This is a genomic window from Massilia sp. NBRC 108631, assembly GCF_059704565.1.
This window is the reverse complement of record NZ_BAAKJE010000190.1, coordinates 1-52,414: the sequence shown is the minus strand read 5'-3', so window position 1 is coordinate 52,414 and position 52,414 is coordinate 1. Positions and strand designations below refer to the sequence as shown.

The window sequence follows — 52,414 nt, the reverse complement described above, 5'->3', positions numbered from 1 at the left end:
CCGGCCTTGCTGCCGAACAGGAAATCGTCCACCGCATGCCGGCCCAGCAGCGGCGGCTCCAGCGTGTAGCTGAACTGCTGGGTGCGGAACATGCGCAGCACCGCCTGGGCCGACGCGGCCGGGCCGTCCGCTTGGCGCAAGGTGGCCGCCAGCGCCACGCTGCGCGGGTTGTAGCGGTCCGGCAGGCGCAGCGCGCGCGCCAGCTGCGCCTGGTCCAGGCTGGGCTGCAGGCGGTAGCTGAGGTAGGCGCTGGCCTGGTAGCGCAGGCGCTGCTGCACCGGCTCGCGGCTGATGAATTCGAACTCGTCGCTCAGGCTGGTGCGCAGGCCCGGCATGGGCTCGTTGGGATTGGTCAGCTCCAGCGCGAACAGCCAGCGCTTGCCGGTCGGCTCCATGGTCACTTCATGGCGCAGCGCGCTGCCGCCGACCGAGGCGCGGGTGTTGGCTTCGCCGGCCCGGAAACGGGGGCGGTCGGTGCGGGTCCAGGTGGCGCCGTCGTAGTTGCTCAGCACAATGCCGCGCCAGTACAGCTGGTGTTGCGGCGGCAGCGGGCCGAAGAAGCGCACCCGGTAGGCCACCTCGTCCGACAGCGCCAGGCTGGTCATGCTGCCGGGCGACATGGTGTCCGAGATGCCGCTGCGCGCGCTGCGGGCGTCGCCCGGCAGGCCCCACAGCGGGCCCTGGATGCGCGGGAAGGCGAAGAACAGCAGCACGGCCAGCGGGGCGGCGGCCAGGAAGAGCTGCGCTGCCGCCAGCAGCCGGCGGCGCAGCGGCGGCACGGCGCCGGTGTACTGGAAGGTCATCAGCGTGGCCAGCAGCAGGATCACCGTGGCGACCATGGACAGCCCGGTGAGGATGGACTGGGAATAGAAGAAATTGGTCAGCAGCAGGAAGAAGCTGAGGAAGATGACCACGAACAGGTCGCGCCGGGCATGCATCTCCAGCAGCTTGAAGGCCAGCAGCAGGGCCAGCATGGCCACCCCGGCGTCGCGGCCCAGCAGGGTGCGGAAGGTCAGGTAGACGCCGCCCATGGCCAGCAGCGACACCGGCAGCAGCAGCCACAGCGGCGGCATGCGGCGGCCCAGCAGCGTGATGGCGCCGCGCCACAGCAGCACGCAGCAGATCACCGCGCTGGTCCAGGGCGGCAGGTGGCCGACATGCGGCGCCAGCACCAGCAGCGCGGCGGCCAGCAGCAGCAGGGTGTCGGCCTTGTCGCGCGTGAGCCGCTGCGCCCAGCGCGCCAGCGGGCCGGCCGCTGCGGGCGCGGGCTTCACCCGTACGCCTCCTGGCCGTACAGGGCCAGCGCGCGCAGGCAGGCGGCGCGGTGCGCGTCGCCCAGGCCCGGCGGCAGGTCGTGGTGGCCGAGGCGGAAACCGTAGGGCAGGGCCAGCTGCTCGGCGTCCAGTACCCAGCGCGCCATGCGCGACAGTTTCTGTTCCAGATCCATGGTCAGCGGCAGCTGGGCGAAGTCGAGCACCATCTCGGCCACCGCGCCGCCCTCGAAATGCTTGGTGCTGAGCTGGCCGCCCAGCGCCGGGTCGTGGCGCGCGATGTGGCGCCAGGCCAGCTGGCGCATCGGATCGCCGGGCTGGTAGCTGCGGATGCCGGCGAAATTGTCCAGCCCGACCTGGCCGTGGCCGTCCTCGCTGGCGGCGCCGCGCACCGGCAGCGGCGGCGCATTGTGCTCCGGCGCCGGGTACACCAGCACCCGCAGATCCGGCTCCCAGTAGGCCCAGGCGCGGAACAGGCCGAGCGGAAAGCGCGTCACCAGCCGCACGCGCGGGGCGGCCAGCCAGCCGCGTCCTTCGGTGGGGGCGGCCAGCGCCAGCGCCGTGCTGGCGCCGGACGGCACGTCCACCGCGTGGCGCGGCTCGCCGTCGTGCTGGAAGCCGAGCCAGACGGCGTAACGGTCGCGCGGCGTGCCGTTGCGCACCAGCAGCTCGAACTGCGCCTCCTGCCCGGAAAACACCGGCTGGGCGCGGCCCGGGGCCAGGCGCAGCATGGCCAGGTTGCGGGCCGTCATCACCATGTCGGCCACGGCGCAGGCGCCGGTGAAAAAGGTCAGCGCGAAGCCCAGGCCCAGCGTGTAGTTGACGGAGCCGATCAGCATGATCAGCAGCAGGCCGCAGAAGGCCATGCCGGGCCGTGTCGGCAGGATGAACACGCGCCGCATCACCAGCAGCACCTCGCCGGGCTCGCGCCCGCGCAGCTGGAACAGCCAGCTGTTGAGCCAGCGGCGCAGCGCTGCGGGCGGACGGCTGCGGCCGTCATCGCCGCTGGCCGCGCCGGCGTCTCCCATGGAGCCGGGCTTGCTGGCCATGCCTAGACCGGCACCGATGCCTGCAGCTGCAGCACCAGGTCGCGGCTGGCCAGTGCCACGCCGTGCGCGGCCTTCAGCGGCCGCAAGCGGTGCGCGCAAACCGGCACCAGCACCGCCTGCACGTCCTCCGGCAGCACATGGTCGCGGCCCTCCAGCGCGGCCCAGGCGCGCGCGGCCTGCAGCAGCGCCAGCGCCGCGCGCGGGCTCAGGCCTTCGGCGAACGCGCCGTTCTGGCGCGAAGCCTGGGCCAGCGCCTGCACATAGGTCGCCAGCGCCGGCGACACGTGGATGCGGCGCAGGCTGCGCTGGGCCTCCAGCAGCTCGGCCGACGTCATGGCCGGCGGCAGCGATTTGAGCATGGCGCGCCGGTCGTCGCCCAGCAGCAGCGCGCGTTCGGCGGCGGCGTCCGGGTAGCCCAGCGACAGGCACATCAGGAAGCGGTCCAGCTGCGATTCCGGCAGCGGGAAGGTGCCCACCTGGTGCAGCGGGTTCTGGGTGGCGATCACGAAGAACGGCTCGGGCAGCGGGCGCGTCACGCCGTCGGCCGACACCTGGCGTTCCTCCATCGCCTCCAGCAAGCCGGACTGGGTCTTGGGCGTGGCGCGGTTGATCTCGTCGGCCAGCAGCACTTGCGTGAAGATGGGGCCGGGATGGAACACGAAACCGTTCTTTTCCCGCTCGTAGATGGAAATGCCGGACACGTCGGCCGGCAGCAGGTCGCTGGTAAACTGGATGCGGTTGAAGTGCAGGCCGAGCGAGATGGCCAGCGCGTGGGCCAGCGTGGTCTTGCCCACGCCCGGTACGTCCTCCACCAGCAAATGGCCGCCGGCCAGCATGCAGGTGAGCGCCAGGCGCAGCTGCGGGTCCTTGCCGACTATGACCTGGCTCACCTGGCGGGCTACCGCGTGCAGTTTGGTATACATGGTTCCTGTTATTATCCCGTGGTAGATTACTACTTGATTCTACGGCAAAGAAATAAGACATGAGTACAGCAATTTACAGTCACCCCGACTGCCAGCGCCACGAAATGGGCGAATGGCACCCGGAATCGCCCGCCCGGCTGCAAGCGATTGCGGACCAGCTCATCAATTCGCACATCGACGATCTGCTGGAGCACCGCGAGGCGCCGCTGGCGGAGCTGGCGGCCATCGAGCGCAACCACAGCCGCAACGCCATCGGCATCGTGCGCGACAATGTGCCGGCGGCGGGCGACTATTACCCGATCGACGGCGACACCTCGCTCAACGCGCACAGCTGGAAAGCGGCCCTGCGCGCGGCCGGCGCGGCCGTGGCGGCCACCGACGCGGTGATCGCCGGCGAGATCGCCAACGCCTTCTGCGCCATCCGCCCGCCCGGCCACCATGCGCGGCCGAGCGAGCCGATGGGCTTCTGCCTGTTCAACAACATCGCCATCGCGGCCAAGCACGCGCTCGATGTGCACGGGTTGCGGCGGGTGGCGGTGGTCGACTTCGACGTCCACCACGGCAACGGCACCGAGGAGGCGCTGCGCGACGAGCCGCGCGCGCTGATGGTGAGCTTCTACCAGCATCCCTTCTATCCCTACAGCGAAGTGGCGCCGGACAGCCCGAACCGGGTCAACGTGCCGGTGCCGGCGCACTCCAAGGGCGACACGGTGCGCCAGCTGGTGATCGACAAGTGGCTGCCGGCGCTGCACGCCTTCAAGCCGGAGATGATCTTCATCTCGGCCGGTTTCGACGCGCACCGCGAGGACGACATTGGCGGCATGGGACTGGTGGAGGCGGACTACGCCTGGATGACACAGCAGGTGATGGCGGTGGCCGATGAATACGCCAAGGGCCGCATCGTCAGCTGCCTGGAGGGCGGCTACAACCTGTCCGCGCTGGGCCGCAGCGTGGTGGCGCATGTGAAGGCGCTGGCGGAACTGTAAACCGGACCTGTCAGTCCAACCATGGGAGGCAGCATGGCGATACAGCTGGACCATTTCATCGTACCGACCCGCGACCAGGCGGCGGCCGCGCAGTTGCTGGCGGAACTGCTGGACGTGCCGTGGTCCCCGACCGCGCTCGGACCGTTCTCGCCGGTGTTCATCAACGACGGCCTGACGCTGGATTTCCAGACCACCGAGGAAGCCTTCCCGGTGCACCACTACTGCTTCCGCGTGGACCAGGGCGCGTTCGACGCCATCCTGGCGCGCCTGAAAGGGCGGGGCATCCCGTTTCGCGGCAGCGTGCGCGGGCCGAACGACGGCCGCATCAACACCGACTACGGCGGCCGCATGGTCTACTGGAACGAGCCGGACGGCCACCAGTGGGAAATGCTGACGGTGAGCTACGCGCGCCAGGCGCAGGCGGTCTAGCCGGCATACTCCGGCAGCAGCAGCTCCACTTCCTCCACCACCGCCGGCAGCGCCGCGAGCACGATGGCGACGCCATTGCCGCAGGCTTGCGCGCCCCGGTCCTGCCGGATGGTCTGCTCGGCCAGCGCGGCCAGCTGGCTCAGCTGGTCGGCGCCTATGGTGCCGGCCAATCCCTTCAGGATGTGCAACGCCGCGCGCGCGGACGTGAAGTCCTGCGTGTCGATGGCGGCACGCATTTGCCCGGCCAGCTCGTGCGCCTCGGCGCCAAAGCTGCGCAGCGCAATGTGGTAGACCTGCTTCAGTCCGCCCATGCGTTTCAGCGCGCCGGCGCTATCCAGCTGGGTGGCGCGGACGGCGGGCGGAGCGGAGCGAGGCGCGGGAGGCGGCGCGGGCGCAGCGGTGGCGGCGGCGATGGGCGCGGCGGCGGCGGCCACGGCGGTCGCGGGCGCTGCTGCCGGCGTGGGCGCCATGGCTGGCGCTGCCGCTGCCGCGGCAGCGCGCGGCACGGCATGCAGCAGGATCACGGCGATCAGCTGGCGCAAATCGAACGGCTTGCCCACGTGGTCCACCATGCCGGCCGCCAGCGCCAGTTCGCGGTCCGACTGCATGGCGTTGGCCGTCATGGCGATGATGGGCGGCGCGCGGCTGCCCAGCAGGTCCAGGATGGCGCGCGTGGCCTGGTAGCCGTCCATGTCCGGCATCTGGATATCCATCAGGATCACGTCCGGCAGCGGTCCTTCGCGGCGCACCGCGCCCATCGCGTCCAGCCCGCAGGGCGCCACTTCCACCAGCGCGCCCTCATGGCCCAGCAGTTCGCGCGCCACCTGCTGGTTGGTCGGATTGTCCTCCACCAGCAGGATATGCATGCCGTCCAGCAGGCGCTGTGCCTGCACCGGCTCGTGCAGCGCGGCCGGACGCTGGCCGGTGCGCGCGTCGGCCACGGCGTCGAACAGCATCGACGCCGTGACCGGCTTCACCAGCACGCCGTCCAGCACCGGCGCGCCGCCCTGCTGCAGCTGTTTGCGCGCCAGCATCTCGCGGTCGTGCGCGGTCACCATGATGATCAGCGGCGTGCCGGCCGAAGGCATCAGTTCGCGGATTTGCATGCTGGTTTCCCAGCCATCCATCAGCGGCATGCGCCAGTCCACCAGCAGCACATCGTAGGGCCGGCTGGCGCTGCGTCCCATCACCAGCCGCAGCGCCTCCAGTCCGTTCTCCGCCGTGTCCACCCGCCAGCCGAAGGATGCCGCCATGCGCGCCAGGACCTGGCGCGCGCTCGGGTTGTCGTCCACCACCAGGCAGTCCAGGTCGCGCAGCGGCGCCGCGCCGGCTGCCTGCGGCGCGGGCGGCGCCGCTTGCGCCAGCTGCACTTCAAAGCGGAAGGTGCTGCCCTGGCCCGGCGCGCTGTCCACTTCCAGCGTGCCGCCCATCATGCGCGCCAGGCGCTGCGAGATGGCCAGCCCCAGCCCGGTGCCGCCGTAGCGGCGCGCAGTGGACGCTTCGCCCTGCGAGAAGCCGTCGAAAATATGCGCGCGCTGCTCGGGCGTGATGCCGATGCCGGTGTCGCGGATGGCGAAGGCGACCGCGCTTCCCTTGCGCCGCACCGACAGCACCACCTCGCCCTGTTCGGTGAACTTGATGGCGTTGCCGGTCAGGTTCAGCAGGATCTGCTGCAGCCGCAGCGAATCGCCCAGCAGCCATGGCGGCAGCGCCGGATCGACCTCGAACAGCACCTCCACCGGCTTGCCGCCCACGTAAGCGGACAGGATTACCGACAGGTCGCGCAGCATCCGGTCCAGGCTGAACGGATGCGGCTCCAGCGCCAGCTTGCCCGCCTCCACCTTGGAGTAGTCGAGGATGTCGTTGAGCAGGCCAAGCAGCGCGCGCGCCGCCGATTCGGCCTTGGCCGCGTAGTCGCGCTGGCGGCCGTCCAGCTGCGTTTGCTGCAGCAGTTGCAGCATGCCCAGCACCGCGTTCATCGGCGTGCGGATCTCATGGCTCATATTGGCCACGAAGGCCGACTTCGCGCGGCCGGCCTCCAGCGCCTGGTCCTTGGCCTCGCTCAGCTTGTCCACCGTGCGGCCCAATTGGCCCAGCGCGTAGTGCGCGCCGAGCAGGGAGGTGCTGGCCATGATCAGCAGCACCGCCAGGAACAGGGCGTCGTTGAGCGCCTCCCTGCGCCACGGGGCCAGGAAATCGTCGCTGGACAGGCCCACCAGCACGAACACCGGGTACTCGCCGATGCGCTCGATGCTGACCACGCGCTGCAGGCCGTCGCGCGCGCTCAGGGTGGTGTAGGTGGCATGCTTGCGCTGGCTCGACAGCACCGCCAGGGTGGGCGGCGACATGGCCGCCTGCGTGCCGAGCGGCAGGTCCGCCACTTCCGGGTAGCGGTGCAGCAGGCGGCGCTCCCGGTCGATCAGCGTGATCACCCCGTTCGGTCCCACGTTGAGGGACTTGAGCACCGCCGTGACGGTATCGGTGGTCATGTTCACATAGGCGGTGCCGCCGAAGCTGCCGTCCTCGTAGGTCAGCGGATACACCAGCGGCAGCACGAAGTCGCCCGTGATGCGCGACTTGACCGGCACGCCGAACACCAGTTCGCGTCCAGCTTTGACACGCTCGAAGAACTCGCGGATGCCCAGGTTCTGAACCTTGGACAAGTCGATATCCTCGCCGTAGATGACGCGGCCGTCGCGGTCCGAACCGCGCACCGAGCGCGCGTGGGGGATGCGTTCCTTGAGCGAGCGCAGATAGGCGCTGAAGGCGGCGTCGTCGAAGCGGCCCTGCGCGTGCGCGGTGCGGAATTCCAGCGCGGCGCGCCGCATGGCCAGGTCCACTTCGTAGAAATGGCCGCGCAGGAAGTGCTCCAGCGTGATGGCCAGGTTGCGCGACGTTTCTTCCGCGTTGGCGAAGTAGCGCTGGCGGCTCTCGTGCAGCGTATGCAGCACAAAGCCGGTCACGATCAGGAATGCCGCCGCCACTGCCGCCACCAGCACAGCGAACAGCTTGCGCAATTTTCGCAGGGTTTCTGATTTCATGAAGGTTCGGGCGGGAGCTGTTCATTGCTACCTTAACACCGCCGCGCGCGGCTGTATATTGCAACATGGCGCAGCATGCCGCGCATGCCGGCCGATTTGCAGCCGCGCCACAAGCGAACCGGCCGCCGTGTCGGAGACAGGGCGGCCGGTTGCAGAAGGGCGTCCAGCCCGGGGCAGCGCTTACGCGGCGACGCGCTTGGCGTTGCTGCTGGACCAGCGGTACAAGCCCGTGACCACGGCCGCACCCACCACCAGCGACACCAGCATGGCGGCATGCTCGCCCAGCGAGTTGGCGATGGCCAGCGGCTCGCCTTCGCCGGACAGCACGATCAGGCCGGCCAGCGCCACGTTGAACAGGCTCTCGCCGACGATGAAGCCGGACATCACCAGCACGCCCAGGCGCTTGGCCACTTCGCCCCAGGTCTGGTGGTGCACGGCACGTTCGAACAGGTAGCCGACCACCGCACCCACCACCACCGGCGCGGTTACCACGCTAGGCAGGTAGATCGCCAGGCCCACGCCCAGCGGCGGCAGGCTGTACTTGTTGTTGCTGGCTTTCTTGACCAGGAAATTGACCACCACCAGGCCCAGGCCCAGGGCCGCGCCCCAGCCGATCAGGTGCCACGGCAGGTTGCCGCCGATGACGCCCTTGGCCAGGGTGGAAATCAGCGTCGCCTGCGGCGCGGCCAGCGGTTGCGAGGAAATCGCCTGCAGGTTAGGCGCGCCGGCAAAGCCGTTGGCGCGATTCAGCAGTTCCAGCACCGGCGGCACCACGCAGGAGCCGGCGAACACGCCGATCAGCAGGGCGACCTGCTGCTTCCACGGCGTGGCGTCGACCAGCTGGCCGGTCTTCAGGTCCTGCAGGTTGTCGTTACCGATCACGGCCACCGCCAGCACCACGGTGGTGACGAACAGCGCGTAGGCGATCAGCGCGTGCGCCACTTCAGGACCCATGATGTGTTTGCCCACCGCGCCCACCGACAGGGCCGCGCCCAGCACGGTGAGGATGGCGATGCCGGATACCGGCGAGTTCGAAGAGCCGATCAGGCCGGCCATGTAGCCGCACACGGCGGCGGCGAAGATGCCGGCCACCAGGATGTAGCCCACGCCCACGGCAATCAGCGCCGGCGCCACGCTTTGCAGCACGCCGCCTTGCAGGAAGGTGGCCAGCAGCCAGCCTGCCGGCACCATGGCGAGCAGGGTCACCAGGCCGACCACGAAGATCGGCAGGTCCTGCTCGGTGCGCGGCAGCACGCCGCCATTCGCCTTGGCCTTGCGCGACGCTTCCATGGCCGACTTCAGGCCGCCGATGACCGGCTTGGCCAGGCCGGCCAGGGTCACGATGGCGGCCGCGCCGATGGCGCCCGCGCCTATCATGCGCACGTCGGTTTTCCACACCTTCAGCGCCCAGTCGGCGGCCGACAGGTCGGCCATGGGCTGGGCTGCGGTCAGGATAGGCACCAGCACGCCCCAGGCGATCACCAGGCCGGCCAGCATCGCGATGCCGACCGTGATGCCCATCAGGTGGCCGGCCCCGATCAGGGCCAGCGAACTGGCTGCGCCGAGGCCGGTGGCGCCGCTGCCGGCGCGGAAATACACCGCCATTTCGCCGGCCAGCATCTTCATGGCGGCGCCGGCGGCGTACAGCGCGGAGGCCACGCTGCCCAGGATTACGGCCATCAGGCCGGCTTTGCCTTCCAGCGCGCCGGCGCGCGACGAGGTGCCCACTTTCAGCACCTCGGCGGCGGCCACGCCTTCAGGGTAGGGCAGGTCGGAGGTGGTCACCAGCGCGCGCCGCAGCGGCACCGTGTACATCACGCCCAGCACGCCGCCGATGGCGCAGGCGCCGAAGGTCGGCCAGAACGGCACGTTGGCCCACCAGCCTATCATCAGCAAGCCTGGCAGCACGAAAATCACCGACGCCAGCGTGCCGGCGGCCGACGCGATGGTTTGCACGATGTTGTTTTCCTGGATGGTGGCGTTCTTGAAAGCGCTCAAAAGCGCCATCGAAATCACGGCCGCCGGGATCGACGTGGCAAAAGTCAGGCCCACCTTGAGGCCAAGGTAGACCTGCGCCGCCGTAAACACCAGCGTAATCAGGATACCCAGGATCACGCCGCGTGCTGTGATTTCGCCGGGCGTGGACGGGGAAGCTTTAGTCATGTTTCACGACTCCATGTATATAGTAATGTTTATAAAATGGATAAGAATTTGTGCCCCATGATAGCCGACCTTGACGTAAACGGGAACCAATCGGATGGCGCGGGCGGGGGAACAGGTAAAATAGCGGATTACACCTTAGGCGCAGAAGGCAACAGCATGGCAATTCAATGGTATCCGGGGCACATGAACGCCGCCAAAAAGAAGGCGGCCGAGCAGATGGAGAACACCGATCTGGTGATCGAGGTGGTCGACGCGCGCCTGCCCGAGGCCAGCTGCAACCCCATGGTGGAAGAGCTGCGCCTGTTCCGCCAGCGTCCCTGCCTGAAGATCCTCAACAAGATCGACCTGGCCGATCCCGCCGCCACGGCCGCCTGGGTGGAGTACTACGACCGCCAGGAGGGGGTGACCGCCTACGCCATGACGACCAAGAAGCCGGGCGACGTGGCGCGCATTCCCGACATCGCCAAATCGCTGGCGCCGCACCGCGGCGTGCCGACCAAGCCGCTGCGCATCATGATCATGGGGATTCCCAACGTCGGCAAATCGACCTTGATGAACGCGCTGCTGAAAAAGCGCGTGGCCAAGGTGGGCGACGAACCGGCGGTGACCAAGGTGCAGCAGAAGCTCTACCTGGACAAGAACACGGTGCTGGTCGACACGCCCGGCATGCTGTGGCCCAAGATCGCCATGCCCAGCGACGGCCTGATGCTGGCCGCCAGCCACGCCATCGGCTCGAACGCGCTGATCGAAGAAGAAGTGGCCGAATACCTGGCCGGCGAGATGCTGCGCCGCTACCCCGGGCTGCTGGAGGCGCGCTACGGCTACAAGAACGTCGAAGAGATGGACGCCATCGCGGTGGTCGAAGGCATCGCCGCCAAGCGCGGCTACCGCCAGAAAGGCGGCGACTACGACTACGAAAAAGCCGCCCACATCTTCCTGCAGGACTACCGCACCGGCGCGCTGGGCCGCATCTCGCTCGAAACGCCCGCCACCCGCGAAGCCGCGCTGGCCGTGTTCGCCGAAGAGCAGCGCGTCAAAGCCGAACTCGCCGCCGCCAAGGCCGCCGCCAAGGAAGCCGAGCGCATGAAAGGCAAGCGCGGCACCTGAGCGGCGCAGTGTTGACTCAGTTGCTGTACACCAAAATGGGGTCAGGGTTAATTAATTTGGCAATTGTTGCAAAATTAATTAACCCTGACCCCAATTTGCGTTTAGGCAAAGCGGAAGCTGGAGACGGCGAGGCTGCCCATGAAGGCGTCTTCGTGGTAGACGTTGCTGGCGGGCTCGCCGCCGGCGGCGCCGTGGGCGACCATCAGCGGCAGCAGGTGCTCTTCGCGCGGGTGGGCGGCGCGGGCGGCCGGGGCGCTTGCCCACGCCAGCAGCCGCGCTTCGCGCTCGGCCGGCGGCAGCGCCATCGATTCGCGCAGCCAGGCGTCGAACTGGTGCGAGGCCGCCGCGCCCGCCGCGCCGAACTGGCGCAGGTTGTGGTAGCTCAGCCCGCTGCCCACGATCAGCACGCTCTCTTTGCGCAGCGGCGCCAGCGCGCGGCCGATGGCGATGTGCTCGGCCGGGTCCAGCCCCTGTTTCAGCGACAGCTGCACGATCGGCACGTCCGCCGCCGGGTAGATCGGCTGCATGGCCGAGAAGGTGCCGTGGTCGAAGCCGCGCTGCGGGTCGAGCTGGGCGGCGATGCCGGCGCCGTTCAGCAACTGCTGCACGCGCGCGGCCACCTCCGGCGAGCCGGGGGCGCTGTACTGGATTTCGTAGGTGTAGGCGGGGAAGCCGCCGTAGTCGTAGATCATCGGCGGCCTGGGACTGGCAGAGATCAGCGGCTCGCGCGCTTCCCAGTGCGCCGTCACCACCAGCACGGCCTTGGGACGCACGCCGCCGAGCTGGCGCGGGATGTCTTCCAGCGAGGCTTTCAGCGCGTCGTAGCGGCCGCCGTACTGGTCGAGCATCCACGGCCAGGGGCCGCCGCCGTGGGACAGGAAATAGGTGGGCAGTGCAGTGCTGGACATGGAGCGCTCCTGGGTTGCAATGCACGGACTATAGGCCTCGCCGCCATGTTCATCAATCGTGATTTCATGGATGGATCATTCAGGATTTGTTAATGATACCAATCAGCGCGAATAGGCGCGCGGCGCGCATCCAGGCCAGCAGCATGGCGATCGCCTGCGTCAGCAGCAGAGCCCACAGGAAACCGGCGGTGCCGACGTGCGGCAGGTGGATGCGTGCCAGGCCCAGCGCGGCCACCGCCGCCAGGCCGGCCAGGCTGATGGCCAAATAGCTGCCCAGCATCGCGCCCGGCCGGCGCGCCAGCAGGCGCAAGCCATGCCACCAGCCGATAACGGCCGAGCGGCGGCGCCGGTCGGCCGCCAGCACTGCGCGGCCCACGTCCAGCGTGGCCAGCGCCAGCGCGAACAGCAGCGCGGCGATGGCGTCGGCCGCGATGCGCAGCACCTGGCCCTCGTCCGGCGTGATGGCGCTGTCGGCGCCGCTGCCGGCCAGGTGCTGCAAGGCGCCGCCCAGGCCGAGCGCGGCGCCCAGCGGCGCCACGGCCCACAGCAGCATGCGGCACATGCGCGGGTATTCGGCGACGGCGCCGGCGAACAAGTCGCGCATGGCGGGCGTACCGCCGAAGCGCGCGGCGGTGGCGACGGCGCCGGTGAGCAGCGGCGAGAGCAGCAGCGTGAGCAGCAGCGCGCAGCCGGCGCCCAGCTTCATGGCCAGCGGATTGCGCCCCGGGTCGCTCATCAGGTCGGCGATGTTGGACAGGTCGAGCCGCTGCGCCAGCGCGGCCGCGTGCACCGAGTGGTCGAAAGAAGCGCTGAAGTGGCTCCAGAACGGCAGCGCCAGCGCCAGCGTGGGCAGCAGCAGGGCGATGGTCCACAGCGCCAGCAGGCGCCATTGCAGCGCGGCGCGCGCGGCGCGCAGGCAGTTTGTGATCAGTTTCATATTGTCGCGATCAGGGTCAGGAAGGCTTGCGCCAGCGCGGCCAGGTCGAAGGTCCAGCGGCGCGCGGCGGCGCCGTCGGCCTTCAGCGTGCGGCTGTCGTCGAGCTTGTTGATGTCGAGCAGATGCCGGCGCTCGGGATCGAGTTCGGCCGACACGGCCTTGGCCGGCTTCTGCCACACGAAGCGCTGCCAGCGCTCGCCGTTCTGCGGGTCCCATTTGACGGTTTCGCTGCTGCCGTCGGCGAAGCGCACCAGCAGCGTCTGCGGCACGGCGTCGCCGCGCCGGCGCACGACAACCTCGGTGCGGAAGGGGTAAGGGCCGGTGCCGGGCTTGGCCTGCGGATGGGCCTGCTCCCACTTTGCGCGCGCGTCCTCGATCTGCTGGTCGACCTGTTCCTGCGTCAGCGCCGCGCGCTTGCCGTTGACGATGCTGCTGCCCGGCTGCGGCAGCACTTCGTCGCTGCGGATCGATTGCACCCGGTCGTCCACCTTGCCGGTGCGGTAGACCTGCTGCGCGAACACGCGCTCCACCAGCGCGCGCTGCCCGCTCGCCTCGGCCAGCGTTTCGCGCAGGTCGGCGATGCTGGGGTGGCGGAAGCGCCAGCGCTTGTAGTATTCCTTGAAGGCCTGTTCGGTCGCCTCCTTGCCCAGCTGCGCTTCCAGGTCGTGGAAGAGGAGGGCGCCGCGGTTGTACACCGGGCCGATGCCCTGCAGGCGCGACCAGGCGTTCTGGCCGGCCGGGTCGGCCGGGTTTTCGCGCACGGCGCCGCCCAGTTCATAGTGGAAGCCGTCGAAGCCGGGCGAGATGCCCACGGCGCGCAGCCACCAGGGTGCCGGGTACAGCTGCTGCCCGCGCTCGCGCACCATGCGCATGTTCCAGTATTCGTTCAGGCCTTCATCGAGCAGCGGTTCCTCGAATTCGTTGGAAGCGATGATGCCGTAGAAGTAGCCGTGGCCGAACTCGTGGATGTTGACCAGGTCCAGGTCGAACTCCTCCGGCGACCTGGGCACCACTTTGGTGTAGCTGTCGGCGGTGTAGAAAGTGGGATATTCCATGCCCGCCGCCGCGCCGGCGTTGTGCGGCGGCAGCACCACGGTCAGTGTCTTGTAGGGGTAGGGACCCAGCGTTTTCGAGTAGTAGGTGAGCGCGTCCTGCGCGGCCTTCAGCGACGGTGCGGCGCTGGCCTGGAACTCCGGCGCGTACAGTACCTTGATGCTGACGGGCGGGCTGCCGGCGCCGCTCCAGCTGCCGGTCAGCGGCGGGGCGTAGCGCTTGTCGGCGGTCCAGGCGAAATCGTGCACGTCGCCTTGCACGTAGTGGTGGGTGAGCATGCCGGCCTTCTCCACCGGCGCGCCCTGCAGCTCGCCGGTGGCGCCCACCGTGTATTCCTTGGGCACGGTGAGTTTCACGTCGTAGCTGCCGAAGTCGGCGTAGAACTCGGATTCGGCGTGGTATTCGTGCACGTTCCAGCGCGGCCTGGTGGCGCCCCGTTCGCCCGGCAGCTCCAGCACGCCGATCTTGGGGAACCACTGCGCCACCAGGTGGAAGCTGCCGAAGTAGCCGCTGCGGGCCAGCAGCCGTGGCAGCTGGCTGTGGAAGTCGATGGCGAGCGTGGTGCTGGCTCCCGCTTCCACCGGCTGCGGCAGGTCCAGGCGCACCACGGTGCGGTCGCTGGCGGGGCCGTCGTCCGGCTGCACGAAGGACTGCTCCACCCTGGCCCCGCCCTGCGTCACGCTGCGCAGGTCGATATGGCCCCAGTCGCCGTCCTTGGGATCGGTGCTGAACATGCCGCCGCCCATGGCGCGGTGCTCGGTGAAGAAGGTGGTGCCGGCGTGCTCGAAGGCGTTCAGGTAGAGGTGCAGGTAGACCGTGCGCACCGGCTGCGCGCTGCGGTTGCGCCAGGTGAGCTGCTGCTTGCCGTCCACCGTGTGCCTGACCGGGTCCAGCGTGGCTTCGATCCGGTAGTCCACCACGCGGTCCGACAGCGTGGCCTCGCCGCCCGTGCGCGGGCCGCCCCAGGCGTCCGGTGCGCTGGGCACCGTCACCGCGCCGGCCTGCGCCGGGGCGAAGGGAATGCCGGTGTCGGTGTAGGGCTCGGGGATGGCGATGACCTGGACTTGCGCCAGGGCCAGCGCTGCCAGCGCGGCTGCTGCGGCTGCCGTGCATATGACGGCGGCGAGCTTGCGGTAGGGGTGTGCGTTCATGCCCGCCACTATAAACCAAGCCAGTAATAAATTACCAACGTTATCAACTTTGTGCGCAGGAGTATAATGGCGGCGTTTTGGTGCCCGCGTCCATGTCCATGGATGCAGTTAAACGGGAAACACAAGGCAGCCAGCGCTCATCGGCAGCGCGGCGGCCAAGGTGTGCTGCCCCCGCAACGGTACGCAAGCGCCGCGCCCGGATTTCCGGTTCGCGCGGCAGGCTGGATCGACAACCACTGTGCAGCAGCGTCTGCGCCGGAAGGTGATCCCGTCCCGTCTTGCCAGCCCGGATACCGGCCAATCCAGGTGGAAGCGCGACAGCTTCCGTTGAATCCAGCTTGCGGGGACGCAGGCGGATGCTCACTACGCGTAAAGACACAATGAACAACTCGAATTCCCGCCGTTCGCCGGCACCGCTGGCGCTTGCCGTCGCCCTGTGCTTCTCCGCTCCTTCCGCCGCATGGGCCCAGGCCGCGGCCGAGGCGCTGGCCCCGGTGGTGGTCACCGGCGCCCGTTTCGACAGCGACCCCTCGCTGCTGCCCATCGGCGCCACCGTCATCAGCGCGGCCGAGATCCGCCGCTCCGGCGCCAGCGACGTCAACCAGGCCATCCGCAAGGTCGGCGGGGTGCTGGGCCACCAGAGCCTGGACGGCAGCCCCGATTTTGCGCTGGACCTGCGCGGCTTCGGCACCAACAGCAGCCAGAACATGGTGGTGATGCTGGACGGCGTGCGCCTGTCCGAGAACGAGCTGAGCTCGGCCATCCTGTCCACCATCCCGGTCGACTCGGTCGAACGCATCGAGATCACGCGCGGCGGCAGCAGCGTGCTGTTCGGCGACGGCGCCACCGGCGGCGTGATCCAGATCGTCACCAAGCGTCCCGGCGAACGCACGGCGGGCAGCCGTGGCAGCGTGTTCGGCGAAGTGGGCCAGTTCGGCCTGCGCGAGGGCCGCGCGGCGCTCACGCACGGCGTGGGCAACTGGGCCTTCGACCTGTCCGGCGGCGCGCTCGACACCGACAACTACCGCGACAACAACGCCTTCAAAGCGCGCAGCCTGAATGCCGGGGCGCAGCTGGCCTCCACCGACGGCCGCGCCGGCGTGCGCCTGTCGAGCACGCGCCAGGACTCGCGCTTCGCCGGCTCGCTGAGCCAGGCCCAGTTCGGCGCCAATCCGCGCCAGGCCAGCACGCCGGATGACTTCGGCTCGCTCGACAGCGACCGCTTCACCGCCTTCATTGAAGCCAAGGTGGCCGGCTACGACCTGGCCGCCGAGCTGTCGCACCGCCGCAAGGAGCTCGAAGCGACTTATGTTTTCCCCACCTCGACCTACCAGGTCGACTACGAAAGCAAGCAGACCCAGTTCTCGCCGCGCGTGCGCAAGCTGAGCCAGTTCGGCGGCGTGCTGAACGAGGCGGTGGCGGGCGTGGACTTCATCGACTGGACCCGCGACGCGAAGGGCGCCAGCCCGTCCAGGGCGACGCAGAAGTCGAAGGCGCTGTACCTGCGCGATGAAGTCAAGTGGGACGCCTTCCGCCTGGCCGCCGGCGTGCGCCGCGAATTGTTCGACAAGGCCAACACCGATCCGTCGCCGTGGTCGGTGGCCAATTACGACGTGATCCAGGGCCTGAACGCCTGGGATGTGCAGGGCAGCTACGCGCTGTCGCCGAAGGCCACGCTGCACGCCAAGATCGGCCACAGCTACCGCGTCGCCAACGCCGATGAAAACGGCTACACCCCGCTGCCGGACAGCGTGCTGCAGCCGCAGACGTCGCACGACCTGGAACTGGGCACCGCCTACACCGACGGCGGCAGCAAGCTGTCGGCGCGCGTGTTCCGGCACGAGCTGCGCAACGAGATCTTCTACGATCCGACCGCGGGCGCGTTCGGCTCCGGCGCCAACACCAACCTGGCGCCGACCAAGCGCCAGGGCTTCGAGCTGGACGCGAGCGTCGAGCTGGCGCGCGACTGGACCCTGAGCGGCCACTACCAGCGCGTGAAAGCCACCTTCACCGAAGGCGCCGTCGCCGGCCGTGAAATGGTGCTGGTGCCGAAGAACGTGCTGAGCGCGCGCCTGTCGTGGACCCCGGCCGACGGCCAGACCGCCGACATCGGCGCGCAGTGGGTGGACAGCCAGCGTTTCGGTTCCGATTTCGACAATAGCTGCGCCGCGCGCATCCCGTCCTACACCACGCTGGACGCCCGCTATGCGCGCAAGTTCGGTGCCTGGGAAGTGGCGCTGTCGGGCCTGAACCTGACAGACAAGAACTACTACGGCATGGCGTTCCAGTGCAAGGGCGGCATCTACACCTCGGACGGCCGCCAGCTGAAGCTGTCGGCGCGCTACGAATTCTGAGGCGCGCCTGGCCCAGGCTTCATTAAATGAAGCTTAAAATCCCCGCTGGCCGGGGATTTTTGTTATCCGGCCTGATGGCGGGCCCAAAAAAATGGTAATCTCGCGGCGTTTGCCACTCTTACTCTAGAAGGACCTCTATGCGATTTCTGCGTCTGATCATTGCTGCCGCCGCCCTGTCGTTCACCGCTGCCGGCGCTTCCGCCGCCGAACCGAAGGAAGGCGTGGACTTCACGACGCTGGCTTCGCCTGTGCGCACCGACACCGGCAAGAAAGTGGAAGTGATCGAATTCTTCATGTATTCCTGTCCGCACTGCAACGCCATCGAGCCGATGATGGCCGACTGGGTGAAGAAGCAGGGCGACAAGATTGCGTTCCGCCGCGTGCACTTCCCGGCCGGCGGCCCGAACGACGCGCAGGCGCACGCCTACCTGACCCTGGAAGCGATGGGCAAGCTGGAAGAAATGCACAGCAAGATCTTCCGCGCCATCCACGTCGACCGCAACCGCCTGAACAAGGACGATGCGATGACCGATTTCCTGGTCAAGAACGGTATCGACAAGGCGAAATACCTGGAATACTTTAATTCCTTCGCCGTGCAGACTAAAATGAAGCGTGCAGCCCAGGTGGTGGCCTCGTACAAGGTCGACAGCGCGCCGACCATCGTGATCGATGGCCGCTTCGTCACGTCGCCTTCGCAGGCCGGCCGTCCGGGCATGTCGGAGATGGCGTCCCAGCAGGCGACGCTGCAAGTGATGGATTACCTGGTGGCCAAGGCCGCCAAGAAGTAAGTTGAAAGCACCATGAGCGATACCGAAAAAGAAGTGATGGCGATATACCGCGAGTCCGCGCCGGACGAGAACAAGCTGTTCTGGCGCAGCCATGTCAACCACGTAGCATGGAGCTTGCTGCTGGTCGTTATCGCCTTTTCGGTATGGCTGATGATAGCGCTGGCCAACGCCGAGAACCAGCGCAACGCCTACGCGGGCAAGAAGTGCGAAGACCGCATGTTCAAGGGCGAGACCGACATGCAGTGCATGAAAACGGTGCGCACGCGCGACCACTGGTGGGAGCACGTGGGCTACGCGCTCACGCACACCTCGCCGTAAAGGCCAACCCGCCGCGGCGGGTTTTTTTTCGTCAGCCGTGGATGCTGACGGTGCAGGTGGTGCCGGCCACCAGCGTCAGGTCCTTGGGAACCCCGTCGAGCTTGATGCGCACCGGCACGCGCTGCGCCAGGCGCACCCAGTTGAACGTCGGATTGACGTCGGCCAGCAGTTCGCGGCCGGTGCCGGCGTCGCGGTCGGTGATGCCGCGCGCGATGCTGTCGATATGCCCGCGCAGGATGGCGCCGCCGCCCATCAGGCTCAGCTCCACCGGCGCGCCGGCTTTCAGCAGCGGCAGCTTGGTTTCCTCGAAATAGCCCACCGCGTAATAGGACGCGCTGTCGATGATGGCCAGCTTGGCCGCGCCCACGGCGGCGAAGTCGCCGGCGTGCACGTTCAGGTTGGTCACATAGCCGGACACCGGCGCCCGCACCACGGTGCGTTCCAGGTTCAGCTGCGCCAGCGCGCGTGCGGCCTGCACGGCGCGCAGCTGGGCGCCGGCGCTGTCGGCGGCGAATCCGGCGCTCTCGCGGCTTTCTGCGGAGATCACGCCGTCGTCCAGCGCGGCGCGGCGCTGTGCTTCCCTGTTGCGGCGGCCGCGCTCGACCTGCTGGCCGGCCAGCGCTGCGTTGGCCTGCGCCAGCGCGGCGCTGTAGCGCGCCTGGTCGATCACGAACAGCACCTCGCCTTGCCGCACCTGCTGGTTGTCCTTCACCAGCACCTCGGTCACGGTGCCGGCCACATCGGCGCCGATGTTGACCACGTCGGCCTTGATGCGGCCGTCGCGCGTCCAGGCCGATTCCATGTAGCGGTCCCAGGCGGATTTGCCCAGCCACAGGGCGCTGCACAGCAGCAGGGCGGTAATGAGAAAGCGGAGGATCTTGGCGGTCATGGTCAATGGTGTAGTCAGGAATAGAGGCCCAGCGTCAGCGCGCTGAAGATGCAAACAAGCAGGCACAGGCGCACCAGCGCCGGGTGCCACGCGCGACGGTACAGGCCGGCGTGACCCAGCACCCAGTCAAGCGCGCCTTGCAGCAGCAGGCTGGCCAGGAACAGCGGCAGCAGGGTGGGAATCAGGATGCCGAAGACGGCGATTTCACGCGGCATGGCGGGCTCCGGGGCTGTGGCTGGCGCCAGCGCTGGGTTGCTGCAGCTGGTCCAGCAGGCAGGTGTAGATCGCGTGCAGATCGGTCAGTGCGGTGCGCAGGCGGGCGCTCCGGCCGGGCGCGGCATCCGGCAGCGCGGTGCGCACGGCTGTGCCGGCGCGCAGCACGGCGCCGACGGCGGTGGCGCAGCGTTCCTGCGACGGCGCCTTGAAGTAGGCCGCCAGTGCCGACACGCAGTCCTGCAGTGCGCTGCGGGCCTGGCTGCGGCCGGCTTCGCCGACCAGTGCGCGCAGCTCCAGCACCGAATGCCCCAGTTCCAGCAAGGTCAGGCCTTGGCGCACCACTTCGCGCGCGCCCTGTCCAGGCGCCGGCCCGGAGGCGGCGTTCAACTGGCTGAGCAGGTCGCGCACGCGGCTGTCGAAGCGGTGGCGGATCGCAGCCAGGCGCGGCGCGCCGGCGCGCCATCGCAGCGGCGGCATGGCGCGCAGCGGTGCGGTGCAAGTGGCCAGCGCTTCGCGCCACAGCGCGGCGGCCACATGGTCCTTGTGGCCCATGGTGTGCTCGGGCAGCACCACGGCGAAGATGGCCCAGGCCAGCGCCACGCCCAGCGGCATGGCCAGCGTGGTGTTGAGGAAGGCGGCCACGTCGTAGTGCGCCAGGTTCAGCGGGGCGATCACCTGCGCGCTGAACAAGGTGACGCCGATGCCGATGCCGGCGCGCTTGGGATCGGTGATCAGGTAGGCGCCCGCCGCGAACAGCGGCGCCGCGGCCAGCACCAGCATCGGGTAGCCGCCGCCCGGCATGACGAGCAGGAACTCGGTCAGGAAGGACAGCGGCCAGGCGATCAGGAAGCCGGTCATCACCTGCTTGATCATGGCGGTGGGGCGCGGCGACGAGGATGCCAGTGCGCAGAAGATGGCCGTCATCAGCACCGCATTGATGGCGTAGGGCCATGCCATCCAGTACCAGACGCCGGCCACGGCCAGCAGCGCGGTTGCCGCGCGAAAGCCGCTGGCCAGCACGATGGCGGGCGGCGTCTTGGGCATGTAGGCCTGGGGCTCGCTGGCCTGGCTGCGCTTGCGCCGGGCCAGGCCGTGGTAGACGGCGGCGAACTGGCCGAACTGGCGCGCAAAGCGTTCCAGCAGCTCGATGGCCGTTTCAAAGTCGATCCGGTGCGGCGGTGCTGGCGCCCCGTTGCTGGACCCGGGCGCGGAGCCGGGCGCGGGCGCATCGCGCTGCGCCGGGCCGCCTGCGTCCGCGGCCTCGGCCCGGGCAGCGGCGATCGCGGCGGCCAGCGCGCTCTGCATGTCGTCCAGTGCGGCGCCTTGCAGGGCGTCTCCGCGCGCCAGGGCGGCAGCCAGCCGCGCCAGCAGCGGTTCAATCAGCGCCGGCACGGGCGAGGCCGCATCCTGGCGCAGGCGGTGGGTCAGGCGGTGCAGGGTATAAAAGGTGGTGAGCGCGGCCATGAAGGCGTTGTTGAAATCGTGCAGCTGGCGGGTGTGGGCGCGCGCGTGCGCGGCTTCAAAGAAGGCGGCGGCGCGGCCGGATTCAAGCGCGGCGATGTCGGCGGCGAAGCGCAAGTGCGCCAGCTCGGTTTCGGCCGGCGGCGCCTTGTGCTCCAGCACGTCGCGGCAGAAGCCGAGGAAGCGCAGGTAGCGCGCCTGCACGGTGCGCATCACTTGCGCGCTCTGGTGGCGCGGCAGCAGCGCGTCGTGCACGACGGTGGCGCAGATCACCCCCAGGCTCACCTCCACCACGCGCGTGACGGCCAGCGCGAAGGCGCCCGCCGGGTGATCCAGCGCGGGGATGGCGATCATGGCGGCGGTATAGCCGGCCAGCACGAAGCTGTAGGATTGCTGGTTGCGGTACATGGCCGCGCCGCAGGTGCAGGCCGCGATCCACAGCGCCAGGCCGAGGAACAGCAGCGGCGCCTGCTGCGGGCACACGGCCACCAGCAGCAGCGCGCTGGCGCAGCCGACCACGGTGCCGAGCAGGCGGTAGAAGGCTTTCTCCAGCACCATGCCGCTGCTGGGCAGGGCCAGGATGAAGGTGGTGGTCATCGCCGTGGTGGGAGAATCGAGGCCGAGGCGGAAGGCCAGCCACAGCGCGGTGAAGGCGGCCAGCAGGGTCTTGGCGACGAACAGCCAGCGTTCGCCCTCGGTGGCGGCCCAGTCCCCGGTCAGCCGCGCCAGATTGTGTTTGATTTTGCAGGGGGCCGGGTCCAGGGTCATGTTTTCAGGTCAGGTCAACTGACGTTCTCTAAGTTTTCCAGCTGTCGCTTGAACAGCTGCTCCAAAAGCTTGCGGTCTTCCGCGCTGTAGCCGTCGTAGGCGCGGGTGGTGCGGGCCCAGACTTCGGGCATGACTTGTTCGATCAGCTTGCGGCCGCTGTCGGTGAGCGAAATCATGACGCAGCGGCGGTCGCCGGGCCGGTTGCCGCGCGTGATCAGGCCTTGCGCTTCGAGGTCGTTGCACACGCGCGTGAGGTTGGCCGGCTTTTCCATGCAAGCCTCGCCCAGCGTGGACGCGGTCGACGTTTCATCGTCCGAGCCGTACAGCACGGCCAGCACCATGTAGCTGGCGTCCACCAGGTCGTACTTGCGCAGCGCCGCGTTGGACAAGTCCTTCATGCGCTTCTGCACGTGGTACGTCAGCCGCATCAGGCGCATCATCTCTTCCGGAAATTCCGGTATGCGCGCGTGGATGTTTTTAAGGCGCTTGTTGGTCGCGTCGAAACTGCTCATTGCGCTCTCCTCTCCCTGTACGAAAGCCTTGATTGTACTATCGTTGTATCAGGGCAAATCCTGTTTAATTCCTCCCCCCAGCGCGGCCATCAGCGCCGCGTAGCTATCAAGACGCTTGCTTTGCACCTGCACCATCTGCTGCTGTTCGGCCAGCAGTGTCAGGCGCGCCTGCAATACGCTGAGCGCATCGGTCATGCCGGCCCGGAAGGCGCGGTCGGCCAGCGCGTGCGCTTTGCCGGCCGAGGCCAGCGCCTGTTCGGCCAGCTGGCGCTGCTGGTCAGCCGAGCGCGCCTGGGTGACCGCGTTGGCCACCTCGGCCAAGGCCTGCACCAGCGTGGCGTTGTATTGTTCCACGGCCATGTCGTACAGCGCGTTGCTGCTGCCCAGCTGGGCGCGCAGGCGGCCGCCTTCGAAGATGGGCAGGCCGATGGCGGGCGCCACGCCGCGCGTGGCCGACTGGGCGCTCAGCAGGCGGCTGAAGCCCAGCGCCTGGAAGCCGGCGAACGCCACCAGGTTGATGTTGGGGTAGAAGTCGGCGCGCGCCACGCCGATGCGTTTGGCGGCCGCTTCCACGCGCCAGCGCTGGGCCGCCAGGTCGGGCCGGCGCGCCACCAGTTCAGCCGGCAGGGCGCTGGGCAGCAACGCGCCGCGAGCACCGCTGTCCAGGGTCAGCACTGGCCGGGCGATGGTGTCGCCATCGCCCGGTCCCTGGCCGATCAGGGCCGCCAGCTGGTTGCGCAGCAGGGCGACCGCTTCGGCCGCCTGTTCCCGCTCGCGCCGTCCGGCCGGCAGCGTTGTTTCTATAGTGGCCACGTCGATGTCGCTGGCCAGGCCGGCATTGCGGCGGCGCTTGGTCAGCTCCAGGATCTGCCGGCGCTGTTCCAGGCTGGCCGCCACCGCGTCCTGCATGGCCCAGGCGCTGGCCAGCTGGATATAGCTGTGCACGATGGCCGTTTGCAGCGCCAGCCGCACCATCTGCGATTCGGCGGCGGCCATCTGCGCCTCGTGCAGCGCGGCGGCCAGCGCGTCACGGTTGCGGCCCCACAGGTCCAGGTCGTAGGACGCGGTGATGTTCACCGTGGCCTTGGTGGCGTAATTGCCGGCCAGCGGCGCCGGCACCGTGCTGTGCGCGGAATAGCGTTCGCGGTCGATCACGGCGCTGCCGTCCACGCGGGGCAGGCCGGCCGCTTCGGCCGCGCCGGCCAGCGCCTGCGCCTGGCGCACGCGTGCCAGGCTGGCCTTCAGGCTGGGATTGCCCTCCAGTGCGCGCGCCAGCAGGCGGTCCAGCTGCGGATCGTTCAGCGCCTGCCACCAGGCCTGCCGCGGCCACGCTTGCTGCGCGGCCCGGCCTGCCGCGGCGGCTTCTCCGATGGCGGCGCCTGCGTTCAGCTGCACCGGGTCCAGCTTGCGCGCCTGCGGCGGCGCGACCTTGTCCATGCCGGCGCAGGCGGCCAGCAGCAGGGCGGGGGCCAGCAGGGCGAGGGGACGCAGCAAGCTCATCGGCACGGTCGATGCGGGCTTACTTGGCGATGTGCTTGCGGGTCTGGGCGACGTCCATGTCGGCCTCGGTTTCGATCAGGGTGCCGTTCTTGCGGGCCTCGATCACTTCGGCGATGACTTCGGCGCGGGTGCGGCCGGTGCTGGGCTGGGACTGCCTGGTGTCCGCTGCGGGGGGCGAGGCCGGCGCGGTGGCTTGGGCCGAGGCGGCGGTTGCGGCGGCAAGGGCGAGCGTGGCGATGGCGGTCTTGATGAGGGTGGTCATGATGGTTCTCCTGATGAAGTGAAACAAGTATATCACTGAATAGTACATTTGTGAAATAAGTGAAAACCACAAGGCCTTGCACTGGTCGGTCGCGCAACCGGCTGGCCGGCAGGGCGGCGCGCGCCATGCCGTGATGCGCGCCGTTTGCGCTGCCGCTTTGCTACAGTCGATGCATACGCATTCTGGCTTATGGAGGCAATCATGGCAGGCAGCAGTACACTGGATCCCGATAATTTCCCCACCGCACCAGACCGCACCTTGGGACGCGGCCACGGCACGGGCGCGCTGGGACCGAGCGACAGTTCGGACTCCGGCAGCGATGTGAAGGGCGGCACCGCGGCGCGGGAGCTGGGCGACGCGGACCTGGACAGCGACACCGATTCGCGCGGCACCGGCGAGCGCGCCGAAGTGGGGCGCGAATCGGTGGAGCAGGACGGCAGCGATATCGATGTCGACCACGTTGAAACGGTCCCGCTGGTGGACCTGGAAGGCGACGAGGACAGCAGCGCCGGGGACCGGCGCTGAGCGGTAGTCCCGGTCAGGAGGCGGCGGACATCATGTCCGCCAGCCAGTCCACAAACACCCGCACGCGCGGCGACAGCTGGCGCTGGTGCGGGTACATCACCGACACCGGCATGGCCGGCGGCCGGCAGTCGTCCAACACCTCCCGGAAGCTGCCGTCCCGCAGCTGCGCGGCAACGTGGTAGCGCGGCAGCTGGATCAGGCCCAGGCCGTCGGCGCAGCACAGCACGTACGCTTCCGCGTTGCTGACCGACACGGAGCCCGGCAGCGCCACGCTGCGCGCCGCGCCGTCCACCATGAAATCGAACGGGAAGGTCTTGCCGCTGGCGATGGAATGGAAATTCACCGCGCGGTGCCGCGCCAGCTCGTCGAGCGTGCGCGGCGTGCCGTGCCGCTCCAGGTAGCCCGCGCTGGCGCAGGTGACCTGCTGCAGGCTGGCCACGCGCCGCGCCACCATGCTCGAGTCGCGCAACTCGCCGCCGCGCAGCACACAGTCCACGCCTTCGCGCACCAGGTCCACCAGCCGGTCGCCCATGCCGATTTCCAGTTCGATGTCCGGGTAGCGGGCGAAGAATTCGGACAGCCGGGGCAGCACGAAGTGGCGTGCCAGCGTGCCCTGCAAATCCACCCGTAACTTTCCGCGCGGCAGCACACCGCTGTTGCCGAAGCCGGCCTCGGTTTCCTCCACGTCCGCCAGGATGCGTACGCAGCGCTGGTAGTAGGCCTGGCCGTCCAGCGTGGCGCTCACGTGGCGGGTGGTGCGCTGCAGCAGGCGCACGCCCAGGCGCGCTTCCAGCTGCTTGATGGTGTGGGTGGCGGTGGCGGCCGGCAACTGCAGCTTGTCCGCCGCGCGGCTGAAACTGCCCAGTTCCACTATGCGCGTGAACAAGCGCATGGCGTCCAGTCTGTCCATGATTATTGGTGAATATTGAATTGTGATAGTGATTCTAGTGCATTTATTGACCATGGTGGTTAAGTGATACTGGCTTCACTGCAGCACACAACCCAAGCAAGGAGCCTCATCATGAACAGTACGAACAAACAAGTTGCCATCGTCACCGGCGCGTCGCGCGGCATCGGCGCCGCCATCGCCCAGCGCCTGGCGCGGGACGGCTACGCCGTGATCGTCAATTACGCCGGGAATGCGGCCGAGGCGCGGGATGTCGTCGGCGCCATCGAGGCGCACGGCGGCGATGCGCTGGCCGTGAAGGCCGACGTGTCCGACGCGGGCGCCGTCAAAGCCATGTTCGACAGCGCCGTCGAACGCTTCGGCCGGGTCGATGTGCTGGTGAACAACGCGGGCATCATGCCGCCCTCGCTGCCGTCGCTGGCCGACACCGACGACCAGACCTTCGACCGCCTGTTCGCCGTCAACGTGAAAGGCACGTTCAACACGCTGCGCGAGGCGGCCACGCGGCTGGAGCAGGGCGGGCGCATCGTCAACTTTTCCACCAGCGTGATCGGCCTCGGCTTGCCGGGCTATGCGGTGTACGGCGCCACCAAGGGCGCGGTCGAGGTGATGAGCAACATTATGGCCAAGGAACTGCGCGGCAAGAACATCCGCGTGAACGCCATCGCCCCCGGCCCCACCGCCACCGACCTGTTCCTGAACGGGAAGTCGGACGAGGCCATCCAGCGCATGTCGAACATGGCGCCGCTGGAGCGCCTGGGCACGCCGGCCGACATCGCCGCCGCCGTCGCTTTCCTGGCAGGCCCGGACGGCGCCTGGATCAACGGCCAGACCCTGCGTGCCAACGGCGGCCTGGTCTGACCTGCGCGCCTGGAATTGGCCTGACCGCTAATTAACCCTGACCCCATTTTGCCTTGGAGAATAGCTATGAAGAAATCGATCGTTCCGGTGACCGGTGCGGCGGCCGGAATCGGACACCTGGCCGTGAAGGCGCTGGCGCTGGCGGGACGGCCGGCCGACGCGGCCACCGTGGCGGCTTGCTCGCGCTACGACGGGCTGCCGGACCAGGTGGGCGCGGAGATAGCGCGTATCGTCGGCTTGCCGCACGGCGCGCGTCCGTTGCGCTCGGTGGTGGATTTTATCGACCACGGCGCGGCGGCGGTGACGGAGGTGGCCGAGCGGGCGCGCATCGAGTTCGCGCAGCGCATCGGCATTGCGGACTTGCTGCAGCCAGGCCTGCAATGAGGCGCGCGGCAAGGGCGCGCCGGCCATGAAGCAGTCCACCACCCATCTGCACCTGCTGCGCAACACGCTGTTCTTCACCCGGCTGGAACGCAGCCAGCTACAGTGGGTGATCGCCCATTCCACAGAGTGGGAGGTGCAGCCGGGCACGGAGATCAGCAAGCGGCTCGATGCGGCCGACCATCTGTGGGTGCTGCTGGACGGGGGCTGGCAAGTGGCGCAGCGCGGCAGGACTTACCCCGCCGGCCATGCCGACAGCCGCCTGGTGGCCACCACCCATAGTTATGTCATGCCGATCCGGCGCAGCGACTTCGACGAGATGCTCAAGCGCGGCTTTGACTTCGATGCGCATCTGCGGCAGGGCGCGGCGTTCTACGCCGGGACGGCCGACTGATGCGTACTGTACCAAGGTACAAGTTACAATCTGGCCCCGGAGCGCTAGCATCGCTGGCACAAGGGAAAATCCGGGCGGGATCATGGGGACAGTTTCAAACTTGGCGGATCGCTGCACGCTGGCGGCGCGGCGTTGTGCCGCGCGCCTGGCGGACACCTGCTTGCCGCGCGCGCTGTTGCAGCGCATCGCCAACCGCCGCGTGTCCATCGCGCTGATCGTCAGCCTGGCGCTGGCGGCCCTGGTGACGGTGGTGCTGCTGGCGTTCGCGGTGCTGTCGTACAACCAGGAGCGCGACGAGCGCTGGCGCGGCCTGCACCGGGAGCTCGACGCCAGCGCCGACCAGCTGACCGCCGCCATCGCGCTGCCGGCCTGGAACTTCGACGACAGGCAGATTGTCGCCATCGTCAGGGCCAGCCTGAATAACCGCGACCTGTACGGCTGCTCCGTCACCCTCAGCAACAAGATGCAGTTCGTTTTCCTGCGCAATGCGCAGGGCGTGCTGGAGCAGGTGGCGCAGCCGCCGGACATCCCTGCGCTGCGCACGGCCGAACGCCAGATCCGCATGGCGGGCCGCGAAATCGGCGTGGTGAAAATGTATGTCACGCCGCAGTACGTGCTGCAGACCTTGCGCGAGCGCCGCATTGCGCTCGGTTTCGCCATCGTGGCGCTGGATGTCACGCTGGTGCTGGGCGTGTACCTGCTGTTGTGGTACCTGATGCTGAAACCGCTGAAACTGGTGGGCGAGTACGCCGCCAGCGTGAAGGCGGGCGATGGCGCCGGCAAGGGACCGCACCAGTCGCTGTTCCTGGGCGAACTGAAAACGCTGAACGAATCGATCCTGGAAATGGTGGCGCTGCTGGACCAGCGCTACAGCGCCATGCAGGCCAGCGAGGAGCGCCTGGCGATCGCCACCGACGCGGCCCATATCGGCATCTGGGACTGGGACGTGGACACCAACCAGCTGCTGTGGGACCGCGAGATGCACCGCCAGTACGCCGTGCCGCAGGGCGGGTTCGACAACACGCTGACGGCGTGGGAGCAGCGCCTGCTGCCGGAAGACCTGGCGCGCGTGAACCGCCTGGTGGCGGAGGTGCAGCGCGGCGAGCGGCATTACACGGTCGAGTTTCGCATCCGCTGGCCGGACGGCCAGCTGCGCCACATCAAGGCGGCCGGCAAGGCCTTCCGCGACGCCGGCGGCGCGCTGCGGCGCCTGGTGGGCGTGAATTACGACATCACCGACATCAAGCAGGCGGAGGAGGAGCTGCGGCGCCACCGCAACCACCTGGAGGAACTGGTGGCCGAACGCACCGAGGCGCTGTCGGTGGCGGTCACGGAGGCGAAGGCGGCCAACCGCGCCAAGAGCGTGTTCCTGGCCACCATGAGCCACGAGTTGCGCACGCCGCTGCATTCGGTCATCGGCTTTTCGCGCCTGCTGGCGGACTCGCAATCCATGACGGAGGAAGAGAAGCGCAACCTGGGCGTGATCAACCGTTCGGGCCAGCACCTGCTCACCCTGATCAACGACTTGCTGGAGCTGTCCAAGATCGAGGCCGGCCGCATCACGCTGCAGTCCACCGTGGTGGCGGTGGAGGGCGTGCTGCGCGAGGTGATGGACATGCTGGGCGCGCGCGCGCGCCAGGCGGGCCTGCACATGACGCTGGACTGCCACGGCCTGCCCGCCGCGGTGCAGATGGACGGCGCGCGGCTGCGCCAGGTGCTGCTCAACCTGGTGTCGAACGCGGTGAAGTTCGCGCAGCAGGGCAGCGTGATGCTGATCGCGCGCGCGCAGCCGCTGGCGGGCGGGCGCCACCGGCTGTCGTTCTCGGTGCGCGACACCGGCAAGGGGATCGCCAAGGCGGACCAGCAGCGCATCTTCGAGCCTTTCGTCCAGACCGACAACACCGGCGCGCAGGAAGGCACCGGCCTGGGACTGACCATTTCGCGCGAGTTCGTGCGCATGATGGGCGGTGCGCTGGAGGTGGAGTCTGAACTGGGCCGGGGCGCCGAGTTCCGCTTCACCATCGACGTGTCGGGGGCGGATTATGTGCCGGGCGAGGCGCTGAACGTGGTGGAGGCGCTGGAAGCGTCGCAGCGCGGGCGCCGCATCCTGGTGGTGGACGACAATGAGGACAGCCGCCACCTGATCGACAGCCTGCTGTCGCCGTTGGGCTTCGAGGTGGAGCTGGCGGACGATGGCGCCGCCGGGCTGGCGGCGCTGCGGCGCGCAACCCCGGCGCTGGTGTTCATGGACTGGCGCATGCCGGGCCTGGACGGGCTGGCGGTGATACGCCAGCTGCGCGCCGAGGCGGCGCTGGCGCAGCCGCGCGTGGTGATGATGACCGCCCATGCTTTCGAGGAGGAGCGGCGCGAAGCGCTGGCGGCCGGCGCCGACGAGTTCCTGTGCAAGCCCATCGAGCAGGATCGGCTGTTCCAGGTGCTCGAGCAGCAGCTGGGCGTGCGCTTCCGGCGCCGCCAGCGGCTGCCGCCGGCCCAGCGCGCACCGCTGACCGAGGCGCGCCTGGCGCTGCTGCCATACGAGGTGCTGGTGGCCATGCGCGAGGCGCTGCATCTGCTGTATCCGGCGCGCGCACTGCAGCTGCTGGAAGCCTTCCGCGCCGACCACGGCGACACCGTGCTGGCGGTGGAGGCCATGCTGGCGCAGCACCAGTACCCGCAGCTGTGCAGCATGATTGAGTCGGTGTGCGCGGAGCAGGCGCGCTGAGGCGGCCGGTCAGCCGCGCCCGCGTGCGCCACTTCAAGGCGGTGTAAGGCGGCTGTTTTGCCGTTCGTCGCAGCTATTGCCGCTTCGTCGCAAACTGCTGCGGTGGCAGTGCGCATATTGATAAGCTGGCATCCTGCTGAGATCCAAGGAACGCCATGCCTGGTTTGACACTGAAAATGACGGCGCGCGACTGGCGCGCGGGGGAGCTGCATCTGCTGCTGGCGGCGCTGGTGGTGTCGGTTGCCGCCCTGTCGGCGGTGGGCTTCTTCGCCGACCGCATCCGCAACGGCATGCAGCGCGACGCCAGGCAGGCGCTGGCGGCTGATCTGCTGGTGAGTTCCGACGCGCCGCTCGATCCAGCCCTGCGCGCGGACGCCGCGGCGCGCGGCCTGCGCGCTGCGGCCACCACCTCCATGGTCAGCATGGCCACGGCGGGGCAGGGCGATGAGGCGCGTTCGCAGCTCGTATCGCTCAAGGGCGTGTCCGATGGCTACCCCTTGCGCGGCGCGCTGGCGTTCGCCCCGGCCAGCGCGCCCGCCGCTGCGGCCGAGCCTCCGGCGCCCGGCACGGCCTGGATCGATCCCGCCCTCGCCAGCCGGCTCGCGCTGCATAGCGGCGGCAAGCTGCGCGTCGGCGACGCGGAATTTACCGTCGCCCGCGTGATTGCCGTCGAGCCGGACCGCCGCTTTTCCCCTGTCAACCTGTCGCCGCGCGTGATGCTGGCCGAGCGGGACCTGCCCGCCACCGGCCTGCTCGCGCCCGGTGTGCGCGCCACCTACGGCCTGCTGCTGGCTGGCGAGCCGGCCGCCGTGGAAGCCTTCCGCGCCGCCCTGCAAGCCCGCCTCGCCGCCGCCGACAGCAGCAATGTGCGCATCCAGACCGTCAAGGACAGCAGCGCCGCCCTGGGCCAGACGCTGGACCGCGCCAGCGCTTTCCTGTCCCTGGTCAGCCTGCTGACAGCCATGCTGGCGGCAGCCGCCATCGCCATGGCCGCGCGGCGCTACATGCTGCGCCACATTGACGCCTGCGCCATGCTGCGCTGCCTCGGCTTGCGCCAGTCCCAGGTACTGCGGCTCTACCTGACCGAATTCCTGGTGCTGGGCCTGGCCGGCAGCGCTGCCGGCGTGCTGGCCGGCTACGCCGGCCACTTGCTGTTGCTGGCATGGCTGGAGCCATTGCTGCCGGCCGGCTTGCCTGCCGCCGGCTGGGCGCCCGCCTTGCAAAGCCTGGCTGCAGGCTTGATCCTGCTGGCCGGCTTCGCGCTGCCGCCGCTGCTCCAGTTGCGCGACGTGCCGCATGCGCAATTGCTGCGCCGCGAACGGCACGCGCCGCGCGGCGCCACGCTGGCCGCATGCGCCTTGGGCGCCATCATGTTCTGCGGCCTGATGCTGTGGATTACCGGCGACGCCGCCCTCGGCGCCGTCAGCGCGGCCGGCTTCCTGCTGGCGGCCCTGCTGTTCGCCGCCGCAGCCTGGCTGGCCCTGAAAGCGCTGGGCCGCCTGCGCGGCGCATTCGGCAACCCGGCCTGGCGCTTCGCCGTCACCGCGTTGCAGCGCCGGCCCGGCGCCAGCGTCGCGCAAACCGTCGCATTGGCCATCGGCTTGACGGCGCCGCTGTTGCTGACTGTGGTGCGCGGCGATCTGCTGGACGCATGGCAAGCCGCTACCCCGGCCAATGCCCCCAACCACTTCATCGTCAACGTGCAGCCGGACCAGGTGCAGGATGTCGCCTCGCGGCTGCAGCACTACGGCAGCCCGGCACTGCACCCCAGCATCCGCGCGCGCCTGCTGGCGGTCAACGGCAAGCCGGTGCGTGGCAAGGACAACAAGGAAGCGCTCGGCCACGCGGACGTGGACCTGTCCACCGCCGCCGCGCTGCCTGCCGCCGACACGGTCATCGCCGGCCGCTGGTTCGATCCCACGTCGAACAAGGCTGAAGCATCGCCCGACGAGGGCATTGCGCAGGCATTCGGCATCCAGCCTGGCGACAGCCTGAGTTTCGATGCCGGCGGCCTGCCGCTGCAAACCGTGGTGAGCAGCGTGCGCAGCACGGACCGCCGCGCGCGTACGCCCAGTTTCGAGTTCATGCTGAACAGCGTGGCGGCGCAAGGCCTGCCGCGCACTTACGGCGCGGCTTTCCACGTGCCTGACAATGACCGCAAGGTGGCCGACCGCCTGGTACAGGACTTCCCCAATGTCACAGTGTTCGATTTTGGCTTCCTGGTGCGCCAGATGCAGGCGGTGCTGGCGCAAGTGAGCGTGGCAGTGGAATTCCTGTTCCTCTTCACGCTCGCGTCCGGCCTGCTGGTGCTGTACGCTGCACTGGCCGGATCGCAAGATGAGCGCAAGCGCCAGGCAGCCTTGCTGCGCGCGCTGGGCGCCACCCGCAGCCAGCTGGCGCGCGCGCAGTGGATGGAGCACCTGCTCACCGGTGCACTGGCCGGTCTGCTGGCGGCGGCATGCGCCACGCTGTGCAGCTGGGCGCTGGCGCGCTTCGTATTCGAACTGCCCTGGCGCTGGCCGCTGCTGTTGTGGGCGGCGGGCCTGGCGGCGGGATCGGCCAGCGCCGTCGCCGGCGGCTGGCTGGGCCTGCGCAACGTATTGAATCAACCGCCGCTGCTCACGCTGCGGCAAGCTTAAGGAGATGCAAATGCAGTCCATCATAGAAGTGCGCGGCCTGGGCAAGCGCGTAGCCGACGCCACCGGCGAGCTGACCATACTCGACGACGTGAACTTCAGCGCCCGGGCCGGCGAGACGCTGGCCATTGTCGGCGCGTCGGGCTCCGGCAAGTCCACGCTGCTGGGCATCCTGGCCGGCCTCGATACGCCCAGCAGCGGCACCGTGCGGCTGGACGGCAGCGACATCTTCGCGCTTGACGAAGACGGCCGTGCCGTGTTCCGCCAGGCCAAGCTGGGCTTCGTGTTCCAGTCCTTCCAGCTGCTGCCGCACTTGACTGCGGTGGAGAACGTGATGCTGCCGATGGAGCTGCGCGGCGAAGGGCATGCGCGGGCGAAGGCGGAGGCGATGCTGGAGCGGGTGGGGCTGTCCACCCGCCTGCGGCACTATCCGAAATACCTGTCCGGCGGCGAGCAGCAGCGCGTGGCGCTGGCGCGCGCGTTCGTCACCGAGCCGCCGCTGCTGTTCGCCGACGAGCCTACCGGCAGCCTGGATGCGGCCACCGGCGAGGCCGTGATGCAGCTGATGTTTACCCTGAACCGGGAACGCGGCTCGACGCTGGTGCTGGTAACGCACGACAGCAAGATCGCCGCGCGCTGCGGCCGCACCGTGACCATGGCCGCCGGCCGGCTGTCCGGGCAGCTGGCACGGGAGGCCGCATGATGTCCCGCGCTGTCCTGGGCGCTTGCTGCATGGCCGCCCTGGCCACCATGGCGGCTGTCCCCGCCCGCGCCGACGGCCTGGCCGACCTGAAAGGCGCCCTGGCCCGCTTGCAGGCGCAAACGCCGCTCAAGGCCACGCTTGAGACCAGGACCTGGCGCCGTACCGGCGAGGGAAAGGATGCCGAGGAATTCTCGGGCCATGCCGCCGTGGCGCTGGAAGACGGCAGCCAGGGCATGCGCCTGCAATATAGCCGCGACTTGCTGTCCCGCATGGACGGCGAGCAGCAGGCTGTCGCCAAAAATCCCAACGCCAGGACGCCGACCTTGTACGCCATGCGCGAGCTGGGGCCGGACGATTTGCGGCCCATGGTGTCCGCCGCCGAAGGCCTGGCGCGCCAGCTGGAGCGCGGCACCTTCAAGAGCGAGAAGGCCGCCGCCTACGGCGGCAAGCCGGCGCGCCAGCTGACCTTCAATGTGCCCGTGACCACGCTCAGCGACCGTGACCGCAAATACATCAAGGACTTCAGCGGTTCGCTGGAGGTGTGGATAGGCGCCGACGGCACGCCCATGGCCAGCAGCCTGAATCTGCACGCCACCGGGCGCGCCTTCGTGGTGGTGAGCTTCGAATTCAAGCAGGAAGAGCAGAGCGTGTATGCGCTGGCGGGCGACCGCCTGATGATCGCCCGCAAGGAGAGCAAGACCAGCAACGCGGGCGCCGGGGAGCGGTCCGAGGACCGCATCATCAAGACGCTGCAGCAGGGCTGAACCGCCAGCCCCGCCGCAAGCTAGTTGTACAGCACTCCCGGCAGCCACAACCCGATTGCGGGGAACATGTACAGCAGGAACACGCCCAGCACCTGGATCGCCATGAAGGGCAGCATGCCGAGGAAGATCTGGTTCAGGGTCACGTGCGGCGGCGCCACGCCCTTCAGGTAGAAGGCCGACATCGCCACCGGCGGGGACAGGAAGGCGGTCTGCAGGTTCATCGCCACCAGCAGGCCGAAGAACAGCGGGTCGATGTTGAAGTGGCCCAGCAGCGGTATGAAGATGGGCATGAAGATCACGATGATCTCGGTCCACTCCAGCGGCCAGCCGAGCAGGAAGATGATGACCTGCGCCAGCAGCATGAACTGCACCGGCGTCAGGTCCATGCCCAGCACCCAGCTGTTGATCAGCTCCTGCCCGCCCAGCAGCGCGAACGCGGCCGAGAAGATGCTCGAGCCGACGAACAGCCAGCACACCATGGCGCTGGTCTTGGCGGTGAGGTGGGCCGACTCGCGCAGCATGCCGATGTTGAAACGGCGGTAGGCGACCGCCAGCACCATGCCGCCCAGCGCGCCCATGGCCGCCGCCTCGGTGGGGGTGGCGAAGCCGAACACGATGCTGCCCAATACCGCCAGGATCATGAACGCCAGCGGGAACAGGGATCCCATCAGCATTTTCAGGATTTCCAGGCGGGCGAAGGAGAAGTAGGCGTAGAACAGCAGCAGCGCCACCGTGCCGATTCCCAGCGCGATCCAGTAGCCGGCCGGCGCCGGCTTGGGCTGCGGCGCGTCCGCCGGGGCGGCGGCGGTGGCCGCTGCGCCGTTGCGTGCCGTTGCGGCTCCCGCTGGCGGCGTGGCGGCGGAGCTGCCCGGTCCGGCTGCAGCGCCTGCCGTGCCGGTCGCCGTATCGCTTGCCGGCTGCGGCGCCTCCGTGCCGGGCGGCTCGGCCAGGTCGTTGTTTGCCGGCGGTTCTTCCAGGCCGCCTTCCGGCGGCGGCTCCGCAAGGCCGCCTGCGTCGCTGCCGGACGAACTCAGATCCTGCGCGCTGCCCATCTCCACCAGTTCGCTGGGCGGCGCGGCAGGTTTGGTGACGATGCCATAGCTCGCCCCCATGAAGGCGGCGAACGCCAGCGCGGGCAGCAGCGCGATAAACAGCTGCTGCATCAGCGTGCGCTTGCTCGCGCCCGCCGGCGCCGGAGCCGCCTGCGCCAGCGCTGCGGCCAGTCCCGGCACGGCCATCGTGCGCCTGGACGCGGTGATGGCTTGCGCGAACGGCGGCAGGGCCACGCTGCGTTCTTCGGCAGTGAGCGGCGGCGCCGCGCTGGGCTTGAGTTTGGCCACCAGCATGACGTAGCCCACATACAGCACGGCCAGCATGACGCCGGGGAACAGCGCGCCCGCGTACAGCTTGACCACCGACACCCCGGCGGTGGCGCCGTACACGATCAGCAGCACCGATGGCGGGATCAGGATGCCCAGGCAGCCGCCGGCGGTGATGGCGCCCGCCGACAGCTGGGTGCTGTAGCCGGCCTTCAGCATGGCGGGCAGGGCCAGAAGGCCCATCAGTGTGACCACCGCGCCGACGATGCCGGTGGCGGTGGCAAAGATGGCGCAGGTGACGATGGTGGCCACCGCCAGCGAACCGGGCACGCGCGCCATGGCGATGTGCAGGCTCTTGAACAGCTTCTCGATCAGGTTGGCGCGCTCCACCAGGTAACCCATGAAGACGAACAGCGGGATCGAGATGAGCACGTCGTTCGCCATCACGGAGTAGGCGCGCTGCACCATCAGGTCCAGCGTCAGCTGGATGGCCTGGTTGGGATCGCGGCTATGAAAGGCGTACCAGGCGAACAGCACCCCCATGCCCATCAGCGTGAACGCAGTGGGGAAGCCCAGCATGATGGCCACCACCACCAGGGCGAGCATCAGCAGGCCGACGTGGCCGTTGGTCATGTCGGCCGGCGCCGGCATCAGCGCGAACAGGGCGATGACGATGCCGATCAGCATCGACAGGCCGAACCAGATCTCTTTCCTCATTTTTGTTCTCCAAGATCGTCCGCGTGCACCATTTCCTTGAGCTTGTCGACGTCCACTTCCTCGACATCCGGCTCGCGCGAAGGCCATGCGCCATCGCGCAGGCACAGCACGCAGCGCACGATCTCCACCGCGCCCTGCATCAGCAGCAGCGCGCCGGACAGCGGGATCACCATCTTGAAGGGATACAGCGGCGGACCGTTCGCGGTCAGCGTGGAATGCTCGTTGATGGCCAGCGACTCGGCCGCGTAGGTGTAGCCGGCCCACACCAGCGCCACCACGCCGGGAATGAAGAAGGCGATGTACAGCACCAGGTCCAGTCCGGCCTGCAGCCGGGGCGGGAAGAAGCTGTACAGCACGTCGCCGCGCACGTGGCCGTTCTTGGCCAGCGTGTAGGCGCCCGCCATCATGAAGGCGGCGCCGTACATCATGATCATCAGGTCGAAAGCCCAGGGGTTGGGGCGGTTCAGCGCGTAGCGCGCGAACACTTCCCAGGAGATGAGGAAGGTGAGCACGACAATCAGCCAGGAAAAGGCCTGGCCGATCCAGCTGCTTACCCGGTCGATGAAAAACAGAACGTTCTGCATGCAGGGACTCCGGAACAAGGTGTGGGCGCGCGTGGCATGCGCCAGCGCGCGGGCCGGCGCGGCCGGCTATGGCGCGCGCCGGGTGCTGCCGGTCCCGCAGTCAGGCCTTCCTGCCGAAGTAGTGGTTGTACGCCATGCGGCGCGGATTGTTGGTGTCCATGTCCCACTTCATGGCGCGCGCCGCAAATGCGCGCTGCGACTTTTCAACCTCGCGGAACAGCGGATTGTCGGCGCCTTTCTTGGCCACCACCTCGTCCCATATTTTCAACTGCTCCTGCAGCAGGGCGTCCGGCGTCTTGTAGAACTTCACGCCGTCTTTCGACTGCAGTTCGCCGTAGTCCTTGGAATAGCGGTCGATCGCCTTCCACGACATGTCGGCCGACGCCGCCTCGACGGCGTTGTCGATGATGGCCTTCATCTTGGCCGGCAGGGCATCGTACTTGGTCTTGTTGAAGGTGATCTCGAACTGCTCCGAGCTTTGGTGGAAGCTTTGCAGCATGCACACCTTGGAGACGTCCGGGAAGCCCAGCAGGCGGTCGGACGTGGCGTTGTTGAACTCCGCGCCGTCCAGCAGGCCACGGTCCATGGCGGGCACGATCTCGCCGCCGGGCAGTGCGTTGACCGCCGCGCCCATGGCGGTGAACAGGTCGATGGCCAGGCCGTTGGTGCGGAACTTCAGGCCCTTCAGGTCGTCCTTCTTGGTGATCGGTTTTTTGAACCAGCCCAGCGGCTGGGTAGGCATGGGGCCGGTCAGGAAGGACACCACGTTGGCGCCGATCGACGAATACAGCTTGACCAGCAGCTCCTTGCCGCCGCCATATTTATGCCAGGCCAGCACCATGTTCGCATCCATGCCGAACACCGGGCCGGAAGTCCACAGCGCGATGGCGCTCTGCTTGCCGTAGTTGTAGCCCATCACGCCGTGGCCGCCGTCCAGCGTGCCTTTCGACACCGCGTCCAGCAGGCCGAAGGCAGGCACCACCGAGCCGGCCGGCAGCACTTCGATTTTCAGCTCGCCGCCGGTCATGTCGTTGACCTTCTTGGCGAAGTCGCCCGCGTATTCGTGGAAGATATCCTTGCTCGGCCAGGTGCTCTGGAAGCGCAGCTGGGTGGGCGCTTGGGCGGTGGCGATCATTGGCAGGGCGAGCGCTGCGCCTGCGGTGCCGGCGGCGGCGTTGCCCAGAAACTTGCGGCGGGTGCTGAGGGACTGCTTGGCTGGGGTGTCGATCTTCTTCATCGTGTGTCTCCTGTTGTAATTTTGTACATGGAACAAGCCGATAAATCCTGATGCGATGAGATCTGAGGCGAAGTGATACGGGGCGACGCGGCGGGGTACCTCCTGTGTGTCAAGTTACTGATAACTGAATTGCAAGAATGTTCCAGCATGCTTACAGATTGCTTACACCGGGCTTACACGCAACGAAGGCTGTGCACGCTTCAGGAAATCAGTATATGATGACCATCATCTGGTTGGTTTATCAGAATTAATCTGCGAAGTAAGCCAGCCAGACTTTTTTTTCGACAATAATATGATGAGCATCATATTCCATAAATCTGAGAGGGAATGCCATGAGTAAGCAAATTGCAGTGATCACCGGCGCGTCGTCGGGCATCGGCGAGGTGTACGCGGACCGCCTGGCCCGGCGCGGTTACGACCTGGTGCTGGTGGCGCGCCGCGCCGAGCGCCTGCAAGCGCTGGCCGCCCGGCTCACCGGCGCGCACGGCGTCCGGGTCGACACGCTGGTGGCCGACCTGGAAACGGAACAGGGCCTGGCGCGCGTCGAGCAAGTCCTGGCCAGCGGCCCGGCGGTCAGCATCCTGGTCAACAATGCCGGGCTGGCCCGCCTTGCTCCGCTGCAGGCCAGCCCGGTGCAGGACTCCCTGTCCCAGATCGCCCTCAACATCACGGCGCTGACCCGCCTGGCGCATGCGGCGCTGCCCGGAATGATCTCGCGCAAGGAAGGCGTCATCATCAACATCGCTTCGGTCTTGGGCTTGCACACGCTGCCCTTCAGCGCGGTCTACAGCGGCACCAAGGCCTTCGTGGTGGCGTTCAGCCGCGGCCTGCAGCAGGAACTGGCCGACACCGGCGTCAAGGTGCAGGTGGTGCTGCCCGCCGCCACGGCCACTGAGGTCTGGGACAACTCCGGCGTGCCGCTGGCCGCGCTCGACCCTGCCACCGTAATGCAGACCGGCGACATGGTGGACGCCGCCTTGCGCGCGCTCGACCAGGGCGAGCAGCTCACCCTGCCTTCCGTGGCCGATGCGGAAGCGATCGATCGTTTCGAGACTGCCCGCGTGGCGCTGTTCGATGCGTCGCAAACCGGCAAGGTCGCTCCGCGCCTGCTGCCGCACTGATTCAACTGAACCCGATCAAGGATACTGCCATGTTATTTGACGCCTACTCCCTGCGCGCCACCGTGCTGAAGAACCGCGCCGTGATGTCGCCGCTCACCCGCAGCCGCGCCGTGCACAACAACACCCCGAACAGCCTGATGGCCACCTACTACGGCCAGCGCGCCGGCGCCGGCCTGATCATCACCGAGGGCACCTCGCCGTCGCCGAACGGGCTGGGCTACGCGCGCATACCCGGCCTGTTCAACGACAGCCAGGTGCAGGGCTGGAAGCTGGTGACGGAAGCGGTGCACGCCAAGGGCGGCAAGATCGTGGTGCAACTGATGCACACCGGCCGCGTGAGCCACCAGGCCAACCTGCCGGCCGGCGCTGAAGTGCTGGGACCGTCGGGCCAGACTTGCCCGGGCGAGATGTGGACCGACAGCCAGGGCAGCCAGCCGCATACCGCGCCGCGCGCGATGACCGACGCCGACATCGCGGCCACGGTCAGGGAGTTCGCCACCGCCGCGCGCCTGGCGCTTGCCGCCGGCTTCGACGGAATCGAACTGCACGCCGCCAACGGCTATTTGCTGGAGCAATTCCTGAACGCCAACGTGAACCGCCGCAGCGACAACTACGGCGGCTCTTCCGAGGGACGCAACCGGCTGGTGCTGGAAGTGGCACGCGCCGCCGCGAACGAGATCGGCGCCGAACGCGTCGGCATCCGCCTCTCGCCATATGGCGTGTTCAACGCCACTGGCGGCTACGATGGCGTGGACCAGCAGTACCGCGCGCTGGTGCAGGAACTGTCGGCACTGGGCTTGATGTACGTGCACGTGCTGGACCACTCGGCGCTGGGCGCGCCGCAGGTCCCGGCCGAGCTCAAGGCCGGCCTGCGGGCGGCATTCAAGGGACCGTTCATCCTGGCGGGCGGCTTCGGCAAGGAGAGCGCGGAGCGCGCGCTGGCCGAGGGCCGGGCGGACCTGATCGCGATGGGCCGCGCCTTCCTGGCCAATCCCGATCTGGTCGAGCGCATGCGCCTGGACCAGCCCCTGAACGCGCCCGACCCGGGCACCTTCTACACGCCGGGCGAGCAGGGTTACACGGATTATCCGGCGCTGGCAGCTTGAGCACAGGTGAAAAATGAAAGCACTCGTCCTGAAACGCTACGGCGGCGCCGGCAATCTCGAGCTGTCCGATGTCCCCCGGCCACTGGTCAAACCGGATGAAATCCTGGTGCAGGTGCACGCTGCCGGCCTCAATCCGGTCGACAACATGATTTCGAAGGGCATGTTCAAGCCCATCATCAAGCTCAAGCTGCCCGCCACCATGGGCAGCGACCTGGCCGGCGTGGTGCTGCAGGTGGGCAGCCGCGTGAGCCGCTTCAAGGCGGGTGACGCGGTGTTTGCCAGCGTGTTCGACCTGGGCGTGGGCTCGCTGGCTGAACTGGTCGCCGTGCCCGAATCCGCCGCAGCGCACAAGCCGGCCAATCTGGACTTCGTGCAGGCGGCCTCGGTTCCCATGGTGGGGCTCACCTGCTGGCAAGCGCTGCAAGAGCGCATCCAGTTGCGCCCGGGGCAGAAGGTGTTCATCCCGGCCGGATCGGGCGGCATTGGCACGTTCGCCATCCAGCTGGCCAAGCACCTCGGCGCCAGGGTCGGCACCACCACCAGCACCGCGAACCTGGAGCTGGTGCGCAGCCTGGGCGCCGACGAGGTGGTCGACTACAGGAAGGAAGAGTTCGAGCGCGTACTGGAGAACTACGATGCCGTGCTCGCAACGGTCAAGGGCGAAGGGCTGGAAAAGGCCGTGGGCATACTCAATCCCGATGGCGCGCTGGTCTCGCTGGTCGGCCCGCCGGATGCCGCCTTCGCGCGCGCACGCGGCATGAATGTGCTGATGCGCTTCGTGTTCGGCCTGTTGAGCCGCAAGATCAGGCGCCTCGTGCAGCGGCGCGACGCGCGCTACTCCTTCATGTTCGTGCGTCCCGACGGCCGCCAGCTGGCCGAGATCGGCGAGCTGCTGCAGCGTGCGCGCCTGCGCCCGGTGATCGACAAGGTGTTTCCGTTCGCACAGGTGCAAGAGGGGCTGGCCTATCTCGAGCAGGGCCGGGCCAGGGGCAAGGTTGTGGTGCAGATGGTTCAGGGTTGGCAGGGGACGGCGAAATCCACGTGATAGTGCTCGTCGTGCCGCACCCAGGGGCTGGATTTCATGAAGCGCAAGTGCTGGCGCAGATACGCGCCGCGCGGCGTCGCCATCAGCTGCGGCAGGTAGCGCGGATCGACGATCACCAGCGCCAGGTCCGCCTCCTGCGCCAGCGCGGCCTGGCGCAGCGCGTGCAGGTGATCCGCCAGGGCCGCGAAGTCGATGCGGTATGCGCCGTAGCGGCCCTGGGCGTCGAACTCGATGTCATAGCCGAAGCGGTTCAGCGGATTCGATGGCAGCATGGCCGATTGGCCGTCCGCCCCCAGGACCGGCATGAAGAAGTCCACCGAGGTGCCGGTCTGGTGCGTTTTGTGCGGCTTGAACGGCCCGCCGTTCTTCAGCCCGACCTCGCCGTAGACGTAGTGCGTCTCCGGGCGCGACGCCGCCAGCGCGGCGTAGGCGTCCTCCACGATGCGCGCCACCCGGGAATGCGCATAGGTGCGTCCGGCGGATGCCGCCAGCGCGCTGTAGGAGGAAAAATTCACGCCCTTGGCCGCCAATTGCACGCCGCCTTCGAGCCGTCCGCTGGCCACGCGGCCGTGGCATTGGCTTTGGGCCGCCAGGGCGTTTCCAGCGGCGAGGGCGGACAGGGCAAGCAAACTGAAGAGTTTCATCGGGCAGGTATCCAGAGACGAAAAAAAACCTGCGCCGCAGCGCAGGTTTTCGGGAAGCGGACGCCTCGCGATTAAGCGAAGTTGGCGGCCGCGAAGTCCCAGTTCACCAGGTTGAAGAAGTTCTCAACATACTTCGGACGCAGGTTGCGGGTGTCGATGTAGTAGGCGTGCTCCCACAGGTCGCAGGTCAGCAGCGCTTTGTTGTCGGTGGTCAGCGGGGTGGCGGCGTTGGAGGTGTTGACGATGTCCACGGTGCCGTCCGGCTTTTTCACCAGCCAGGTCCAGCTCGAACCGAAGTTGCCGATGCAGGACTTGGTGAACTCTTCCTTGAACTTGGCGAACGAACCCCATTTCGCGTTGATCGCGTCGGCCAGCGCGCCGGTAGGCTCGCCGCCGCCGTTTGGCTTCAGGCCGTTCCAGTAGAAGGTGTGGTTCCACACCTGGGCCGAGTTGTTGAAGATGCCACCGGAGGACTTCTTGATGATCTCTTCCAGCGACAGGGCTTCGAATTCGGTGCCCTTGATCAGGTTGTTCAGGTTGGTGACATACGCTTGATGGTGCTTACCATAGTGGTATTCCAGCGTTTCTTGCGAGATGTGCGGCGCCAGGGCGTCCATTGCATACGGCAGAGGTGGCAGGGTATGTTCCATGTGTCTATCCTTTTGGTTAAGTCTGAAAAGTCATTTTTGCTGAAACGACCATCATTGTAATCCTTAGCGGGCCAAGGCGCTGAATTGCCCCCGGATGGTGTGGGGGCAAGCGCGTGCCGCCGGGCGTCAGCGGCGCCGCGTGGTTTCGCGCACCACCAGTTCCAGCGGCGGCACCTGCGCCTGCACCGGCTCGCCGTTGATCAGGCGCAGCAGCGCGTGGGTGGCCACCAGCCCCATGTCGTATAGCGGCTGGCGTATGGTCGTTAGCGGCGGCGTGGTATAGGACGAGCCGGGCAGGTCATCGAAGCCGACCAGCGACACGTCGTCCGGCACCCGGATGCCCTTGCGGTACAGGCACAGGCGCACGCCGTAGGCGCTCTGGTCGTTGGCGGCGAACACGGCGGTGAACTGCTGGCCGGTGTCGAACAGGTGGTTGACCGCCAGCAAGCCGCTGTTTTCATGGAAATTGCCCTCGACCATCAGTTTCCGGTCGACCGCGATGCCGGACTCGCTCAGTGCGCGGCGGTAGCCGGCGGCGCGCTCCTCGGCGTCGATATTGTCGGCCGGGCCGGAGACGAAGGCGATGCGCCGGTGGCCCAGCTCGATCAAATGGCGCACCGCCATCCAGGCGCCGTATTCATTGTCCTGCTTGAAGCCCAGCGCGCTGCGCGTGTTCAGGCTGCGGCCGGTGGAGACGATGGGGCGCTGGGCCGAGAATTGCAGCACGGTCTCGTCGGACATGCGGCCCGACAGCAGGATGATGCCGTCCACCTTGCGCGCCAGCAGCAGGCGGATGCGGTCCGCTTCCTCCTCGGCGTTCCAGTGGCCGGACACGATCACCGAGGCGTAGCCGGTGCCTTTCAGGCCGTCGTCCACGCCGCGCAGGGTTTCGTCGAAGTAGGGCGAGGAAATATCCTGCACCACGATGCCGATGGTCTGCGAGCGGCCGCGCTTGAGGCCCTGCGCCATCAGGTTGGGCGCGAACTGGGTGCGGGCGATGGCGGCCATGACGGCCTGGCGCTTGTCGTCGGACACCTTGGCGGTGCCGTTCAGGATGCGCGACACGGTGCTGGGCGACACCCCGGCTTCGCGCGCGACGTCCAGCAAAGTCGAAGGGGAGGTGTGTTCGGTGTCGCTCAAGGTCGGTCCTGTCGTTGTTTTTTGAAATCCTTTTCAAGTACAGAATACCACAGTTTTTTGGCGCTTCCGCCCGCATTTTCACTCGTGGCAAGGCCGTATCGGACCGCGAAAAAAGCATAGTTGTTCAAAATATTATGATTGACTTCGCCTTTTCGCCGGTGTTAAATGCACACATTCTCTGAAAACGTTTTCACAGCCCTGAACATCCATATGACCAAACCCGACGCAGTTCCAACCACCGTGCCGGCCTTCCCGCCGGCCTTCACCTGGGGCGTGGCAACCAGCGCCTACCAGATCGAAGGCGGCGCCGCCGACGACGGCCGTGGTCCATCCATCTGGGACACCTTCACCCATACGCCAGGCAAGATCACCGACGCCAGCACCGGCGACGTCGCGTGCGACCATTACCACCGCTATGCCGAAGACGTGGACATCATCGCGTCGCTCAACGTGGACGCCTACCGCTTCTCGATCGCCTGGCCGCGCGTGCAGCCGGACGGCAGCGGCGCCTGGAATGAAGCCGGCTTCGATTTCTATGCCCGCCTGCTGGACAAGCTGGCCGAGAAAGACATCGCCGCCCACGTCACGCTGTACCACTGGGATTTGCCGCAAGCGCTGGAAGACAAGGGCGGCTGGCTTAACCGCGACACCGCCAGGCACTTCGCCGCCTACGCCGCCGAAGTGGCGCGCCGCTTCGGCAACCGTGTGGCCACCATCGCCACCCACAACGAGCCGTGGTGCACCGCCAACCTGGGTTACGGCATCGGCCAGTTCGCGCCCGGCATCGCCGATCCGGCCGCCGCCGTCAGCGCCTCGCACCAGCTGCTGCTGTCGCACGGACTGGCCATGCAGGCCATGCGCGCGCAGAACGTGTCGGCCAAGCTGGGCATCGTGCTGAACCAGTGGACCGCCAGCCCCGCCACCGATTCGGCCGCCGACCTCAAGGCTGCGGAAGTGGAGTGGGCGCGCTCGGTGGAATGGTTCATGGACCCGATCTTCAAGGGCAGCTACCCGCAGCTGGCGCTGGACAATATCGACTGCTCTTTGCTGTCTATTCATGAAAACGATTTCAACGACATCCGCCAGCCGATCGACTTCCTGGGCGTGAACTACTACTTCCGCGCCTACGTCAGCACCGAGACGCCGCCGCGCACGCCGCCGTGCGCGCTGGGCACCACCGACATGGGCTGGGAGATTTACCCGCAGGGCCTGAGCGAGCTGCTGCTCAAGCTGCACGGCCAGTACCAGCTGCCGCCGGTCTACATCACCGAGAACGGCATGGCCGTGGCGGACCGGCTGGAGGACGGGGCGGTGCACGACCAGCCGCGCATCGACTACCTGAAGATGCACCTGGCCGCGCTGCGCCAGGCCATGGCGGCGGGCGTGGACGTGCAGGGCTACTTCTACTGGAGCCTGCTCGACAACTTCGAATGGAACTCCGGCTACCTGCGCCGTTTCGGCCTGGTCCACGTCGACTACGAGACTCAGCAGCGCACCCTGAAGGACAGTGCGCACTGGTACCGCAACTTCATCAAGGAGCAATGACATGAATTCGAGCTGAGCTCAGCTGGAGTGCGGTAGTAGCCAAAGAGCTATGCAACACCATTAATATCAACGGACTAATAGAGGAAAGACAATGAAGAATTCGCACACCAAGGCGATGTGGAAACTCGCGCCACTCGCCCTCCTGACCGCCAACGCCTTCGCGCAGGAAGGCGCTGCAGCGGCAGCGGCCATGCCGGCGCCCGCCGCCGCCCCCGTGGAAGCGGCCGCCCCGGCGCGCAACGGCGAGATGGAAAAGATCATCGTTACTGCTACCCGCCGCAACACCTTTGTGCAGGAAACCCCGCTGGCGATCACCGCCTACAGCCAGGACACGCTGGCCAACAACCAGGTGAAAGACCTGGCCTCGCTCACTACCATGGTGCCTAGCCTGGTGGTGGAACAGCATGGCGACTCGGGCGGCGTGCACGTCTACATGCGCGGCGTCGGTTCCGCCAACCACACCGAGCTGGGCGACCCGGCCGTGGCCTTCTACATCGACGGCATCTACTCGCCGCGTCCACAGGGCGCCACCGCGCTGATGTACGACCTGTCCCACGTTGAAGTGGCGCGCGGCCCGCAAGGCACGCTGAACGGCCGCAACTCCACCGCCGGCGCGGTCAACCTGGTGTCCGGCGCGCCCAGCACCGAAAAGGTGTTCGGCTCGGCCGGCATCACCATCGGCGACTACCACCGCCTGCAGACGCAGGGCATGATCAACATTCCGCTGTCCGACGATATCGCGCTGCGCATCGCCGCCATCAAGGACAGCCATGACGGCACCGTGGACTTCCGCAAGGGCTCCAACGTGCTGCCCGGCGCAAAAAAATACGGCGCCGAAGACAAGATGGGCGCGCGTGCTTCGCTGCTGTGGCGCTTCACGCCGGACCTGAAAGCCACCGTCATCGCCGACTACTACAAGGACCAGGGCGCCGGCAACGTCTACCTGGCGGCCGAACCGGCAGCCGGCACCGAACTGCGTTCGGCGCTGATCGACAGCCCGGGCAACCTGGACCAGTCGATCACCACCTTCAAGGGCAAGCTGAACTACCACCCGAGCGACGCGCTGGACCTGACCTACCTGGGCAGCTGGAGCCGCTACAAGCGTTCCAACGTGAACGATGCCGACGCCGGCCTGTTCCCCGGCTTCAAGTCCGAAAACCGCACCGAGTGGGCCAAGTTCGACAGCTACTCGCATGAACTGCAGGCGCGTTCCGACAACGACGCGCCGTTCCAGTGGGTCGGCGGCTTGTTCCTGTTCGGCGAGAAGAACAAAGTGCGCTTCGACATCGACCGCAGCCAGATTTCGCAAGCGACCGTGCAGCAGGACATCGCCGCCGGCAACGTGATCTTCGTGCGTCCTACCGTGGGCCAGTACGCATCGGCCATGTCCTTCATCCAGGGCGACCGCCAGCTGAAATCGAAAGCCGTGTTCGCGCAGGGCAGCCTGCAGGTAAACGACGAACTGAAAGCCACCGTCGGCGCGCGCTACACCAAGGACCACAAGTTTGACATCGGCGGCCAGAACTGGGCCTGCCCGAACTGGCCTGCCAACGTCCCGCTGGGCACCACCGTGCTGACGCCGGACCAGATCAAGCAGCTGGTCACGCCGGGCACCGGCACCATCAACACCCACAACATCGGCCCTGGCGGCGTGGTGAGCGCGGCCACCTGCGGCAATACCTACGGCGACAACACGGCCGACCTGCGCTACGGCCAGGCCACCTGGCTGGGCCGCGTGGAATACAAGCTGCGTCCCGAGATCCTGCTGTACGGTTCGGTCACCACCGGCTTCCACTCGCCGGCCATCGGCGACGGCGGCGCCACCACCAAGCCGGAAAAGCTCACCAGCTATGAGCTGGGCATGAAGTCCGACCTGCTGGACCGCATGCTGACGTTGAACGTGGCTGCCTTCCACATGAAGTACAAGGACAAGCTGGAGTCCCAGGTGGTGAACAGCGTGCTGGCCAACTTCAACGCAGCCGGCGCCACGGTAAACGGCGTGGAAGCGGAATGGACCTGGCGCCCGACCAAGGTGGACCGCCTGACCGGCAACGCCACCTGGCTCGACGCCACCTACGACAGCTTCATCTCCTGCGACGTGGACTCGGCGCGCGCCAAGGGTCTGTCCTGCGGTTCCACCGCGCCGAACGTGGACGTGGGCGGCAGCGTGATGAAGCACGCGCCGAAGTTCGCCACCACGCTGCAGTACGAACATGACTTCGCCACCAGCAAAGGCTTGTTCACGCCACGCATCTCGGCCCACTACGAAGGCGAAACCTTCGTCGGCGCCGGCGCCTTCAGCAACGACGTGCCCGGCCATGCCGGCGTGAAGAAGCAGAAAGCCTACTCCACGCTGGACCTGAGCCTGCGCTTCCAGCCGTTGAACAAGGCCTACACGGCGGAGCTGTTCGTGCAGAACGCCACCGACCGCGAAGTCAAGCTGGACGTGGTGGAGCTGTGCACCGACACCGGCATGCCATGCCAGCCTACCCAGCAGATCTACGGCGCGTTCTATAATGCGCCCCGTACGATAGGCGCGCGCGTGTCGATGAAGTTCTAAACCAACCCCGTAAGGCCGGGGCCGGTCCCAGCGGGACCGGCCCCAGGTTGTGCCGAGGGTTCAAAGGTGGCAACCATGAAGATCGAGAACATCCCCCAGCATTCCCTCGCGTTCTTTGACGAAGGTGAAGACGAGGACGGCGGCGGCGGCGCGCGCTACGAGCGGCCCTGGCTGCTGGCCGACATCGGCGGCACCAACGCCCGCTTCGGCCTGCAGACCGCGGCCGGACGCATCGACGCCATCTGGGTCGCCGAATGCGCCGCCTATCCCACCCTGGGTGCGGCCATCGTGCAGTACCTGTCGCAGCCCGCCACGGTGGCGGCCGGCGGCTACCAGGCGCGCCAGGCAGGCATTGCCATCGCCAATCCCATCGACGGCGACGCGGTGCGCATGACCAACCACCACTGGTCGTTTTCCATCGAAGCGATCTGCTCCCAATTCGGCCTGGCCTCGCTGCATGTGGTGAACGACTTCGCCGCGCTGGCGCGCGCCGTGCCGTTCCTGTCGGCGCAGCACCGCGTGCAGGTGGGCGGCGGCGAAGCGCGCGGGCGCGGCGTGATCGGCCTGGTGGGCGCGGGCACGGGACTGGGCGTATCCGGCCTGGTCCCGGCGGGCAAGCAATGGATCGCGCTGGACAGCGAAGGAGGACACAGCACCTTCGCCGCCGTCAGCGAGCGCGACATCCACATCCTGCGCAAGGCCAGCGAGCGCTATGGCCACGTGTCGGCCGAGCGCGTGGTGTCCGGGCCCGGCATCCGGCTGATTTATGAAGTGCTGGCCGAACGGGCCGGCGCGGGGCCGCAGGCCATCGACACGCCCGCCATCATCGAGCGCGGCCTGCGCGGCGAATGCCTGGTGTGCGTGGAGACCCTGGAGACGTTTTGCGAGATGCTCGGCACCATCGCCGGCAATGTCGCCATCACGCTGGGCGCGCGCGGCGGCATCTACATCGGCGGCGGCATCGTGCCGCGGCTGGGGGCATTTTTCGCGCGCTCCGGCTTCCGCGCCCGGTTTGAACAGAAGGGGCGGCTGAGCAGCTACAACGCCCAGATCCCCACCTACGTCATTACGGCCGACTATCCGGCGCTGATCGGCATGTCCGTCATCCTGGCCGAGCTGGCGTAACGCAGCCGTAACCCGGCGGATCAGCCGGCGGCAGGCTTGACGGCCGCGATCTCAATCCGGGCGCTGCCCTCGGCCAGCCGCACCGTCACGCTGTCGCGTGGCAGCAGCTGCGATGGCGCGCGCAGGATGGCGCCGTCCTGGCCGGTGACGATGGCGTAGCCGCGTTCCAGCGTGCGCTGTGGATTGAGCATCTCCAACTGCGCCGCCAGCGCATTGAGCGCATCGCGCTTTTGCGCCTGCTGGTTGGCGATGCTCAGGGCGGCGCGCCGCTGCAAACCCTCCATCTGCGCCCGCAACGCGCGCACGTCCGGCCGCAGCGCCGACCAGCGCGACTGCAATTTGTCGAAGCCCACGCGCGCGTAAGCCAGCGGGGCGCGGTTGGCGTGCGTCAGCGCCGTGGCGTGCGCCTGCAGCTTGCTGCGCTGCTGCGCGATCTGCGCGGAAGGACTCAGCAGGCGGCGCGTGTAACCGTCCAGCGTCTGCGCCGCGTCGCCCAGCGCGCGCTGCATGGCGCGGCGCAAATCGGTGGCGTCGGCGCGCAGGGACGCCAGCCAGTCGGCGCGCGGCGTGGCGGCCAGCTCGGCGGCTGCAGTCGGCGTGGCCGCGCGCAGGTCGGCCGCGAAGTCGGCGATGGTGAAATCGGTTTCGTGGCCGACGCCGGAAATCACCGGCACATTGCAGTTGGCCACCGCATACGCCACCGCCTCGTCGTTGAACGCCCACAAATCTTCGATACTGCCGCCGCCCCGGCACACGATCAGGATCTCGCACTCGGCCCGCGCCGACGCGGTATTGATGGCCGCCGCAATCTGCTCCGGCGCCTGCTGGCCCTGCACCAGGGTGGGGTAGAGCACCACGCGCACGTGCGGCGCGCGGCGCTTCAGGGCGGTCAGCACGTCGCGCAGGGCGGCGCCGGTGGGGCTGGTGACCACGCCGATGGTGCGCGCGAACAGGGGCAGGGCGCGCTTGCGGTCCTGGTCGAACAGGCCGGCCGCGCCCAGGCGCTCCTTCATCCGCAAGAACGCCTCGAACAGGGCGCCCACGCCGGCGCGGCGGATCGCTTCCACATTGATCTGGTAATCGCCGCGCGGCCCGTACAGGGTGACCAGTGCCCGCACTTCCACCTTGTCGCCCTCGCGCGGCACGAAGCCGGCGTACTGGGCCCGGCCACGGAACATCACGGCCCGCACCTGGGCCGCATCATCCTTCAGCGTGAAATACCAATGTCCGGAACTGGCGCGCGTGAAATTGGAAATTTCGCCAGATATCCACGTAAGCGGAAAACTGCGCTCCAGCAGCCGGCTGACCGCCTGGTTGAGTGCACTGACGGTGATGACGGCTGCTTGCGGGGTACTGCTGTCGGTTGGAATGCTGGTATTCATCGTTCAGGAAAGGGAAACTGTCCACAAAATCGCGCGCAGGTCATGCTTATGTCACACATCATCTTTCAAGGCAAGTATTTTTTGTAAACACTTGATTTTAAAGGGTAAACCAGGATGCTACATTAGCGTGCACTGCAGGAAAATCCTTATGGATCAAGTACTTTGCTGCGGGCGGCGGGGGTTACGCACAAAGTTATCCACAAAAAATGTGCGGAACTTTTCGGTGGCAAATGCCCCGTCTGTGGACAAGAACAACTGTGCTAAAAATTTACGCATAGAAATATTTACTTTATAAATCAAGTACTTGATCCCGCCCAGCCCCGCTTGCGCACAATTTTATCCACAGAAGATGTGCATAGGTCCTGCTGCATACCAATTGCCGAAGCAGCGCCGCAGGGCGGCGGGGAGGGCGCGCCGCGCGCTGTATAAAATTTAAGCGCCATAACTTAATTGTTACGAATCAATGACATAGCTGCCACTTCGCAGCCTTGCACACAATCTTATCCACATATTGTGTGCAGAAGTGCACAGTTGTACACCTGCCTCAGGGCAAGTAACTCGCGGTACCTGGTCCGGATATTGCTGCCTGTTTTTTGATCGCTGGATGATTTTCCTTTAAAAACATGGTCTTAGCCCTTATTCATTGGCCTTGCTAACAATTTTGTCCACAGTTTTTGTGCAGAATCAGGCACTTGTCCCCAAAGGCCTTTAGAACCATGGGTTTTCATGTCAATAACCATACAAAACCCAGTCGTTTCGACCGTATGCGAAATTTTTACGCATGGAAAGAAAGTGCTTATGAATCAAGGACTTTGCCATCCATCAATGTCCTTGCTAACAATCTTATCAACAGAATATGGGGAGAACTGTGGAGATCCGTGGGCGCGTGCACCCGTAGCGCGCTGCGTCATTTTTATGCATGGGTTAATTTTCCTTTGAAATCAGGTGCTTGAAGTGTTGCGAGCTGCCTTGCTAACAATCTTGTCCACAGAAAGTGTGCAGAATGGTGGATAAGCCCGCTTGCAGCGAACTACTTGCCGATCAGGCCTCAACAAGATACATTGCGCGTCTAGGCATTCCTGCCTGCGCAGTCCCCAAACACAGGAGTTCGTTTTGCTCGCCATCATCCAAGCCGCAGGCTGGCCCATCTGGCCTCTGCTGATCGCCTCCATCGTTGCCACCGCCCTCATCATCGAACGTCTGCTGTTCCTGCGCCGCGCCAAGATCATCCCGCGCCAGTTGCTGGATGAAGTGGTGGGCGTCTACCGCAGCGGCAATATCACGCCGGACGTGATCCAGAAGCTCGAGCAGAGCTCGCCGCTGGGCGTGGTGCTGTCGGCCGCGCTGCGCAACATCGACTCGCCGCGCGACGTGATGAAGGAAACCATTGAGGAGGCCGGCAGCGGCGTGGCCCACATGCTGGACCGCTTCCTGACCACGCTGGGCACCATCGCCACGCTGGCGCCGCTGATGGGCCTGTTTGGCACCGTGGTCGGCATGATCGAGATCTTCGGCGCGCAAAACGCCACCGGCACCAATCCGGCCCAGCTGGCGCACGGCATCTCGGTGGCGCTATACAACACCGGTTTCGGCCTGGCCATCGCCATGCCGACGCTGGTGTTCTACCGCCACTTCCGCGCGCTGGTGGACAGCTTCATCATCGAGATGGAGCAGCAGGCCATCAAATTTGTCGACGTGGTGCACTGCTCGCGGAAGACCTGACCATGGGCATGAACTTCCGCCGCGGCCAGCACCGCGAAGACCCGGAGATCAACCTGATCCCGTTCATCGACGTACTGCTGGTGATTTTGATCTTCCTGATGGTGACCACCACCTACAGCAAGTTTACCGAGCTGCAGATCACGCTGCCGACCGCCGAGGCCGAAAAGGCGCACGAGCGGCCCAACGAGATCAACGTGACGGTCGACGCCAAGGGCAACTACACGGTGAACAACGTGCCGGTATCGTTCCAGAACGTGGCCGGCCTGGCCGAGTCGCTGAAGAGCGCCGCCAAGGCCGACGGCCAGGACGGCAAATCGCCGGTGATCATCATCAACGCCGACCAGTTCGCCATGCACCAGATGGTCATCAACGTCATGGAAGCGGCACGCCTGGCCGGCTACGACAAGCTCACCTTCGCCGCCCAAACCGGCACCACCAAATAAGAAACCGCCCCAGGATTCAGCCCCTTCCTACAAGCAGCCTGAGCCGCATCGCCCCAACTTCGGGGTCAGACCCCGAAGGTGGGGCGATGCGGCGC

General features: G+C 67.4%; 44 protein-coding genes and 1 riboswitch. Of the genes, 22 read left to right on the top strand and 22 right to left on the bottom strand.

Annotated features, from left to right (window positions below):
- The 3 genes from AC6H42_RS21080 to AC6H42_RS21070 form a co-directional block, all read right to left on the bottom strand.
- A partial coding sequence (locus tag AC6H42_RS21080) for a TgpA N-terminal domain-containing protein (RefSeq protein ID WP_497548872.1) occupies positions 1-1,274 on the bottom strand: 1,274 nt, incomplete at its 3' end.
- Positions 1,271-2,320 carry a DUF58 domain-containing protein gene (locus AC6H42_RS21075; RefSeq protein WP_373888211.1) on the bottom strand — a complete coding sequence of 350 codons (1,050 nt, stop codon included), beginning with the start codon at positions 2,318-2,320 and terminating at the stop codon, positions 1,271-1,273. The genes AC6H42_RS21075 and AC6H42_RS21080, both read right to left, overlap by 4 nt.
- A gap of 2 nt (positions 2,321-2,322) precedes the next feature.
- Positions 2,323-3,243: an AAA family ATPase gene (locus AC6H42_RS21070; protein ID WP_057158896.1), complete on the bottom strand. Its 921-nt coding sequence runs from the start codon at positions 3,241-3,243 to the stop codon at positions 2,323-2,325.
- Between the two features lie 59 nt (positions 3,244-3,302).
- Between AC6H42_RS21070 and AC6H42_RS21065 the strand changes: the two genes are divergently transcribed.
- Both AC6H42_RS21065 and AC6H42_RS21060 read left to right on the top strand, forming a co-directional pair.
- The gene (locus AC6H42_RS21065) at positions 3,303-4,229 is read left to right on the top strand and encodes a histone deacetylase family protein (RefSeq protein ID WP_057158895.1); all 927 of its coding nucleotides are present in this window, start codon (positions 3,303-3,305) and stop codon (positions 4,227-4,229) included.
- A gap of 33 nt (positions 4,230-4,262) precedes the next feature.
- The gene (locus tag AC6H42_RS21060) at positions 4,263-4,658 is read left to right on the top strand and encodes a glyoxalase/bleomycin resistance/extradiol dioxygenase family protein (RefSeq protein ID WP_057159012.1); all 396 of its coding nucleotides are present in this window, start codon (positions 4,263-4,265) and stop codon (positions 4,656-4,658) included.
- On the opposite strand, the gene AC6H42_RS21055 is transcribed toward AC6H42_RS21060, so the two are convergent.
- Both AC6H42_RS21055 and AC6H42_RS21050 read right to left on the bottom strand, forming a co-directional pair.
- A complete protein-coding gene (locus AC6H42_RS21055) occupies positions 4,655-7,699 on the bottom strand; it encodes a hybrid sensor histidine kinase/response regulator (protein WP_497548871.1) in 3,045 nt (1,014 codons plus the stop codon). The genes AC6H42_RS21060 and AC6H42_RS21055 overlap by 4 nt on opposite strands.
- Before the next feature lie 180 nt (positions 7,700-7,879).
- Positions 7,880-9,862, bottom strand: coding sequence for an OPT family oligopeptide transporter (locus AC6H42_RS21050; RefSeq protein ID WP_057158893.1), 1,983 nt, complete (start codon positions 9,860-9,862; stop codon positions 7,880-7,882).
- Positions 9,863-10,018: 156 nt separating this feature from the next.
- Here AC6H42_RS21050 and ylqF point away from each other — a divergent pair, with 156 nt between their 5' ends.
- The gene (gene ylqF / locus AC6H42_RS21045) at positions 10,019-10,969 is read left to right on the top strand and encodes a ribosome biogenesis GTPase YlqF (RefSeq protein WP_082552262.1); all 951 of its coding nucleotides are present in this window, start codon (positions 10,019-10,021) and stop codon (positions 10,967-10,969) included.
- A gap of 101 nt (positions 10,970-11,070) precedes the next feature.
- Here the strand turns inward: ylqF and AC6H42_RS21040 are convergent, their stop codons facing one another.
- The 3 genes from AC6H42_RS21040 to AC6H42_RS21030 all read right to left on the bottom strand — a co-directional run bounded on the left by AC6H42_RS21040 (position 11,071) and on the right by AC6H42_RS21030 (position 15,018).
- A complete protein-coding gene (locus AC6H42_RS21040; RefSeq protein ID WP_057158891.1) occupies positions 11,071-11,877 on the bottom strand; it encodes a DODA-type extradiol aromatic ring-opening family dioxygenase in 807 nt (268 codons plus the stop codon).
- Between the two features lie 79 nt (positions 11,878-11,956).
- Positions 11,957-12,814, bottom strand: a complete 858-nt coding sequence (locus AC6H42_RS21035) for a hypothetical protein (protein ID WP_057158890.1) — start codon at positions 12,812-12,814, stop codon at positions 11,957-11,959.
- A complete protein-coding gene (locus tag AC6H42_RS21030) occupies positions 12,811-15,018 on the bottom strand; it encodes a M1 family metallopeptidase (protein ID WP_497548870.1) in 2,208 nt (735 codons plus the stop codon). The genes AC6H42_RS21035 and AC6H42_RS21030 overlap by 4 nt, the downstream gene beginning before the upstream one ends.
- A 61-nt stretch (positions 15,019-15,079) precedes the next feature.
- Positions 15,080-15,334: riboswitch (cobalamin riboswitch) on the top strand.
- 64 nt (positions 15,335-15,398) lie between these two features.
- Between AC6H42_RS21030 and AC6H42_RS21025 the strand changes: the two genes are divergently transcribed.
- The 3 genes from AC6H42_RS21025 (at position 15,399) to AC6H42_RS21015 (ending at position 18,478) form a co-directional block, all read left to right on the top strand.
- Positions 15,399-17,372 carry a TonB-dependent receptor gene (locus AC6H42_RS21025; protein WP_497548869.1) on the top strand — a complete coding sequence of 658 codons (1,974 nt, stop codon included), beginning with the start codon at positions 15,399-15,401 and terminating at the stop codon, positions 17,370-17,372.
- 137 nt (positions 17,373-17,509) lie between these two features.
- A complete protein-coding gene (locus AC6H42_RS21020; protein WP_057158887.1) occupies positions 17,510-18,160 on the top strand; it encodes a thiol:disulfide interchange protein DsbA/DsbL in 651 nt (216 codons plus the stop codon).
- A gap of 12 nt (positions 18,161-18,172) precedes the next feature.
- Entirely contained in the window at positions 18,173-18,478 is a 306-nt protein-coding gene (locus tag AC6H42_RS21015; protein WP_057158886.1) for a hypothetical protein, read from the top strand.
- 31 nt (positions 18,479-18,509) lie between these two features.
- On the opposite strand, the gene AC6H42_RS21010 is transcribed toward AC6H42_RS21015, so the two are convergent.
- The 6 genes from AC6H42_RS21010 to AC6H42_RS20985 are packed head-to-tail and all read right to left on the bottom strand — an operon-like array spanning position 18,510 to position 24,086.
- Positions 18,510-19,367, bottom strand: coding sequence for an efflux RND transporter periplasmic adaptor subunit (locus AC6H42_RS21010; protein WP_497548868.1), 858 nt, complete (start codon positions 19,365-19,367; stop codon positions 18,510-18,512).
- Positions 19,368-19,381: 14 nt separating this feature from the next.
- Positions 19,382-19,582, bottom strand: a complete 201-nt coding sequence (locus AC6H42_RS21005; protein ID WP_057158884.1) for a DUF1656 domain-containing protein — start codon at positions 19,580-19,582, stop codon at positions 19,382-19,384.
- Positions 19,572-21,812, bottom strand: coding sequence for an FUSC family protein (locus AC6H42_RS21000; protein WP_497548867.1), 2,241 nt, complete (start codon positions 21,810-21,812; stop codon positions 19,572-19,574). Before AC6H42_RS21000 ends, AC6H42_RS21005 begins: the two co-directional genes overlap by 11 nt.
- A 14-nt stretch (positions 21,813-21,826) precedes the next feature.
- Positions 21,827-22,324: a MarR family winged helix-turn-helix transcriptional regulator gene (locus AC6H42_RS20995; protein ID WP_057158882.1), complete on the bottom strand. Its 498-nt coding sequence runs from the start codon at positions 22,322-22,324 to the stop codon at positions 21,827-21,829.
- A gap of 48 nt (positions 22,325-22,372) precedes the next feature.
- Positions 22,373-23,824, bottom strand: a complete 1,452-nt coding sequence (locus AC6H42_RS20990) for an efflux transporter outer membrane subunit (RefSeq protein WP_497548866.1) — start codon at positions 23,822-23,824, stop codon at positions 22,373-22,375.
- Positions 23,825-23,843: 19 nt separating this feature from the next.
- Positions 23,844-24,086 (bottom strand): DUF4148 domain-containing protein, encoded by a 243-nt coding sequence (locus AC6H42_RS20985; protein ID WP_057158880.1) that lies wholly within the window; start codon positions 24,084-24,086, stop codon positions 23,844-23,846.
- Between the two features lie 201 nt (positions 24,087-24,287).
- Between AC6H42_RS20985 and AC6H42_RS20980 the strand changes: the two genes are divergently transcribed.
- Positions 24,288-24,611 carry a hypothetical protein gene (locus AC6H42_RS20980; RefSeq protein WP_497548865.1) on the top strand — a complete coding sequence of 108 codons (324 nt, stop codon included), beginning with the start codon at positions 24,288-24,290 and terminating at the stop codon, positions 24,609-24,611.
- 13 nt (positions 24,612-24,624) lie between these two features.
- On the opposite strand, the gene AC6H42_RS20975 is transcribed toward AC6H42_RS20980, so the two are convergent.
- Positions 24,625-25,521 carry a LysR family transcriptional regulator gene (locus AC6H42_RS20975; protein WP_497548864.1) on the bottom strand — a complete coding sequence of 299 codons (897 nt, stop codon included), beginning with the start codon at positions 25,519-25,521 and terminating at the stop codon, positions 24,625-24,627.
- A gap of 111 nt (positions 25,522-25,632) precedes the next feature.
- Here AC6H42_RS20975 and AC6H42_RS20970 point away from each other — a divergent pair, with 111 nt between their 5' ends.
- The 7 genes from AC6H42_RS20970 (at position 25,633) to AC6H42_RS20940 (ending at position 33,979) form a co-directional block, all read left to right on the top strand.
- Positions 25,633-26,379 carry a glucose 1-dehydrogenase gene (locus AC6H42_RS20970; protein WP_200954130.1) on the top strand — a complete coding sequence of 249 codons (747 nt, stop codon included), beginning with the start codon at positions 25,633-25,635 and terminating at the stop codon, positions 26,377-26,379.
- Between the two features lie 66 nt (positions 26,380-26,445).
- Positions 26,446-26,763 carry a Rossmann-fold NAD(P)-binding domain-containing protein gene (locus AC6H42_RS20965; protein ID WP_057158878.1) on the top strand — a complete coding sequence of 106 codons (318 nt, stop codon included), beginning with the start codon at positions 26,446-26,448 and terminating at the stop codon, positions 26,761-26,763.
- A 25-nt stretch (positions 26,764-26,788) separates the two neighbouring features.
- Entirely contained in the window at positions 26,789-27,154 is a 366-nt protein-coding gene (locus tag AC6H42_RS20960) for a cyclic nucleotide-binding domain-containing protein (protein ID WP_057158877.1), read from the top strand.
- Between the two features lie 100 nt (positions 27,155-27,254).
- The gene (locus AC6H42_RS20955; RefSeq protein ID WP_497548863.1) at positions 27,255-29,876 is read left to right on the top strand and encodes an ATP-binding protein; all 2,622 of its coding nucleotides are present in this window, start codon (positions 27,255-27,257) and stop codon (positions 29,874-29,876) included.
- A 155-nt stretch (positions 29,877-30,031) separates the two neighbouring features.
- Entirely contained in the window at positions 30,032-32,515 is a 2,484-nt protein-coding gene (locus tag AC6H42_RS20950) for an ABC transporter permease (RefSeq protein ID WP_497548862.1), read from the top strand.
- 10 nt (positions 32,516-32,525) lie between these two features.
- Entirely contained in the window at positions 32,526-33,215 is a 690-nt protein-coding gene (locus AC6H42_RS20945) for an ABC transporter ATP-binding protein (protein ID WP_057158875.1), read from the top strand.
- Positions 33,212-33,979 (top strand): hypothetical protein, encoded by a 768-nt coding sequence (locus AC6H42_RS20940; RefSeq protein ID WP_229418400.1) that lies wholly within the window; start codon positions 33,212-33,214, stop codon positions 33,977-33,979. Before AC6H42_RS20945 ends, AC6H42_RS20940 begins: the two co-directional genes overlap by 4 nt.
- A 20-nt stretch (positions 33,980-33,999) precedes the next feature.
- Here the strand turns inward: AC6H42_RS20940 and AC6H42_RS20935 are convergent, their stop codons facing one another.
- The 3 genes from AC6H42_RS20935 to AC6H42_RS20925 form a co-directional block, all read right to left on the bottom strand.
- Positions 34,000-36,015: a TRAP transporter large permease gene (locus tag AC6H42_RS20935; protein ID WP_497548861.1), complete on the bottom strand. Its 2,016-nt coding sequence runs from the start codon at positions 36,013-36,015 to the stop codon at positions 34,000-34,002.
- Complete coding sequence (locus AC6H42_RS20930; RefSeq protein ID WP_057158873.1) at positions 36,012-36,599, bottom strand: TRAP transporter small permease subunit; 588 nt, start codon at positions 36,597-36,599, stop codon at positions 36,012-36,014. The genes AC6H42_RS20935 and AC6H42_RS20930 overlap by 4 nt, the downstream gene beginning before the upstream one ends.
- A gap of 100 nt (positions 36,600-36,699) precedes the next feature.
- Positions 36,700-37,836 carry a TRAP transporter substrate-binding protein gene (locus tag AC6H42_RS20925; protein ID WP_057158872.1) on the bottom strand — a complete coding sequence of 379 codons (1,137 nt, stop codon included), beginning with the start codon at positions 37,834-37,836 and terminating at the stop codon, positions 36,700-36,702.
- Positions 37,837-38,168: 332 nt separating this feature from the next.
- On the opposite strand from AC6H42_RS20925, the gene AC6H42_RS20920 reads away from it, so the two are divergent.
- The 3 genes from AC6H42_RS20920 to AC6H42_RS20910 are packed head-to-tail and all read left to right on the top strand — an operon-like array spanning position 38,169 to position 41,108.
- Complete coding sequence (locus AC6H42_RS20920) at positions 38,169-38,957, top strand: SDR family NAD(P)-dependent oxidoreductase (protein ID WP_497548860.1); 789 nt, start codon at positions 38,169-38,171, stop codon at positions 38,955-38,957.
- 29 nt (positions 38,958-38,986) lie between these two features.
- Positions 38,987-40,063 (top strand): alkene reductase, encoded by a 1,077-nt coding sequence (locus tag AC6H42_RS20915; RefSeq protein WP_497548859.1) that lies wholly within the window; start codon positions 38,987-38,989, stop codon positions 40,061-40,063.
- A 13-nt stretch (positions 40,064-40,076) separates the two neighbouring features.
- Positions 40,077-41,108, top strand: a complete 1,032-nt coding sequence (locus AC6H42_RS20910) for an NADP-dependent oxidoreductase (RefSeq protein WP_057158869.1) — start codon at positions 40,077-40,079, stop codon at positions 41,106-41,108.
- On the opposite strand, the gene AC6H42_RS20905 is transcribed toward AC6H42_RS20910, so the two are convergent.
- The 3 genes from AC6H42_RS20905 to AC6H42_RS20895 form a co-directional block, all read right to left on the bottom strand.
- Positions 41,075-41,752: a penicillin-insensitive murein endopeptidase gene (locus tag AC6H42_RS20905; protein ID WP_057158868.1), complete on the bottom strand. Its 678-nt coding sequence runs from the start codon at positions 41,750-41,752 to the stop codon at positions 41,075-41,077. The two genes, AC6H42_RS20910 and AC6H42_RS20905, sit on opposite strands and share 34 nt — an antisense overlap.
- Positions 41,753-41,823: 71 nt before the next feature.
- Positions 41,824-42,402: a superoxide dismutase [Fe] gene (sodB, locus tag AC6H42_RS20900; RefSeq protein WP_057158867.1), complete on the bottom strand. Its 579-nt coding sequence runs from the start codon at positions 42,400-42,402 to the stop codon at positions 41,824-41,826.
- 126 nt (positions 42,403-42,528) lie between these two features.
- Complete coding sequence (locus AC6H42_RS20895) at positions 42,529-43,542, bottom strand: LacI family DNA-binding transcriptional regulator (protein ID WP_057158866.1); 1,014 nt, start codon at positions 43,540-43,542, stop codon at positions 42,529-42,531.
- A gap of 210 nt (positions 43,543-43,752) precedes the next feature.
- Between AC6H42_RS20895 and AC6H42_RS20890 the strand changes: the two genes are divergently transcribed.
- The 3 genes from AC6H42_RS20890 to AC6H42_RS20880 all read left to right on the top strand — a co-directional run bounded on the left by AC6H42_RS20890 (position 43,753) and on the right by AC6H42_RS20880 (position 48,772).
- On the top strand, positions 43,753-45,087 hold the full coding sequence (locus AC6H42_RS20890; RefSeq protein WP_057158865.1) for a GH1 family beta-glucosidase: 1,335 nt from the start codon (positions 43,753-43,755) through the stop codon (positions 45,085-45,087).
- 91 nt (positions 45,088-45,178) lie between these two features.
- Entirely contained in the window at positions 45,179-47,647 is a 2,469-nt protein-coding gene (locus tag AC6H42_RS20885; RefSeq protein ID WP_057158864.1) for a TonB-dependent receptor, read from the top strand.
- Positions 47,648-47,722: 75 nt separating this feature from the next.
- Positions 47,723-48,772 carry a glucokinase gene (locus AC6H42_RS20880; protein WP_497548858.1) on the top strand — a complete coding sequence of 350 codons (1,050 nt, stop codon included), beginning with the start codon at positions 47,723-47,725 and terminating at the stop codon, positions 48,770-48,772.
- A gap of 20 nt (positions 48,773-48,792) precedes the next feature.
- Here the strand turns inward: AC6H42_RS20880 and xseA are convergent, their stop codons facing one another.
- A complete protein-coding gene (xseA, locus tag AC6H42_RS20875; protein WP_057158863.1) occupies positions 48,793-50,154 on the bottom strand; it encodes an exodeoxyribonuclease VII large subunit in 1,362 nt (453 codons plus the stop codon).
- Between the two features lie 1,113 nt (positions 50,155-51,267).
- Between xseA and AC6H42_RS20870 the strand changes: the two genes are divergently transcribed.
- Together AC6H42_RS20870 and AC6H42_RS20865 are read left to right on the top strand one after the other, a co-directional pair.
- Positions 51,268-51,876 carry a MotA/TolQ/ExbB proton channel family protein gene (locus AC6H42_RS20870; RefSeq protein WP_056402834.1) on the top strand — a complete coding sequence of 203 codons (609 nt, stop codon included), beginning with the start codon at positions 51,268-51,270 and terminating at the stop codon, positions 51,874-51,876.
- 8 nt (positions 51,877-51,884) lie between these two features.
- The gene (locus AC6H42_RS20865) at positions 51,885-52,319 is read left to right on the top strand and encodes an ExbD/TolR family protein (RefSeq protein WP_057159006.1); all 435 of its coding nucleotides are present in this window, start codon (positions 51,885-51,887) and stop codon (positions 52,317-52,319) included.
- Positions 52,320-52,414 lie beyond the last annotated feature (95 nt).

Coding starts and splice junctions, on each gene's coding strand:
- AC6H42_RS21075 (WP_373888211.1), bottom strand. CDS start 2,320: ATGGCCAGCAAGCCCGGCTCCATGGGAGACGCCGGCGCGGCCAGCGGC.
- AC6H42_RS21070 (WP_057158896.1), bottom strand. CDS start 3,243: ATGTATACCAAACTGCACGCGGTAGCCCGCCAGGTGAGCCAGGTCATA.
- AC6H42_RS21065 (WP_057158895.1), top strand. CDS start 3,303: ATGAGTACAGCAATTTACAGTCACCCCGACTGCCAGCGCCACGAAATG.
- AC6H42_RS21060 (WP_057159012.1), top strand. CDS start 4,263: ATGGCGATACAGCTGGACCATTTCATCGTACCGACCCGCGACCAGGCG.
- AC6H42_RS21055 (WP_497548871.1), bottom strand. CDS start 7,699: ATGAAATCAGAAACCCTGCGAAAATTGCGCAAGCTGTTCGCTGTGCTG.
- AC6H42_RS21050 (WP_057158893.1), bottom strand. CDS start 9,862: ATGACTAAAGCTTCCCCGTCCACGCCCGGCGAAATCACAGCACGCGGC.
- ylqF (WP_082552262.1), top strand. CDS start 10,019: ATGGCAATTCAATGGTATCCGGGGCACATGAACGCCGCCAAAAAGAAG.
- AC6H42_RS21040 (WP_057158891.1), bottom strand. CDS start 11,877: ATGTCCAGCACTGCACTGCCCACCTATTTCCTGTCCCACGGCGGCGGC.
- AC6H42_RS21035 (WP_057158890.1), bottom strand. CDS start 12,814: ATGAAACTGATCACAAACTGCCTGCGCGCCGCGCGCGCCGCGCTGCAA.
- AC6H42_RS21030 (WP_497548870.1), bottom strand. CDS start 15,018: ATGAACGCACACCCCTACCGCAAGCTCGCCGCCGTCATATGCACGGCA.
- AC6H42_RS21025 (WP_497548869.1), top strand. CDS start 15,399: ATGAACAACTCGAATTCCCGCCGTTCGCCGGCACCGCTGGCGCTTGCC.
- AC6H42_RS21020 (WP_057158887.1), top strand. CDS start 17,510: ATGCGATTTCTGCGTCTGATCATTGCTGCCGCCGCCCTGTCGTTCACC.
- AC6H42_RS21015 (WP_057158886.1), top strand. CDS start 18,173: ATGAGCGATACCGAAAAAGAAGTGATGGCGATATACCGCGAGTCCGCG.
- AC6H42_RS21010 (WP_497548868.1), bottom strand. CDS start 19,367: ATGACCGCCAAGATCCTCCGCTTTCTCATTACCGCCCTGCTGCTGTGC.
- AC6H42_RS21005 (WP_057158884.1), bottom strand. CDS start 19,582: ATGCCGCGTGAAATCGCCGTCTTCGGCATCCTGATTCCCACCCTGCTG.
- AC6H42_RS21000 (WP_497548867.1), bottom strand. CDS start 21,812: ATGACCCTGGACCCGGCCCCCTGCAAAATCAAACACAATCTGGCGCGG.
- AC6H42_RS20995 (WP_057158882.1), bottom strand. CDS start 22,324: ATGAGCAGTTTCGACGCGACCAACAAGCGCCTTAAAAACATCCACGCG.
- AC6H42_RS20990 (WP_497548866.1), bottom strand. CDS start 23,824: ATGAGCTTGCTGCGTCCCCTCGCCCTGCTGGCCCCCGCCCTGCTGCTG.
- AC6H42_RS20985 (WP_057158880.1), bottom strand. CDS start 24,086: ATGACCACCCTCATCAAGACCGCCATCGCCACGCTCGCCCTTGCCGCC.
- AC6H42_RS20980 (WP_497548865.1), top strand. CDS start 24,288: ATGGCAGGCAGCAGTACACTGGATCCCGATAATTTCCCCACCGCACCA.
- AC6H42_RS20975 (WP_497548864.1), bottom strand. CDS start 25,521: ATGGACAGACTGGACGCCATGCGCTTGTTCACGCGCATAGTGGAACTG.
- AC6H42_RS20970 (WP_200954130.1), top strand. CDS start 25,633: ATGAACAGTACGAACAAACAAGTTGCCATCGTCACCGGCGCGTCGCGC.
- AC6H42_RS20965 (WP_057158878.1), top strand. CDS start 26,446: ATGAAGAAATCGATCGTTCCGGTGACCGGTGCGGCGGCCGGAATCGGA.
- AC6H42_RS20960 (WP_057158877.1), top strand. CDS start 26,789: ATGAAGCAGTCCACCACCCATCTGCACCTGCTGCGCAACACGCTGTTC.
- AC6H42_RS20950 (WP_497548862.1), top strand. CDS start 30,032: ATGCCTGGTTTGACACTGAAAATGACGGCGCGCGACTGGCGCGCGGGG.
- AC6H42_RS20945 (WP_057158875.1), top strand. CDS start 32,526: ATGCAGTCCATCATAGAAGTGCGCGGCCTGGGCAAGCGCGTAGCCGAC.
- AC6H42_RS20940 (WP_229418400.1), top strand. CDS start 33,212: ATGATGTCCCGCGCTGTCCTGGGCGCTTGCTGCATGGCCGCCCTGGCC.
- AC6H42_RS20935 (WP_497548861.1), bottom strand. CDS start 36,015: ATGAGGAAAGAGATCTGGTTCGGCCTGTCGATGCTGATCGGCATCGTC.
- AC6H42_RS20930 (WP_057158873.1), bottom strand. CDS start 36,599: ATGCAGAACGTTCTGTTTTTCATCGACCGGGTAAGCAGCTGGATCGGC.
- AC6H42_RS20925 (WP_057158872.1), bottom strand. CDS start 37,836: ATGAAGAAGATCGACACCCCAGCCAAGCAGTCCCTCAGCACCCGCCGC.
- AC6H42_RS20920 (WP_497548860.1), top strand. CDS start 38,169: ATGAGTAAGCAAATTGCAGTGATCACCGGCGCGTCGTCGGGCATCGGC.
- AC6H42_RS20915 (WP_497548859.1), top strand. CDS start 38,987: ATGTTATTTGACGCCTACTCCCTGCGCGCCACCGTGCTGAAGAACCGC.
- AC6H42_RS20910 (WP_057158869.1), top strand. CDS start 40,077: ATGAAAGCACTCGTCCTGAAACGCTACGGCGGCGCCGGCAATCTCGAG.
- AC6H42_RS20905 (WP_057158868.1), bottom strand. CDS start 41,752: ATGAAACTCTTCAGTTTGCTTGCCCTGTCCGCCCTCGCCGCTGGAAAC.
- sodB (WP_057158867.1), bottom strand. CDS start 42,402: ATGGAACATACCCTGCCACCTCTGCCGTATGCAATGGACGCCCTGGCG.
- AC6H42_RS20890 (WP_057158865.1), top strand. CDS start 43,753: ATGACCAAACCCGACGCAGTTCCAACCACCGTGCCGGCCTTCCCGCCG.
- AC6H42_RS20885 (WP_057158864.1), top strand. CDS start 45,179: ATGAAGAATTCGCACACCAAGGCGATGTGGAAACTCGCGCCACTCGCC.
- AC6H42_RS20880 (WP_497548858.1), top strand. CDS start 47,723: ATGAAGATCGAGAACATCCCCCAGCATTCCCTCGCGTTCTTTGACGAA.
- xseA (WP_057158863.1), bottom strand. CDS start 50,154: ATGAATACCAGCATTCCAACCGACAGCAGTACCCCGCAAGCAGCCGTC.
- AC6H42_RS20865 (WP_057159006.1), top strand. CDS start 51,885: ATGAACTTCCGCCGCGGCCAGCACCGCGAAGACCCGGAGATCAACCTG.